The 57,671-nt window shown below is 44.3% G+C and carries 54 protein-coding genes and 1 pseudogene; 39 read left to right on the top strand and 16 right to left on the bottom strand.

From position 1 onward, the window contains the following. Positions 1-130: 130 nt before the first annotated feature. Complete coding sequence (glsB, locus tag BM528_RS13075) at positions 131-1,039, top strand: glutaminase B (RefSeq protein ID WP_071981317.1); 909 nt, start codon at positions 131-133, stop codon at positions 1,037-1,039. 21 nt (positions 1,040-1,060) lie between these two features. On the opposite strand, the gene BM528_RS13070 is transcribed toward glsB, so the two are convergent. From BM528_RS13070 to BM528_RS13015, 12 genes are all read right to left on the bottom strand, one after another. Then, positions 1,061-2,422 (bottom strand): lipocalin-like domain-containing protein, encoded by a 1,362-nt coding sequence (locus BM528_RS13070; RefSeq protein WP_071980186.1) that lies wholly within the window; start codon positions 2,420-2,422, stop codon positions 1,061-1,063. After that, a complete protein-coding gene (locus BM528_RS13065) occupies positions 2,419-5,163 on the bottom strand; it encodes an FtsX-like permease family protein (RefSeq protein WP_232230486.1) in 2,745 nt (914 codons plus the stop codon). Before BM528_RS13065 ends, BM528_RS13070 begins: the two co-directional genes overlap by 4 nt. A gap of 16 nt (positions 5,164-5,179) precedes the next feature. After that, complete coding sequence (locus BM528_RS13060) at positions 5,180-5,911, bottom strand: ABC transporter ATP-binding protein (protein WP_071980185.1); 732 nt, start codon at positions 5,909-5,911, stop codon at positions 5,180-5,182. 255 nt (positions 5,912-6,166) lie between these two features. Then, positions 6,167-6,868 carry a VC0807 family protein gene (locus BM528_RS13055; protein ID WP_071980184.1) on the bottom strand — a complete coding sequence of 234 codons (702 nt, stop codon included), beginning with the start codon at positions 6,866-6,868 and terminating at the stop codon, positions 6,167-6,169. A gap of 44 nt (positions 6,869-6,912) precedes the next feature. After that, a complete protein-coding gene (locus BM528_RS13050) occupies positions 6,913-7,455 on the bottom strand; it encodes a rhomboid family intramembrane serine protease (RefSeq protein WP_071980183.1) in 543 nt (180 codons plus the stop codon). 124 nt (positions 7,456-7,579) lie between these two features. Beyond that, on the bottom strand, positions 7,580-8,746 hold the full coding sequence (locus BM528_RS13045) for a glutathionylspermidine synthase family protein (RefSeq protein ID WP_071980182.1): 1,167 nt from the start codon (positions 8,744-8,746) through the stop codon (positions 7,580-7,582). Position 8,747: 1 nt separating this feature from the next. Then, positions 8,748-9,362, bottom strand: a complete 615-nt coding sequence (locus BM528_RS13040) for a DUF1190 family protein (RefSeq protein WP_269529785.1) — start codon at positions 9,360-9,362, stop codon at positions 8,748-8,750. A 109-nt stretch (positions 9,363-9,471) separates the two neighbouring features. Continuing rightward, on the bottom strand, positions 9,472-9,888 hold the full coding sequence (locus BM528_RS13035) for a DUF350 domain-containing protein (RefSeq protein ID WP_071981314.1): 417 nt from the start codon (positions 9,886-9,888) through the stop codon (positions 9,472-9,474). Positions 9,889-9,901: 13 nt separating this feature from the next. Further along, positions 9,902-10,546, bottom strand: a complete 645-nt coding sequence (locus BM528_RS13030) for a YjfK family protein (protein ID WP_071980181.1) — start codon at positions 10,544-10,546, stop codon at positions 9,902-9,904. A 10-nt stretch (positions 10,547-10,556) separates the two neighbouring features. Then, the gene (locus BM528_RS13025) at positions 10,557-11,612 is read right to left on the bottom strand and encodes a potassium channel protein (protein ID WP_198033559.1); all 1,056 of its coding nucleotides are present in this window, start codon (positions 11,610-11,612) and stop codon (positions 10,557-10,559) included. Between the two features lie 200 nt (positions 11,613-11,812). Continuing rightward, positions 11,813-12,493 carry a PspA/IM30 family protein gene (locus tag BM528_RS13020; protein WP_071980180.1) on the bottom strand — a complete coding sequence of 227 codons (681 nt, stop codon included), beginning with the start codon at positions 12,491-12,493 and terminating at the stop codon, positions 11,813-11,815. A 23-nt stretch (positions 12,494-12,516) separates the two neighbouring features. Next, positions 12,517-12,906, bottom strand: a complete 390-nt coding sequence (locus tag BM528_RS13015; RefSeq protein ID WP_071980179.1) for a DUF2170 family protein — start codon at positions 12,904-12,906, stop codon at positions 12,517-12,519. A 256-nt stretch (positions 12,907-13,162) separates the two neighbouring features. Between BM528_RS13015 and BM528_RS13010 the strand changes: the two genes are divergently transcribed. The 6 genes from BM528_RS13010 to secF all read left to right on the top strand — a co-directional run bounded on the left by BM528_RS13010 (position 13,163) and on the right by secF (position 19,481). After that, positions 13,163-13,435 carry a DUF6471 domain-containing protein gene (locus BM528_RS13010; protein WP_269529595.1) on the top strand — a complete coding sequence of 91 codons (273 nt, stop codon included), beginning with the start codon at positions 13,163-13,165 and terminating at the stop codon, positions 13,433-13,435. A gap of 359 nt (positions 13,436-13,794) precedes the next feature. Beyond that, entirely contained in the window at positions 13,795-14,844 is a 1,050-nt protein-coding gene (gene queA, locus BM528_RS13005; protein ID WP_071980178.1) for a tRNA preQ1(34) S-adenosylmethionine ribosyltransferase-isomerase QueA, read from the top strand. Positions 14,845-15,129: 285 nt separating this feature from the next. Further along, positions 15,130-16,242 carry a tRNA guanosine(34) transglycosylase Tgt gene (gene tgt, locus BM528_RS13000; RefSeq protein WP_071980177.1) on the top strand — a complete coding sequence of 371 codons (1,113 nt, stop codon included), beginning with the start codon at positions 15,130-15,132 and terminating at the stop codon, positions 16,240-16,242. A gap of 51 nt (positions 16,243-16,293) precedes the next feature. Then, positions 16,294-16,632: a preprotein translocase subunit YajC gene (gene yajC / locus BM528_RS12995; RefSeq protein ID WP_071980176.1), complete on the top strand. Its 339-nt coding sequence runs from the start codon at positions 16,294-16,296 to the stop codon at positions 16,630-16,632. Between the two features lie 55 nt (positions 16,633-16,687). After that, positions 16,688-18,532, top strand: coding sequence for a protein translocase subunit SecD (gene secD / locus BM528_RS12990; RefSeq protein WP_071980175.1), 1,845 nt, complete (start codon positions 16,688-16,690; stop codon positions 18,530-18,532). Positions 18,533-18,542: 10 nt separating this feature from the next. Further along, positions 18,543-19,481, top strand: a complete 939-nt coding sequence (secF, locus tag BM528_RS12985; protein ID WP_071980174.1) for a protein translocase subunit SecF — start codon at positions 18,543-18,545, stop codon at positions 19,479-19,481. Between the two features lie 376 nt (positions 19,482-19,857). On the opposite strand, the gene suhB is transcribed toward secF, so the two are convergent. Next, the gene (suhB, locus tag BM528_RS12975) at positions 19,858-20,634 is read right to left on the bottom strand and encodes an inositol-1-monophosphatase (protein WP_071981311.1); all 777 of its coding nucleotides are present in this window, start codon (positions 20,632-20,634) and stop codon (positions 19,858-19,860) included. A gap of 361 nt (positions 20,635-20,995) precedes the next feature. Here suhB and trmJ point away from each other — a divergent pair, with 361 nt between their 5' ends. Both trmJ and cysE read left to right on the top strand, forming a co-directional pair. Next, entirely contained in the window at positions 20,996-21,793 is a 798-nt protein-coding gene (gene trmJ / locus BM528_RS12970; RefSeq protein WP_071980172.1) for a tRNA (cytosine(32)/uridine(32)-2'-O)-methyltransferase TrmJ, read from the top strand. 54 nt (positions 21,794-21,847) lie between these two features. After that, positions 21,848-22,672, top strand: a complete 825-nt coding sequence (gene cysE, locus BM528_RS12965; RefSeq protein WP_071980171.1) for a serine O-acetyltransferase — start codon at positions 21,848-21,850, stop codon at positions 22,670-22,672. Between the two features lie 37 nt (positions 22,673-22,709). Here the strand turns inward: cysE and BM528_RS12960 are convergent, their stop codons facing one another. Further along, positions 22,710-23,390: a TetR/AcrR family transcriptional regulator gene (locus BM528_RS12960; RefSeq protein WP_071980170.1), complete on the bottom strand. Its 681-nt coding sequence runs from the start codon at positions 23,388-23,390 to the stop codon at positions 22,710-22,712. 65 nt (positions 23,391-23,455) lie between these two features. On the opposite strand from BM528_RS12960, the gene BM528_RS12955 reads away from it, so the two are divergent. From BM528_RS12955 to der, 26 genes are all read left to right on the top strand, one after another. Beyond that, entirely contained in the window at positions 23,456-24,949 is a 1,494-nt protein-coding gene (locus BM528_RS12955; protein WP_071980169.1) for a flavin-containing monooxygenase, read from the top strand. Beyond that, positions 24,946-25,857, top strand: a complete 912-nt coding sequence (locus BM528_RS12950; RefSeq protein ID WP_071980168.1) for an alpha/beta fold hydrolase — start codon at positions 24,946-24,948, stop codon at positions 25,855-25,857. Before BM528_RS12955 ends, BM528_RS12950 begins: the two co-directional genes overlap by 4 nt. A 15-nt stretch (positions 25,858-25,872) precedes the next feature. Beyond that, positions 25,873-26,109 carry a hypothetical protein gene (locus BM528_RS12945; protein ID WP_071980167.1) on the top strand — a complete coding sequence of 79 codons (237 nt, stop codon included), beginning with the start codon at positions 25,873-25,875 and terminating at the stop codon, positions 26,107-26,109. Between the two features lie 70 nt (positions 26,110-26,179). Beyond that, positions 26,180-26,854, top strand: coding sequence for a hypothetical protein (locus BM528_RS12940; RefSeq protein ID WP_071980166.1), 675 nt, complete (start codon positions 26,180-26,182; stop codon positions 26,852-26,854). Positions 26,855-27,299: 445 nt separating this feature from the next. Then, positions 27,300-27,785: a Fe-S cluster assembly transcriptional regulator IscR gene (gene iscR, locus BM528_RS12935; RefSeq protein WP_071980165.1), complete on the top strand. Its 486-nt coding sequence runs from the start codon at positions 27,300-27,302 to the stop codon at positions 27,783-27,785. Between the two features lie 16 nt (positions 27,786-27,801). Further along, positions 27,802-28,968 (top strand): IscS subfamily cysteine desulfurase, encoded by a 1,167-nt coding sequence (locus BM528_RS12930; protein WP_071980164.1) that lies wholly within the window; start codon positions 27,802-27,804, stop codon positions 28,966-28,968. 230 nt (positions 28,969-29,198) lie between these two features. Then, the gene (gene sufB / locus BM528_RS12925; protein WP_032097237.1) at positions 29,199-30,635 is read left to right on the top strand and encodes a Fe-S cluster assembly protein SufB; all 1,437 of its coding nucleotides are present in this window, start codon (positions 29,199-29,201) and stop codon (positions 30,633-30,635) included. A gap of 3 nt (positions 30,636-30,638) precedes the next feature. Next, positions 30,639-31,400, top strand: coding sequence for a Fe-S cluster assembly ATPase SufC (gene sufC, locus BM528_RS12920; protein ID WP_071980163.1), 762 nt, complete (start codon positions 30,639-30,641; stop codon positions 31,398-31,400). Continuing rightward, positions 31,397-32,653 carry a Fe-S cluster assembly protein SufD gene (gene sufD / locus BM528_RS12915; RefSeq protein ID WP_071980162.1) on the top strand — a complete coding sequence of 419 codons (1,257 nt, stop codon included), beginning with the start codon at positions 31,397-31,399 and terminating at the stop codon, positions 32,651-32,653. The genes sufC and sufD overlap by 4 nt, the downstream gene beginning before the upstream one ends. Continuing rightward, positions 32,650-33,867 carry an aminotransferase class V-fold PLP-dependent enzyme gene (locus tag BM528_RS12910; RefSeq protein ID WP_071980161.1) on the top strand — a complete coding sequence of 406 codons (1,218 nt, stop codon included), beginning with the start codon at positions 32,650-32,652 and terminating at the stop codon, positions 33,865-33,867. Before sufD ends, BM528_RS12910 begins: the two co-directional genes overlap by 4 nt. Before the next feature lie 9 nt (positions 33,868-33,876). Then, the gene (locus BM528_RS12905; RefSeq protein WP_071980160.1) at positions 33,877-34,233 is read left to right on the top strand and encodes a HesB/IscA family protein; all 357 of its coding nucleotides are present in this window, start codon (positions 33,877-33,879) and stop codon (positions 34,231-34,233) included. Positions 34,234-34,264: 31 nt separating this feature from the next. Further along, positions 34,265-34,798 (top strand): putative Fe-S cluster assembly protein SufT, encoded by a 534-nt coding sequence (gene sufT / locus BM528_RS12900; RefSeq protein ID WP_071980159.1) that lies wholly within the window; start codon positions 34,265-34,267, stop codon positions 34,796-34,798. Positions 34,799-34,812: 14 nt separating this feature from the next. Beyond that, a complete protein-coding gene (locus tag BM528_RS12895) occupies positions 34,813-35,226 on the top strand; it encodes a SufE family protein (RefSeq protein WP_071980158.1) in 414 nt (137 codons plus the stop codon). 272 nt (positions 35,227-35,498) lie between these two features. Further along, complete coding sequence (gene ndk, locus BM528_RS12890; RefSeq protein WP_012519000.1) at positions 35,499-35,930, top strand: nucleoside-diphosphate kinase; 432 nt, start codon at positions 35,499-35,501, stop codon at positions 35,928-35,930. Positions 35,931-36,475: 545 nt separating this feature from the next. Then, a complete protein-coding gene (locus tag BM528_RS12885; RefSeq protein WP_071980157.1) occupies positions 36,476-37,594 on the top strand; it encodes a bifunctional tRNA (adenosine(37)-C2)-methyltransferase TrmG/ribosomal RNA large subunit methyltransferase RlmN in 1,119 nt (372 codons plus the stop codon). 42 nt (positions 37,595-37,636) lie between these two features. After that, a complete protein-coding gene (pilW, locus tag BM528_RS12880) occupies positions 37,637-38,824 on the top strand; it encodes a type IV pilus biogenesis/stability protein PilW (protein WP_083595285.1) in 1,188 nt (395 codons plus the stop codon). A 6-nt stretch (positions 38,825-38,830) separates the two neighbouring features. After that, positions 38,831-39,892 carry a RodZ domain-containing protein gene (locus BM528_RS12875; RefSeq protein WP_071980156.1) on the top strand — a complete coding sequence of 354 codons (1,062 nt, stop codon included), beginning with the start codon at positions 38,831-38,833 and terminating at the stop codon, positions 39,890-39,892. A gap of 8 nt (positions 39,893-39,900) precedes the next feature. Next, positions 39,901-41,019, top strand: coding sequence for a flavodoxin-dependent (E)-4-hydroxy-3-methylbut-2-enyl-diphosphate synthase (gene ispG, locus BM528_RS12870; protein WP_071980155.1), 1,119 nt, complete (start codon positions 39,901-39,903; stop codon positions 41,017-41,019). 77 nt (positions 41,020-41,096) lie between these two features. Continuing rightward, the gene (gene hisS, locus BM528_RS12865) at positions 41,097-42,380 is read left to right on the top strand and encodes a histidine--tRNA ligase (RefSeq protein WP_071980154.1); all 1,284 of its coding nucleotides are present in this window, start codon (positions 41,097-41,099) and stop codon (positions 42,378-42,380) included. 12 nt (positions 42,381-42,392) lie between these two features. Then, positions 42,393-43,013: a YfgM family protein gene (locus BM528_RS12860; protein ID WP_071980153.1), complete on the top strand. Its 621-nt coding sequence runs from the start codon at positions 42,393-42,395 to the stop codon at positions 43,011-43,013. A gap of 42 nt (positions 43,014-43,055) precedes the next feature. Then, positions 43,056-44,312 (top strand): outer membrane protein assembly factor BamB, encoded by a 1,257-nt coding sequence (gene bamB, locus BM528_RS12855; RefSeq protein WP_083595284.1) that lies wholly within the window; start codon positions 43,056-43,058, stop codon positions 44,310-44,312. A 308-nt stretch (positions 44,313-44,620) separates the two neighbouring features. Then, positions 44,621-44,884, top strand: a complete 264-nt coding sequence (locus tag BM528_RS19085; protein WP_071980152.1) for an exonuclease domain-containing protein — start codon at positions 44,621-44,623, stop codon at positions 44,882-44,884. Next, a complete protein-coding gene (locus tag BM528_RS12845; protein ID WP_071980151.1) occupies positions 44,842-45,366 on the top strand; it encodes an exonuclease domain-containing protein in 525 nt (174 codons plus the stop codon). The genes BM528_RS19085 and BM528_RS12845 overlap by 43 nt, the downstream gene beginning before the upstream one ends. Positions 45,367-45,659: 293 nt before the next feature. Further along, entirely contained in the window at positions 45,660-47,162 is a 1,503-nt protein-coding gene (locus BM528_RS12840; RefSeq protein WP_156844064.1) for a hypothetical protein, read from the top strand. A 175-nt stretch (positions 47,163-47,337) separates the two neighbouring features. Next, positions 47,338-47,964: a PEP-CTERM sorting domain-containing protein gene (locus tag BM528_RS12835; RefSeq protein WP_071980149.1), complete on the top strand. Its 627-nt coding sequence runs from the start codon at positions 47,338-47,340 to the stop codon at positions 47,962-47,964. A gap of 495 nt (positions 47,965-48,459) precedes the next feature. Continuing rightward, positions 48,460-49,908, top strand: coding sequence for a ribosome biogenesis GTPase Der (gene der, locus BM528_RS12830; RefSeq protein WP_071980148.1), 1,449 nt, complete (start codon positions 48,460-48,462; stop codon positions 49,906-49,908). 107 nt (positions 49,909-50,015) lie between these two features. Here der and BM528_RS12825 read toward each other — a convergent pair whose 3' ends face one another. Beyond that, complete coding sequence (locus BM528_RS12825) at positions 50,016-51,188, bottom strand: hypothetical protein (protein ID WP_156844063.1); 1,173 nt, start codon at positions 51,186-51,188, stop codon at positions 50,016-50,018. 62 nt (positions 51,189-51,250) lie between these two features. Then, entirely contained in the window at positions 51,251-52,603 is a 1,353-nt protein-coding gene (gene xseA / locus BM528_RS12820) for an exodeoxyribonuclease VII large subunit (protein ID WP_071980146.1), read from the bottom strand. A gap of 100 nt (positions 52,604-52,703) precedes the next feature. On the opposite strand from xseA, the gene guaB reads away from it, so the two are divergent. The 4 genes and pseudogenes from guaB to BM528_RS18855 form a co-directional block, all read left to right on the top strand. Then, positions 52,704-54,173 carry an IMP dehydrogenase gene (gene guaB, locus BM528_RS12815; RefSeq protein ID WP_071980145.1) on the top strand — a complete coding sequence of 490 codons (1,470 nt, stop codon included), beginning with the start codon at positions 52,704-52,706 and terminating at the stop codon, positions 54,171-54,173. A 190-nt stretch (positions 54,174-54,363) separates the two neighbouring features. Then, positions 54,364-55,941 carry a glutamine-hydrolyzing GMP synthase gene (gene guaA / locus BM528_RS12810; protein WP_071980144.1) on the top strand — a complete coding sequence of 526 codons (1,578 nt, stop codon included), beginning with the start codon at positions 54,364-54,366 and terminating at the stop codon, positions 55,939-55,941. Between the two features lie 454 nt (positions 55,942-56,395). Next, positions 56,396-57,145 carry a PEP-CTERM sorting domain-containing protein gene (locus BM528_RS12805; RefSeq protein ID WP_071980143.1) on the top strand — a complete coding sequence of 250 codons (750 nt, stop codon included), beginning with the start codon at positions 56,396-56,398 and terminating at the stop codon, positions 57,143-57,145. Positions 57,146-57,217: 72 nt separating this feature from the next. Next, positions 57,218-57,653: pseudogene (locus BM528_RS18855) on the top strand (integrase core domain-containing protein); the annotation flags it as partial. Positions 57,654-57,671 lie beyond the last annotated feature (18 nt).

The following is a 57,671-nucleotide window of genomic DNA, read 5'->3' as shown; positions in this document are numbered from 1 at the left end:
ATTGAATTGACTTAGCAGCTATGCAGATTTGCCAGCATAGTGTATTGCTTTGTTGGCAAAGATTTAGGATTGCTATAAAAGGTTCTTCAAACACGTAAAATAGGGAAGACATAACTTGATGAATGACGATATGCGAGCGCTACTTCAAGATATTTATAACGAAGTAGAACCCATGCTTGGAATGGGAAAGGTTGCCGACTATATACCCGCGCTTGCTACCGTTAACCCTCGTCAATTCGGCATTGCCATATGTGATATTCAAGGGCATATCACATCAATCGGTGATGCCGGAGTTCCCTTTTCCATTCAAAGTATTTCCAAAGTATTTAACTTGGTACTGGCCATTAACCATTACGGCGAAACCATGTGGGATAGAGTTGGGTGCGAGCCCTCGGGCCTTCCGTTTAACTCACTGGTACAGCTTGAGTACGAAAATGGACTGCCAAGAAACCCATTCATTAATGCTGGTGCGCTGGTGGTAAGCGATATGGTACAGTCGCGGTTTGCGTCGCCGCATATTGCCATGCGCGATTTCGTGCGTCGCTTGTCTTGCAATGGCGAGATAATGGTGAATAAAGTGGTTGCGGAATCTGAGTTTCAACATCGCTCCCGCAATGCAGCAATGGCTTACTTAATGAAAGCCTACGGCAATTTTGAAAATGAAGTTGAAGATGTGCTTCACAATTACTTTCACAACTGCGCTTTGGAAATGAGTTGTGAAGACTTAGCTCGCTCAATTAGCTTTCTCGCCAATAGTGGTAAGTCTGCGTGTGCCGACGAACAGGTATTAACGCCTTATCAAACCAAGCAAGTTAATGCATTACTTGCCACAAGCGGCATGTACGATGAAGCCGGAAGTTTTGCCTTTAAAGTAGGTCTGCCGGGAAAAAGTGGCGTAGGTGGCGGCATTGTTGCTGTGGTTCCCGGGCGTTTTACTATCTGCGTGTTTTCGCCAGCGCTGAATAGTGTGGGTAATTCGCAACTTGGCGTAGCGGCATTAACTTCACTAAGTGAGCGGATTAACTGGTCTATTTATTAGGCGCTACTGCTTTGTTGCAAATTAATACCCAGTCAGTTCCATGAAACCCTTGCCGTCGTGAGTTCCCGAGATTGATACTCGCCCTTCATAGTAGGGAAATAAACTGTGGTTCCACTGCCCAGTTTTAAATGCAGCCACGTTTACCTTAAGTTTTTTACTGGGGATGGAAATCTCCCAAGACGTTGGCACGCTATGTTCAGCTTCATGCTTAGTGTTGTTTTTGTCTGAGGCTTTTTCAGTAACAATTCTCTCTCTTTTTAACGGGCGAATGTGTATATCGTTTTGCTGCAAGGTTTTTGCTTTACCAGTTTTGGTAATGTAAGTTCCCGTTGTATAAATTTCGTTTTGTGTTCTTCTTGTGTCGCTGGCTGTGTTGTTGGCAATTTGGCTGTCGTCTAGCGAGTGCATGCGAAAAGCCATTAGCTTACTCCCGTCATTCAAATGCAGTGAAAACCAATCCCAGCCCATGGCACTGTCGTTAGCAAGATGACTTGTCCATTCATGATCGTACCAACCCAGACCTTTTACGTTAAATGATTGATTGTTGATAGTAACCGTGCCGGTTGCATCAATAAAAGGCTGGCTATAGTAATAAGAGCGAAGCTGCTCATTTTGTGTTTTTTTGCTATAGCCACTTTCTCCCTGCTTTATAAAAGGTCCGTAAGTTGATAGCGATAACGCCACATCAACGTCTTGGTTAATTGAAAAAGCAAGAGCGGCGGGGAAGGGCGATGCCCCCTCAGATGTCCAAGACCAGTTGTCTATTACAGCGCTAAATGGGGAGGTTTTGACAAAGGCGTTGCCCACACCTCCTGCGGCCAATCGCTCTTCAAAGTAATGTTCGGTTTTGCTGTGCAAAGAAGCATGCCCCATCCACTGCTGAGGCTCAGACCATGCAGTTTTTACCATGTTATCAGCCGCATTACTGAAGCGGAATAAAGTGTATTGAAGGCCATATTCGTTGTTCTCCTCATCTTCTAACACAAAGGTGAGATACCACCATTCTAATTGGAATTCTGGGTGACTTTTGTGATCTTCTGGCAGTGTCATGGGGCGTGCCTTAGTTACTGGCATGTACACATTTTCAGTTTCTTGTGAAAAAGCACCAAAAAACTGCGAGGGCCCGGTGTCGGCTGATTCGGCAGAGCCTTCAGCGGAGTAAGAGCCTTCAGCGGAATGAGAGCCTTTAGCTGAATAAGAGCCTTTAGCGAGATAAGAGCCGTCAGCGGAGTCAGAGCGTTCACCAGTGTTATCTGTGCAGGCAGCGCATAGTAGTGTTATCGCAGAGAAAATGACGACACAGCCCCGTTTCACTTGTTTGACAATGTATTGCTTAAGAGCAGATTGCTTAAGAACAGTTTGTTTATCACTTTGAAAAATCACAGTGGGGTATCCTGACGTAAATCGACTTTAGGTTTCATTCTGCCTAGCGGAAGCGCAATAACTAGGCAGATAATGCCAAGAGACACGGCTACGCTTGTAATAATAACGCCAGCATCAACCGAAAGGGGGTAAACCCAGTTAAAAGCCAGCCTATTTACCTGAAAAATAAAGACATAGGCCAGGTAAATGCCGAATGGCACAGCAAGTAAGGCGGTTAGTATGCACAAGAAAATATATTGTCCCAATAAGCTTAGCTTTACCCTAGTTTTACTCACACCAAGTGCCCGCAACACAGATAGCGACGAAGCATTGCTTAGCGACAATATGCTCAAAGAGACGGCAAACGCAATGCCGGCCACTAGCAGCGTAGTAATATTAAGCCCGTCAGTTAAGATAAAGGTCTTATCGAAGGTATCCATGGAAAGCTTGAGTAGTTCTTCTCTAGTGAATAAGTTTCCCTGAGCATCCAGTATGTCGGTATTTGTTAAGTAAGCTGACTTTTCCTCATTATTGTATGAAATTGCAAGCACTCCAGAAAAAGCCTCATCGCCAATAGTAGCCCTGTTGAACTGGGAGAGTGGAAGTAAGATTTGTGAGCGCATGCTGCCATAGTCAGGATAGATACCCAGTACATTAAACGACGGCGTACTACTGAAATAATGGTTATTCGTCATTTTGGAATACGTATTTCCAGAAGCAACATTATCAGAGGCAACGTTTTCAGCGGCAATTCTGTTTATTGTAAGCGTATCGCCAATTTCTATATCGTGAGCAAATGCAAGCTGCTGATTTATATAGACACCTTTACCTTTTTCAAATTTTGTCCATGCGTTCTGCACTTCGCTATCTACCACAAATGCCAGCTTCCCCTCGTTATGAATAGGGTAGCTGCTTATTGATACAGCAAATGCGTTTGCCTTCGATCTTTCAAGTTTATTGCCTGCTAATTTACCCTGAAGTCTTAAAAGGGGCGTGGCTACTGCGCCTTCAGGCAGCGCAATTTCAGAAAGAGGTACGTCTGTGTATAGATACGCTGGTGCATAAAGACGTTGCGTTAACCAGCTCTCTGTTGCCGAGCGAAAGCTGTCGGTCATAACGTTCATTCCAATATTAGCGGTAAGCGCAATGAAAAAAGCGCACACTGCCAGTTTTGTGCGGGAGGAAAGTTGAGCCGTGCTGGCAATAATAAAATGCAAAACAGGCTTGTGGGTGGGTGTAATAGATACCACCCAGTTTGCCAGCAAGGGCAGCCATAAAATCACCAGCGTACAGCTAACCAGCAGCAACAATGCAACAAATAAAAGAGCATGCAGTGTTGATGACACAAACCAGTGGGCAACAAGTAACAGACTTAATCCAGCTAGCGTAGTGCTAAGCACAAACCGTTTAGTAAATGCATGTGCGGCTTTTACATTGTTAATTGAAAGCGCCCCTGAAAGCTGCTTCGCAGGAAGTAGAGCAAAAATACCTAACGCCAAAAAAGTAATGCACACCGATAAAGACAAGGTTGTAAGCAAGCTAACATCGGGTGTTACAAATACCGCGTCGAACAATGAAGAAAATGTTCCGCTAATAATGGGAGACAGCATAGACGCTGCATAAAAACCTAAAGCACATCCTATGGGAACACTTACTAAGCAATATAAAAAGAGCTCTATGAGTAGCCCTATCGTTAAGTACCGGCTTGCTATACCAAGCTGTCTAAGCCTTATTATGTTGGGAAGTCGTGTGCGATACATTAAATTCAATGCGTTTAACACAATAAAAAGTGCCACCACCGCCATAAGCGCTCCCATTGCCCAAAGGTTAAGCTTAAAACTGTCGGGCAACGAGCCGGTGTCTTGCTGTGAATTACTCAGCTGCTGCACATTGATGGGCACGGGAATAATGCTTTTTAGATCTTTAACCTGTTCTCTTGATAAAGGCGTTAACGAAATAAACCCTGAAAGTGGCAAGGTTTCTGTAGTGACATCCTGACGATAAAAATCTGCAATAGAAACTAATATGTTGTCTTTAGGTACTGCAGTACTTATACCTAATCGAAAGCGCGGTGTTGCATGGTTTAATGTTGTCGCCGCGATGTCTGTTTTTGCAATCAACACGTTGTTGCAGGCCAGTTTCGCCATGGTTAAAGGGTGTACGCCTGCTGTTATCGCAGGAGCGACCTGTTCATATTTTAATGTGGAGGCAGTTTGATTAGCTATTCCGCTAAACAGGCCGATACCTGAGTAAGCTATATTTTTGGTGCTTTCTCTGCCCTCTCTGCCATTTTCGCTCTCTCTACCATTTTCGCCCTTAGTATTATCAAACGGGTAGCTGTATAACGCTTGTGTGTCTATGCCGAGTAAGATGAGTGAGCGCGCGGAAGCTTTAGCTCTATCGGCATCAGCTCTATTGGTGTCCGTTCTATTGATATTGTCATCAGACTGCTCACAATAAAAAGGGTACTCTTTTTGAGCGAAGGCAATCAGTTGGGTGGCTCCGTCTATTCTTGCTTTTGCATAGTGGGCCTTGGTGAGGGTATAGCCTTCGCTTGCGGTAACAACACTGCCGCTAAACAGAGAGCTTTGCCCGTTTACAAGTTCACCTTGCGACGCGCCTTCATTAATAAGCAGTACAGTGATAAGCCCAGCGTTGGCTAAAATAATGGCGAACATGATGAGCAATGGCTCCCACGGCCGTACCCGAGACATCGCCAATAGGGTTTTTAGAGTTAGCGCTAATGTTCTTTTCAAGATCATTCCTATGGGCTATTGACTATGGACTATGGCTCCATGGCGTTGTTAATGCTTTGTCTGTATACAGCTTGCCAGCGTGCAGCCAAAGTGGATTGTCAGCTTTTAGAGCAACATCAGCGCTATGAGTTACTACCAGCAAAGTGGTATTCATTTTACGGCACACGTCGAAAAGTATATCTGAAACCGCTTGGCTGGTGGCCTCATCTAAGTTACCAGTAGGCTCGTCCGCCAGTACCAGTGAAGGTTTGTGCACTAACGCTCTTGCAATAGCGCAGCGTTGCTGCTCGCCGCCGGAGAGCTGCGAGATAGGCTTTTTAGCAAGCTGCAGTATATTTAATTGCTGCATAAGTTCAGTCTGATAGTGCTTGTTATAGTTTCCTTTTAGTCTTGCGGTAAACGCAATATTGTCCCACGCATTGAAGCAATCAAATAAGTTGTAACTTTGAAATACAATTCCCAGCTCGTTTTTTCGAAATTCGTCTACGTATTTACTTTGTTGCGACGCGCTTTTGTTATTATCAATTTCATGGGCAGGGGCTTTTACAGGCCGTAAACAGTAATCGTTGATAGCAATGCTGCCATAGGTTGGATTATCAAAGCCGGCAATAAGCGAAAGCAGCGTAGATTTACCGCAGCCAGACGCCCCCTGAATGCTCACAGATTGCCCACTTTCAACAACCAGATCTAGCGCAGAAAGAATAGGGGGGCTAACGGTATCGTAGGTTTTAGATAATTTTTCAATTTTTAGCATATGGAGAATGCGCCGCCCGTGCATTTGAGGTCAAACGATATTTAATAAAAAAGCATAGAGGCAAAGCACTGGTGCAGCGCTTTTCAGCCCGCCTCATTTCGAAAGCTTATACGCTTAGATGGTACTTATGGTGCAATGCTTATTCGCTTTTAAAGAGGTGACTTGAGATGAGGGGGAGAAGTAACATTCAAACCACGGCAAAAGAAATACCATGGCTTGTTTTAAAGATAGGGTGCCCGCCCTACTGATTAATCGTTACTGATTAATAAAGTTATCTAATTCTTCACCGGTAACTTTTTTTATCTGTGCAAACAGATACCACAAGGCTGCAATTAACAACACCATGCTGGGAATCACAATAACTGGGTAACTAAGTGCAGTCATTCTACCTAGCTCTTCCGTGTAGGCTGTAGTGCCAGGTTCGCTAACCAAAATCATTTTTGCGAGAATATAGTTAAGCGCCGAAGACAAAAAGAAAGAGCTGGCAACAATGTAGGAACTTACTGCCACTTTTTTATTAAATTCAACCTGCTTGCCTTTGGCATCAAGCACCTCGTTCAAGTGCGGCCAATTTATTATTTGGTCGTTAAGAATAAGCATCTTTACCAGCGGTTTTTCACTGTATTGCGTTACTAATACCGCAATGCCTATTACTGCAGGTATCGCTGCTTCTTTTATGGCGATGTATTCTGCTGGAAGTTTTAAAAGGCTGAAACCACCGGTAAGCAATACACTGATTATCCCTAATATCGAAAAGCCGTTTACCTTACCCGACTGCTTTAAATCGTAAAGTCCATATCCAATAGGAAAGCTCAGCGCGGCAACAATACTCCATGCCGGTCCTAAATAATCTTCAGAGCTTGCGTAGCTCATCAGTACGACAGGGATAATAATGTTGAAGGCTAGGTTGCCAAAGAACCCCTGATTTTTTTGTGAAGGTTGTTGTACTGCTGACATATTAATCTATAACGTCTAATTTCATGCTTTGATTATACGGAAACTTATTTGCGTGCCCAGTGCCATGCGGCAAATAACCCGCCTAGAAAGCCAAATAAATGATATTCAAAAGAAATAAATTTTGAAGTAGGCAACACGCCTACCAACATTCCACCGTAAAGAGCCGCTACCACAAGAGAAATTAACAAGTATCTAATTTTATTACTGCGAAACCCTGCCAATACTAAAAAGCCGAAATACCCATATACCATGCCGCTAGCGCCTATATGAGTTGCACTTCTGCCAAACACCCACACGCCTAACCCGCCTATAAGCAGCGCGCAAAGGGTAGCAATAATAAAGGTGCGTTTACCCCATTGCATAGTAAGCCACATAAACAGCATAAGGGGTAAAAGGTTGGCCATTAAATGTGTGGGCGTGCCGTGCAGAAACGGCGCTGTAAAAATAAAAGGCAAGTGCCCAAGTGAACGGGGAACAACACCAAATGCATTGAGTGAATTGCCCGTAAGAAGGTTTGCTACTTCAATAAGAATTAACATCGCACCTAGTGTGAGAATAATACGAATCTGAATAGACAGAGACTTCATAGTGAATCCTTTTTATTTATCGTTGCCACGTACCTTTTTACAATTTTTAGCGTGTCTTGCTTGCTTAATGAATCTAGAGTTAGGTAAGCAATACCCAAGCTATGATGCTAAAAGGGTGACAACGCTATAAAATAATGTGCGGCAAATAGCGAGATAAGTCTTGGGTAATCGACGATGTATCTTCTCTTACTGAAATACCCGCGGGCATGTCGTCCACCAACCAGCTGCCAATCAACGTATAGTTTTCCCCAAAAGTTGGCAAGGGTTCAAAGGCTTGAATAATAAACCCCTCTTCGCCGTAGGGGCCACTGCTAAGCTCGCTCTCTTTACCGTCTTGGATAATAGAAACATTTGCGCCTTCTCGTGAGTAAAGAGGCTTTTTAATCCATTTACCCTGAGCGGTGGATTTATGGGCTTCATCGCCAAAGTAGGCAGGCAGTAAGTTAGGATGACCTTCGAACATTTTCCACAGCATGGGCAAAAGAGCTTTGTTCGAGAGAACCGATTTCCACGGTGGCTCTAACCAATTTACGTCGGCGTCGCTTAATGCGTCACCAAATTCCTCTCGCAACATGAATTCCCAAGGATAAAGTTTAAAACAGTCGGTAATAGGAGAGTCGTTTAGGTCGGTAAATACGCCGGTGTCAGCAATGCCAATATCTTCAATAAAAACAAAGTCTGTCAGCAACCCAGCTTCAGCGGCGCAATCTTGTAAATATTGTACAGTGCCGCGATCTTCGTCTGTATCTTGGCAGCAAGCCATATGCATTTGCTGGATGTTATAATGCTTGGTAATTTCACGGAATCGGTGAACTAGCTTCTCTTGTAGGCTGTTAAACTGATCAGCATGCCTTGGCAGCTTCCCGCTATTCACGTTTTGTTCAAGCCACAGCCATTGCCAAAAGCCCGATTCATACAAACTGGTAGGGGTGTCGGCGTTATTTTCCAGTAGTTTGGCCGGGCCAGAACCGTTGTAAACTAAATCTAAGCGAGAATATAAGCTAGGATCGGCATTAAACCAGCTAGAGCGAACCAGATCCCAGTGTTGTTGAGGAATAGCAAAGCGTTGGAGTAGGGTTTCGCTATTTACCACTTCCTCTACAACAGCCAAGCACATTTGGTGAAGTTCGGCTGTAGGATCTTCTATGCCTTTTTCAATTTGCTCAATAGAAAATTGATAGTAGGCGCTTTCATCCCAGTAGGGCTCACCGTACATGGTGTGGAAATTAAAGCCAAACTCAGAAGCAAGCTGCTGCCAGCCCTTCCTTGGCTGGCATGGCATTCTAAACATGCTAGCCGCCCCATCCGCCTTTGCGGCTGCTACTGCCCCACGATGATTTAGCGCGTACGCTACTTCCAAAGCCGCCTCTTTTCATTGTGCGGTTCACAGTTGGCTTGGGTTTAAGGGTTTCTTTTCTTACTCGATAGTTGCGTTTGCGAATATCACCGTCGAACACGTAACCGTCTGCCGTTATCCAGCGAGAGCGAAAAGGGGAGTTATAGGAGGATGAGGTATAAAGTGGCTGTGAGTAATACCGATTAGGTGAAAGTAGCGAACTCACCATATAACCAGCCATAAAAGGCATAAAAAAACTGCCGCTATTGGTGTTTACACTTCTGCACTGGTTGGGCCCGAATTCATACTCACAATCGTATTCTGAGTTGAATCGTGGGCTGGTGCGCATGGCCTCATCAACGGCTGTTTGATATGCAGCTTCACACTTTTCAAGTGCGTCTGGATAATCCTGCTTACAATCGTCTATGGAAGTATAAATTTTTGCTTCTTCACGCTCGGCACCGCATGCAGAAAGTAAAACACTGGCCACACCTAGGGTAAGTGGCTTCACACTAAACGCCTTACGCATGCGATTTAAGTTTATGTGTTTACTTCGCTTTGTTGTGGCCACGGGCTTAGGGTTTTCAGAAGGCTGAGCCGACGTGATTTGACTGTCGGCCTTAATCACATTACTGCGTTGTGTAAATTTTTTTTCGATTGAGTCTGTCATTGCTGCCCCCTTAGTAGGTCATGCATGCCGCATTGAGTAGGCCTACAGCAATAGACATACTGGCTAGCATGATGCCTGCCGACACCTCGTTGTTGTTAATGCGCTCAGCAATTTTGGGCATAAAACTAAAACGCAAAATACCAAATGCCAACGACTGAGCAATAACGGCCACTATGGCCCATATGGCAAAATCTACTACCGCAACGGAGTTAGAAGCAGCGCTACCTAGCGCAATCGCAAAACCGATAATCGCGCCGCCATAACCTATCGCAGCTGCGGTATTTTTCTCTTCTTTTACCAACTTCCATTCGTCGTGAGGAGTAACTAATGCGTAAACAAGTTTAAAAATAAACAAGAACACAATAGAAAGGCCAAAGTACAATGCGAAATTGTCTAAGCCCGCGAGCGATTGCATGATTGTATCCATCATAATTCTGTTCCTATCCGTTAATCGTTAAATCTGCTGGTTCAATGTCAATGCCGGTTGAAATAACCAAGCATCTGTCTAAATTATTACCCACTTGTTTTTCCTCACCCACAACAAGCAGTGTCTCAACGCGATCGTTATCTATTGGGCGCTCGTAAAGCATCATAAACTGGTCTGTTTTACTAATGTCACCATCTTCTTCATAGGTGGTCTCTGTTACGGCAACGGGCGGCGACTCGTCGCCAATTGCTCCCCACACCCTTGTAAAAACAGTGCCGTCAATTTCATAGGTAGGCTGACTAATAATATCCAATAGGCATTTGTTCCACTGCGCATCGCTACCAATAGTTTGAGTGTCGTAAAAGTGCCATAATTTCACATCAGTAATGTGATTTTCACTCATGCCACCGTCGAGGATCACCTGCAAAAAAGCATCGTCGTCGGTGTAAAATCGTAAAATGGTACCGCCAGTATCAAGAGGCGCCTCGCCAACGGCCTGTATGAGATGAGAGCGCGCGGCGCTTTCAATGGTTAGCGACGGTTCTAACAGAGTCATTTTCAGGTTGTCGAGTTCAAACGAACCGCCTAAATACAAGCCCATGACTTCTGGTGTTTTGGGCGCTTCGGGTTGTGTTTTTTTAAATAGTTTACCGAACATAGCAAGCCTCTTAATCTGCGTCTAATGTTAACCAGTCAATGGCATTAATGCGGCTAACTGCAATATAAAACAAGGTGTCTCCCGGGTTGAGTTTTTCATCAAGGGGAGGGTTGACCACCATATCTTTTACCTGCCCACCTGGGGCATAGCCAATAAATATTGCGTCGTGTTTGCGCTTTAAATTAATGAACAGCTTTGCCACCGAAATGGTTGGGCTTGAGGCCGGTATTTTTACTGAGAACTGAGCTTGACCCTCATCAACACTTAATAAGTCGTGATGCAGCATACTCGAGCCAGGGTCAAAAGCTGCTTTTGCTAACATTTCTACCGCTACGCTTGGCGTGCACTCAACCTTCGGACAATGATCTTGTAATAAGCCCACTAAGCTTTCGTCTTCGAAGTAAGCTACTTGATGGGCGTCTGGGTTACGTCTAGAGCAGTACAGCGCCGTGGTCATGGTTACATCATCTTGCGGGTTATCAATCAAAATCGTGGCGGCTGATGCAACGCAGGCTCGGTCCATGTCTTCGTCTTTATTGAAGGAGTCAACTTTGACGAACTCCACTATGCCTGGCATAGGGTTGCTAATATCAGCTTTAACGCAAAGCACAATGTCTGGCCGCGGCACCATGGCGTCGCGTTCTTGAAGCAGTAAGTTAAGCAATAGCATGGTGCGCTGCTGGTTCCAGCCAATGACCAATATATGATTTTCTACAGCTAAGTTAGTCATACCCAATAATCCTTTTCTCCATTGTTCAGACACCCAGGCAGCCATTCTGCCAATTACCATGGCAAAAATACTCAAGCCTAGTGGAATAACGTAAATGGCGACAATTAGTTTACCCGCTGAGGTTACGGGCGAAAGATCGCCATAACCTACGGTTGAGGCAGTAACGGCTAGCCAGTAAAGAAAATCGACATTGCCGATGAGTTCGTTTTCATTTGCAGCATACAGCAGCCAATAGCTGCTGACGGCGTAAAATGCTGTAGCACCTAATATGGTGTACCAGCGAGATTCTGCAAAATATTGCAGCATGATTTTGCGCAGTTTTATCCATGGAGACATAAACGAAACAACCCCTGTTATGCGTGCTGCTACTGTGCCCTGAAGCCTTTGATTTGTCTAGGGGATGTTGAACGTTGCTTTAGATTGTCGCAGCGGTCTTTGTGCCGTCTAGACAAGGCGTGTGTTAAGAGTCACGCCCACTAAGTGCTTTTTACTAGCAAAAAAGGGGAGCTGCTAAGCTCCCCTTTGATTTGTTATTACTACTTACCTAAAATTCTAGCAAGCTCATCGTCGGCAGACGTTTTGCCGCCTTTAATGCCAGCTTCGGCAAGACGCTTTTCAAGGTCGCTGCTAGACTCTTCGCTTGCCAGCTCTTCTGCGGCCTGAAGTTCGGCATTGCGCAGTTTCTGTTTGTCCTGAATGCGAGACAAAGATTCCGTCGCTGTCTTCATTTTGCTGTTCGCGCCCATGTGTCTAGATGACACTGCCACTTGAGCCTTTTGCACGCTTTCTGTCGCTTTCACCATATCAACCTGCTGCTCTAAGCGACGAAGATTCGCTTTTGCTTGTTGAATATTGTGCGCCAGTTGTTTCTCCGACTGTTTGAACTGATCTAAGTAAGATTGCTCTTGCGCTCGCTCTTCACTCAACTCTGATACTTTTTGTGCACAATCTAGCGCTAACTGACGATCGCTATCCACCGCTTTTCGCGCGTGTGCTTCGTATTCAGCAATAGATGCATTGAAGCTCTCGACCTTTTGTTGCGAAAGCTTACACTTAGCAAGAATTTGCGTGCGAGCGTGATCAGACTTGCGTAATTCCTCTTTTGCTTCTCTAATTTCTTGCTCCAAAATTCGAATAGCCTGGCTATCGGCAACAGACTGAGCGGCTTCGGTAGCGCCACCTTTCACAGCGGTAATTAATTTTTTCCACACTGACATATGCTTCTCCTTAAAAGAAAATTTTAGTTAAGGTGAATTTCGTAAGCATCTAAAAACGATGCGACATTCTGAAACAAGGTTTCAACTTCAATAATGATACTTTCGCTTTTTGACTGCGCACTTAATGCGCCAAAAGCGGTGTAGTATTCATCTCCACCTATTGTAGAAATACCTACCGTGGTGAGTGGAAACACCATATGAGATGACAGAATTTCATGGTCAAGAGCGGCTTTGTCTTTAACTTCAGAGGCGGAAAATAATAGGCTTTCTACTATTATTTGTTCACCGCTTATTGCTAGCCAAGCGTCTATGCCGTCTTGATTTGCAATGAGTAAGCAGTTCTCTTCTCGTGTTACCACAAAGTCATCTACCTCTTTTAATAAGGTTTCGATGCTTTCCAGTTCCCAACTCATAGTGTTCTCCTTAAATGATTGAAGCGATAATGTCATATGTGAATCAATGTCAGTTGCCAGGTTAATACGCCTTTAGCAATTGCTACTGTAACCAGTATTTTTCACATACGCCAACATCTTGACTTGAAGTGTAGATCCTTTGTGCCATAATCGTCAATAACAAAAACACTTCATAAGTGTAAAAAAGTGTGTTTTTGTAAATAATGATTCACAAGTGGGTGCAGTCTAGTGGTGTGGTTTAGTGGTGGAGGTGGTTTTGGAGAGTGAACTGAGTGCAAAAAATGCGTGGAGACAAACCGTGGCACGGGTTGTTAAATCAGAAATGTCAGTACGCGGTGTGAAGTATCAAGATTTGAGCCAGCGTCTTGCTGCCATTGGTATAGAGCAAAGCGCTGATAATTTAAGGAATAAAGTGAATAAGGGAATAATGGGAGCAGATTTACTGCTTCAAATACTTTTAGTGTTAAAAGCTAGGCCAATAGATGCCTCGGTTTTAGAAGAGATCCTGACTGACCTTAATGCTTACTGACCTTAGCGCGTAAGTTAGGTAAACTATGCAGCAAAGCAATGAACTAACACTATAAGCTTAAGAGCACGCTTGTTGAGAACGTGAGTAGCTCTCTCGGTAGATCACGCGGCAGATTTCGCAGTAGATAAAGACAGTAGATAAAGACAGTAGATAAAAAAATACCCAGCAATGCTGGGTATCAAAAGGGAATAAAAAAGATAAAGAATTGTCAGGGAGAACGTCATCACTATCTAACAAGCATCTTAACCGATTAAGATTGATTGTGCTAATTTTTGAGCAATGTTGTTAGGTATGTGATTTTATAATGAATTATCCAATCTTATACATTTTTAAATTCTAACAGAGTACGCCGTAACGTTATGAAACTTTCTGATTTTAGCTTTGAACTTCCCGAAAAACTAATAGCAAAATATCCTACTGAACAACGAGCTGCAAGTAGGCTTCTGCGCCTAGACGGTAAAACGGGAGATGTGGCGCACTCAATGTTTGCCGACATGATTGATCTTGTTGAACCCGGTGATCTGTTGGTTTTCAATAATACTCGTGTCATTCCAGCGCGCTTGCTGGGCAAAAAAGAAACGGGTGGACAGGTAGAGGTACTGATTGAGCGCATTACAGGTAACAATTGTGCCCTTGCTCATGTAAGAGCGAGTAAAGCGCCTAAGCCTGGTACTAAGCTGGTGCTAGAAGATAAAGTAAACGTGACGGTTACAGGTCGAGATGATGCGCTGTTTATTCTGCAATTCGACCATGATGAAACTGTGCTTGAGTTACTCGAAGCTCACGGTCACATGCCGCTACCACCTTACATAGACAGGCCCGATGAAAGCTCAGATAAAGAGCGCTATCAAACGGTGTACAACAAGAAGCCGGGTGCTGTTGCAGCGCCAACAGCGGGTCTTCACTTCGACGACGAAATACTGAATGCACTGAAAGAAAAGGGCGTTAATTTGGTGTTTGTTACTTTGCATGTAGGTGCAGGTACTTTCCAACCCGTGCGTGTGGACGACATAACAGAACACAAAATGCACGCAGAGTATGCAGAGGTGCCTCAGGAAGTTGTAGATGCAGTGCTACAAACAAAAGCCGCCGGTAAAAGGGTTATTGCGGTAGGCACAACGTCGGTACGTTCACTAGAGTCTGCGGCAAAATTCAGCACCGAGCGCAAAGAAGGTGACGTTATCGGGCCTTTCTACGACGACACCGAAATTTTTATATATCCTGGCTTTGAGTTTAAGGTGGTTGACGCCATGTTTACCAACTTCCACTTGCCAGAATCTACGCTCATGATGCTTATCAGTGCCTTTGCCACCAAAGACCATGTTATGAAAGCCTATCAAGAGGCTATTGAGAAGGAATACAGGTTCTTTAGCTACGGTGATTCTATGTTTATAGAAAAAGGCGAATAGCGAAAAGTTCCTTCTTATTCGTTCACTTCAGTAGAAATATAGATACAAGGCATGATCTCATACAAATTGCTGGTATAATCTCGCGCAATCATTTTTATTGTCCAGCGCTCGGTCTGTAATAAGCGTCGAGCTATAACAAGCTTCAATATTATTAAGCGGTAGTAAGTGTAGATATTAAAGCTTTTATATCGGGCGCAGGTTTTTACCAAGCGCATTTTTTGTTGTTGCTAAAAGCAAAAATAGCAAGAAATAAAAAAATGTGAGCTAAGACGGGAAAGTTCTTACATGCAATTTGAGTTAGTAAAAACTGACGGTCGCGCCAGACGCGGTCGTCTTAAATTTGAGCGTGGTGTTGTTGAAACTCCCGCATTTATGCCAGTAGGTACTTACGGTACTGTAAAAGGCATGACGCCAGAAGAGTTAGAAGAAAGCGGCGCGCACATATGTTTGGGAAATACTTTTCACCTGATGTTACGCCCTGGTACCGGTATTATCCGTCAACACGGCGACCTGCATGATTTTATGAATTGGGACAGACCCATTCTTACCGACTCTGGCGGTTTTCAGGTATTCAGCTTAGGCGATCTGCGCAAAATTACCGAAGAAGGCGTTACGTTCCGTTCGCCAATCAACGGTGAAAAAATATTGCTTACGCCAGAAAAGTCTATGGAAGTTCAGGCAGACCTTGGTTCAGACATCGTCATGATTTTTGATGAATGTACGCCTTATCCTGCAACCGAGCAAGAAGCTCGTGTATCTATGGAAATGTCGTTGCGCTGGGCGAAGCGCAGTAAAGATGCTCACGGCGACAACCCTGCTGCTTTATTTGGCATTATCCAAGGCGGTATGTATGAAGGTCTTCGTGATGTTTCGCTTGCCGGGCTTGAGGCAATCGGCTTCGACGGATATGCCATCGGCGGTTTATCAGTAGGTGAGCCAAAAGAAGACATGATCCGCATTATCGACCATACAGCACCAAAAATACCTGAAGATAAGCCTCGTTACCTTATGGGTGTGGGTAAACCTGAAGATTTGGTGGAAGCAGTACGCCGCGGTATCGATATGTTCGACTGCGTTATGCCAACGCGAAATGCACGTAACGGACATTTGTTCGTGAGCGAGGGCGTTATTAAGATCCGCAACGCTAAACATCGCAATGATACATCACCATTAGACGAAAATTGTGACTGTTACACTTGTAAAAATTATTCTCGCTCTTATTTACATCACTTAGATAAGTGTAACGAGATATTAGGTGCGCGACTAAACACTATTCACAATTTGCGTCATTACCAGCGTGTTATGCAAGGCATGCGCGATGCTATTGAAGCAGGCACAATGGATGAATTCGTTCACACCTTCTATGAACAGAAAGGGTTGCCGGTACCGGCGCTTTAATGTTGAAAAACAAAGAAAATATTTAAATAACAACAATACTCGGGGAATTTTATGAGTCTATTTATCTCAAACGCATACGCGCAATCTGCTGGTGGTGCATCTCAAGGCGGTGGCATGGAAATGCTAATTATGTTGGCCGTTTTCGGTTTAATTTTTTACTTTCTTCTTTATCGCCCACAAGCTAAGCGCGTAAAAGAGCACAAAAACTTAGTAGCTTCACTAAGTAAAGGCGACGAAGTGCTTACGCAAGGTGGCCTAGTAGGAAAAATTACTAAGGTAGCCGACGATAAAGACTTTATTGAAGTAGCGCTTAACGAAGCAAGCAACATCGTTGTACAGAAATCTTCAGTGACTGCTGTATTGCCAAAAGGCACAATGAAGTCGCTGTAAGTAACAAACGTCGGCGCCAAGTTGTTGCTTGGCGTTGGCACGAAAGGATTATCCAGTGCTAAACAAAAATTCAATATGGAAAGTGTTAAGTGCGCTTATTGTGGTTGCAATGTGTGCACTTTACGCTCTTCCCAATATTTACGGCGAAGACCACGCCGTTCAAATTTCCGCAGGCCGCGACGCTGTTGTTACTCAATCAATGGTTGAGCAAGTTAAAACTGCGTTGGCTGAAAAGTCGATAACGCCAAAACGCATCGAATTCGAAAATGACCAAATTCTAGTTCGGGTTTCCGATTCAGATACACAGCTTATTGCTCGTGAAACGCTAGAGCGCCTCCTTGGTGACGATTATTTTGTTGCAATGAACCTCGCCCCAGACACGCCAGAATGGCTTGAAAGTCTGGGAGGCACGCCGATGAAGTTAGGTCTAGATCTTCGTGGTGGCGTTCACTTCCTCATGGAAGTTGATATGTCAGAGGTAATCACTAAATCCCTTGAAGATGCAGAAAGCGGATTTAGAACATCACTTCGTGGTGAAGAGATTCGCTACCGCGGTGTAAAACAAGTGGGCAACCATATCGACATTACCTTTCGCGATGAAGATGCGTTAGATAAAGCGAAGTTTTTCCTCCGTAATCAAAGCCGTGACCTTACGTTTGATGAAGTTGGTGAATTGACGTTGCGCGCAACGTTTGCTGAAAGCAAGCTGCAAGAAATTCGTGATAATGCAGTGAAGCAAAACATCACAATTATCCGTAACCGTGTAAACCAATTAGGAGTGGCCGAGCCGCTTGTTCAAAAGCAGGGTGCCGATCGTATTGTGGTTCAATTACCAGGTATTCAAGATACAGCGCGTGCAAAAGAGATTTTGAACGCTACGGCAACGCTTGAGTTTCGTATGTTGGATCAGAAAAACGATGTTCGCGATGCATTAAACGGTCGCGTGCCTCCGGGCTCTCAAATTATTGAAGACCAACAGGGCGTACCGCAGCTATTAGAAAAGCGCATCATGCTTACTGGTAGCCACATTATTGATGCAAACAGCGGTGTAGACGAATACGGCCTACCCAATGTAAACATCTCGCTAGATTCTGAAGGCGGAAACAAAATGTCGCGCTCTACTCGCGGCAACATCGGTAAGCCAATGGCAACTGTTTTCATTGAATATAAAGCCACGGGCGAGCGCAATAAAGAAGACAAGCTTATCTTTGAAAAAGAAGAACAAGTTATCTCTGTTGCCACCATCCGCGCTCAGCTTGGCAGTAAGTTCCAAATTACAGGTTTAGACTCGCCAAAAGAAGCCCGCGACCTTGCGTTACTTCTTCGTGCTGGTGCACTTATCGCGCCTATTCAAATTGTTGAAGAACGCACAGTGGGCCCAAGCTTAGGTAAAGAAAACATTGAACTTGGCACACAGGCCATTGTTTATGGTTTGCTAGCAGTACTTGCCTTTATGCTGGTGTATTACAAAGCCTTCGGTATTGTGGCTAACGTTGCGCTGGTGACTAACTTGGTCATGATTGTGGGCATTATGTCTATGATCCCAGGAGCAACATTAACCCTGCCTGGTATGGCTGGTATTGTACTTACCGTTGGTATGGCGGTAGATGCTAACGTGCTTATATTCGAGCGAATCCGAGAGGAACTGCGAGACGGTCGCAGCCCGCAGCAAGCTATACACCACGGGTACGACAGTGCATTTTCGACTATTTTAGATGCCAACATTACTACCTTCATTGCGGGGCTTATTTTGTTCGCAGTGGGTACAGGTCCAATTAAAGGGTTCTCTATTACGCTTATGATTGGTATTGCCACTTCTATGTTTACCGCTATTTTAGTTACGCGCGTTATTGTTAACGCTGTGTATGGTGGAAAACGTCTAGAGAAATTGGCGATTTAAGGAGCGTAACATGCAATTATTAAAACTATCCGAAACCGTTAATTTCATGCGCCTTCGCATTCCTGCGATGGTGCTATCAACTCTACTTATTTTAGGCTCTATCGTTTCATTAGGCGTTAACAGCTTAAATTGGGGCCTAGATTTCACCGGCGGTACGCTTATTGAAGTGGGTTATGAAGACAGTGCGAATTTAGAATCTATTCGCGTTCAGCTAAATAACGCCGACTTTGAAGATGCGATTGTACAAAACTTTGGTAGCAGCCAAGACGTGCTAATTCGCATTGCGCCTCGCGAAGGTGTGAAAGCGGTCACTATTGGTAACCAAGTTATAGACGCATTGAGAGCAGACGGTACGGCAGTTGAAATGCGTCGTATCGAATTTGTTGGCCCAAATGTTGGTGAAGAGTTAACAGAGCAGGGCGGGTTAGCTATGCTAGTGGCGCTTATCTGTATATTGGTTTACGTAGCAATGCGCTTCGAATGGCGCTTCGCGCTGGGCTCAGTGTCTGCATTAGCCCACGATGTTATTTTAACGTTAGGCTTGTTTTCAGTACTGCAAATTGAGTTTGATTTGACGGTACTTGCTGCGGTACTTGCGGTTATCGGTTACTCACTCAACGATACTATTGTTGTGTCTGACCGTATTCGTGAAAACTTCCGCAAAATTCGTAAGGGCGAGCCCATTGATATTATCAATATCTCACTCACCCAAACCTTAAACCGAACAATAATTACCTCACTAACCACAGTTTTAGTGTTGGTTGCTTTGTTCTATAAAGGTGGCGCCTTAATTCACGGTTTTGCTACGGCACTATTATTTGGTGTGGTAGTAGGTACTTACTCATCGGTTTACATTGCAAGCTCTGTTGCTTTAGCACTGGGTATTAGCAAAGAAGACTTAATGCCACCGCAGGTGGAGAAAGAGGGTGCTGACCAAGAGCCGCTGTAAAACGGTTTGGCTTAAATGAAAGTTGGTCCAATTACCAGAGAAAGACAGCGTAGCCTGATAGATTGAAGAATTTTTCTGGCTACGGTTATCAAGAATAAAAACAAAAGGTCGCTGTTTTCACAGCGACCTTTTTTTGTTTGCCCAGCGAAGCTGGCAAACCCGTCAGGTTGAAAGAAACCTGAATCACCCTGACTGAGGGGAAGATAATCCGAATGGCAAGGGCGTTAGCAAGTGATATGAAGTATGCAGGAGCCGTATACGAGGCCCGTACGTACGGTTCTGTGAGAGGGATGAGGCGCAAGCCTCACCCTACTCGATATTTGTTGCGTTTTTGTCTTAATTGATTCACAAGTAAGACACAGATAATAAGTAAGGTTTACTTAAGATGCTTAACCAGACCTTGAACTACCTTTCCGCTTCCAGCAACGATTTCGCCCTTGTGCAGTGGGTCGTTTCCGCCTTTGAAGTCGGTAACCAAACCGCCTGCTTCACGAACGATAAGCTCGCCCGCAGCGATATCCCAAGATTTAACACCGCGCTCGTAATAACCGTCGTGACGGCCAGCAGCAACGTATGCAAGGTCAAGTGCGGCACTGCCTGCACGACGCAAGTCACCCACTTCATGGAAAATTTTATTGAGGCTAAGGGCATATTCGCCAAACTGTGATTTGTTTTTAAACGGCAAGCCTGTAGCAATGATGGTTTCGCTTAAATCGCGAGGCTTAGATGCACGAATTCGGTAACCGTTTAGCTGAGCGCCTTGACCGCGGCTTGCAGTAAATAATTCACTTCGGATAGGATCGAATACAACAGCTTGCTCTAGACGGCCCTTATGAAGAAGCGCGATAGAAACAGCAAAGTGGGGAATGCCTTTCACGAAATTGGCGGTACCATCTAGCGGGTCGATTATCCACTGATAATCTGTATCTGACCCCAATATTTCCCCTGACTCTTCCCCTAAAAAGCAATGATCTGGGAATGACTGCTGAATCTTATAGATAACTGCTTGCTCTGCGTCTTTATCAACTTGAGTAACAAAGTCGTTAAGACCTTTTGACTCAGTTGCAATTTCATTATGTTTCTCAAAACCACGAACAATAACTGTTCCAGCTGCACGCGCAGCACGCACTGCAATATTCAGCATAGGATGCATAGATAAACCACCAATTGTAAAAGACCAATGAAATGAAGAACTGTATAAAAAATAGCTCATCATTTTCGAAAACGCGCGGAGTTTAACAGAATAGGCATATGATGCAAATGAATTTGCCTCAGCTGACTTGATCTTAAACCTTTTCGCCTTGTCCAAACATCGCCATCTATACCGCCGCTATGCTACACTTCACGGCAATAACGACGTTCCTACGTTCCTTGCTTTTGTAATAACAACTGTGCGCATAACCGTGTGTGCAATTGGTCTTTTATCATGAAAAGCTTCTAAGCCTAACAAAAGCAAAATAAGTGTAGCGTAAAGAGCGTTAATCACATTTAGTCAGTACGTAGGTATCGTAAGCATGCTTGAGAATATTCGCATCATTTTGGTCAACACTTCACACACAGGAAACATAGGCTCCACGGCACGCGCTATGAAAACCATGGGGTTAAGTAGTCTGTATTTGGTTGACCCTGTTAATGAGCCCGATGGCCAAGCAAGCGCGCTAGCTGCAGGTGCCGGTGATGTGCTGGCTAACGCGAAAATAGTAGGCACGTTAGAAGAAGCTGTGAAAGATTGTGGTTTAGTTGTAGGTACCTCTGCACGCTCTCGCACGCATTCATGGCCTATGTTAGGCCCGCGTGACTGTGGTGAAAAGTTGATTCAGGAGGTGAGTAAGTATCCTGTAGCATTAGTTTTTGGCCGTGAAAACAGCGGGTTAACTAACGAAGAGTTGCAGCAGTGTCATTTTCACATGTGTATTCCGGCTAATCCAGAGTACAGCTCGCTGAACTTAGCCGCAGCGGTGCAAACTCTGTGTTATGAAATCCGCATGGCTTATTTGAATAGAGAAACTTTTCCAGAATTTCAAGAAGAGTACCCTTTGAACGAAGACTTAGAGCGTTTTTACGTGCATTTAGAATCTACGTTGGAGAAAACCTCTTTCATACGCAAAAGCCACCCTGGTGTGGTTATGACCAAGTTACGTCGTTTGTTTAATCGCTCACGTCCTGAGTCTCAAGAGCTTAACATTTTGCGCGGAATTTTAGCGTCCATTGAAAAGTCGGTTCAAACAAGTGAACAAGATCCTAATCGTGAGCCCTCACAAGCATTAGCAGACGACGCTGCTGCTAAAACGATAAGTCAAGATGATAATTAGCCAGAAAAGCAATTAGCCAGAAAAGCAATCAGTCAGAAAAGCAAAGAGTAAAGCATGTTCAGCCGAATAAAAGACGACATTCAAGGCGTATTTCATCGCGACCCCGCAGCTCGCAATACGTTCGAGGTATTAACTAATTACCCCGGTTTACATGCAGTGTGGCTGCATAGAATTAGTCATAAACTATGGAATGCACAGTGGAAATGGCTAGCTCGAACGCTGTCTACATTTAGTCGTTGGCTTACGGGTATTGAAATACATCCGGGCGCCACGCTCGGTCGTCGCGTTTTTATCGACCATGGCATGGGTGTGGTTATTGGTGAAACAGCAGAAATTGGTGACGATGTTACGCTTTATCACGGAGTAACGCTTGGGGGGACAAGCTGGAAAGCCGGAAAGCGCCACCCAACCCTCAAAAACGGTGCAGTAGTGGGGGCCGGTGCAAAGGTTCTTGGACCAATCACTATTGGCGAAAACGGCAAAGTGGGTTCTAACTCTGTGGTAGTAAAAGATATTCCCGATGGCGCAACCGCGGTGGGTATTCCAGGGCGGATAATTGTTTCCAAGCAAAAAGATGCCAGCGCCTCAATGAACCCTCAGCGAGATAAAATTGCGCAAAAATACGGTTTCGATGCCTATGCTGTAGCGCAAGATAATCCTGACCCTGTTGCAAATGCCATGGGTATTATGCTCGAGCATATGCATCAAATGGACACAAAAGTAGAAGAGATGTGTAAGGTTATTCAATCTCTAGGTGGCGATGTGTGCACAGAAAATCTTCATAACATTAGCGCGGAGGATTTTGCTGATACAGGAATAGAGTTTTCAGAATCGAAAACGAAAGATGGTGAGCATGCGTCTTTTGACCCTGCAATCTAGGGCGTGCTCTTAATCTTTTTAACACCGACTCAATAAACTAAGCTAACCGCAGTTGGTTTACAGTGCCAATAAAAATAGCCAGTGATGCATCGATAACATCGTCAATGCTGGCTTCGTATTGGCTGTTTACCCATACCATTGCACTGTTGATTAAACTGCCTGTTAGCGCCGCGCCAATAAACTGCATTTGAGTGTCTGAAAGCTGCTTTTTGTCGGACACAGGTGAGGTTAAGTAAGACATCATTAATGCGGCAAAGTCGGCGGAGCAACGACTATAAAGTCTATCTACGCGCTCACTCACCCCTAATACTTCAGCATGAGTTATTCTGGCAAACTTTGGATCTGCCATAGATGTAAAAAAACAATTCAGGCCCGGGCGTATACGCTGCGATGGCTCGCTGTACTTGCTTGCTCTTTCAAGCTCTTCCTCTAGTCGAAGACGGAAATCATCCATAAGCTTTTCATAACAGGCTACCAATAAATCTTCTAAGTTAGTGAAGGACTCGTAAAAGTAGCGGTTTGTTAACTCGGTCTGTGCGGTCAACATGCGCATAGTGGTTGACTGAAAACCGACAGTACCAAAAAGTGAAATCCCCGCTTCGATAAAACGCTGTCGGCGCAGCGCAATGCGTTCGGACATTGAAATGCCAGAATATGTGCGTTCTGTGGCTGCTTCACAAGAGATAGATGTATTTTTCATAGCTGACATATTATGCATTGACGACCTCGTTACAACAACATACATTAAAGTGATAACGTTTGTTATCACTTCTTGAGGCGAGCATGCAAAACACAGTGCCAATTTTAGATGTATTGATTGTCGGAGCCGGTATTTCAGGTATCGGTTGCGCTTACCACGTGCAAAATAAGTGTCCGGATTTGACTTACTCCATCATAGAAGCTCGTGCAGACCTTGGTGGAACCTGGGACTTGTTTAAGTACCCTGGTATTCGTTCTGACTCAGACTTGTTCACTTTTGGGTACGACTTCAAGCCGTGGAAAGAGAAAAAGGCAATTGCCGATGGAAGCTCAATAAAAGCTTACGTTGAGCAAACCGCCGACGAAAATGGCATCAGAGAAAACATACCTTTTTTAACGCGCGTTGTGGACTTAGATTGGCACAGTAATAAGCAGTATTGGCTGGTAACGCTGCGTTCAGAAGAAACGGGGCATACCGAGCAGGTAGCCGCTCGATGGGTATTTAATGCGTCAGGTTACTATCGATATGACAAGGGGTATGCGCCTGAATTTAGGGGGCAGTCGAATTTTTCGGGCGACATTATACATCCTCAGCATTGGCCTGAAGATCTGGATTATGAAGGTAAGCGTGTGGTTGTAATTGGCAGCGGTGCCACTGCTGTTACGTTAGTGCCGTCGCTGGCGAAAAGTGCTGCTCATGTGACTATGTTACAGAGAACACCTTCGTATATCTTACCCGTTCCAACTCAAGATCCTGTCGCAAAGTATTTGAGGCTTCTATTTGGTGATGATTTAGCTTTTAAGGCTGCTCGACGCTTTAATATAGCAAAGCAGCGTTGGGTGTACGCGTTTTGTCAGCGCTTTCCCAATCGAGCTCGAAAAATTATACGCAATTTAAACGTGAAAATGCTTCCAGAAGGATATCCTGTTGATAAGCATTTTAATCCACCCTACAACCCATGGGAGCAAAGGCTTTGTGCAGTGCCTGGCGGCGACCTTTTTAATGCGATATCAGAGGGTGCGGCGTCGGTTGTCACCGACAACATCAGCAATTTCACCCACACAGGTATTCAGCTTGAATCTGGCGACCATATCGATGCAGATGTGATTATCACTGCAACGGGTCTTAATTTGCTTCCCCTAGGTGGCCTAATTCCAAAAATAGATGGAAAAGTGGTTTCGCTTCCTCAATGCGTTACCTACAAAGGAATGTTGCTAAGCGGAGTGCCAAACTTTGCTATCGCCGTGGGATATACATCATCATCGTGGACCCTCAAAATAGGGCTATTGTGCGAGCACTTCACACGACTATTAAATCATATGAAACAGCACGATTATCTGCAATGCACACCTATTGCAGACCCGAATATGGAAACACAACCGTTGCTTAATTTTGGCGCCGGATATATCCAACGTTCAATAGACAAACTACCGCGCCAAGGTGTCCGTTTCCCTTGGTCTATGTCGTGGAATTATGCTGAAGATGTAAAGATTTTTCGTAAAGGTAGGGTAGACGACCCGGCGTTAAAGTTTGAGACAAGCATTGAGTTAGAACGCACGCTGAGACAAGCACAATGAGCTTAGCGCAGCACAAAGAACAGTTTATTACACTACAAAACGGAGATACGTTTTGTTATGCCGAACACGGGCAAGATAAAAATGGCACCGTTTTGCTTATTGCGGGGCTTGGGCTTCAATTAGTTTATTGGCCCAGCGCATTGATAGAGCGGCTGGTAGCAAGCGATTTTCGTGTAATTTGCTTTGATAACCGCGATGCGGGTCGTTCTGTAAGAAGCACTACTCCGCACCCTAGTGTACTGCAACAATTGCGTGGGAAAGCGCCAAAAGGAGCATACGGGCTAGAGCGCATGGCAGAAGATACTGCACAACTTTTAGCCGGGCTCCATGTTAAAAGGGCTCATATAGTAGGTATGTCGATGGGGGGAATGATTGCGCAAACACTCACAAGTATGTACCCAGACGTTGTTGAGTCAATGACCTCCATATTTTCGACAACCGGCAGCAGAAGGGTAGGCCAACCTTCTTACTCAACGTTATGGCGAATGGCGAGAGCAAAGGCCCCCAGAAGCGAACATGAGGCAATTAAAAATTACCACGCCATGATGACACACATTGGCGATAGCACGGCAGAGGGCGCAATAAGTCAATGGCAGCAGTATGCAAAACTGGCTTGGCAACGAAACGGCTCAAAGAGCGATTCAAAAGCTATGTTTCGACAAATAGGCGCGATTATGAAGTCTGGCGATCGTACCCAATTACTGAACAAAGTGGCTGCTCCCACATTGGTTATTCATGGTGATGTGGACCGGATGGTGCACCCCAGTGGCGGTGTTGCAACAGCGAAGGCTATTGCAGGTGCAAAGCACCAAGTCTTGCGTGGCTTACGTCACCAAATAGACACGATACAGGGCCATCGTATAGCCGATAGTATCTTAGCGCACATTCAATTAAACAAGAGAGCTTAAATAAGGGCCAATAGCATGAAACTTCAAGGTACTGTTGTGATGCTGATAAGCAATGCTGGTGTAGCGCCAAGCGGCGATTTTAAGCAAGTTAGTGAAACCGATTTTAATTGGCTAAAGAAAATAAAATTTGATGCGCCTGTCAACCTTATGCTTATGATTACGGTAGGTTTTATAGTACGAGAGAAATTGTCAGACATTTTTACACAACATATAAGATTAAATTTACTTAAACTCTTAACGACTGAATTGTAGAGCCTTTTTGTTGTTGGAATAATTTTTGCTTAATTTTGTGTCTAATAGTAATGTAGTACAAAGGCTAATTATGAAAAGAACACTTATTGGGTTGGTATCTATTGTCAGTGCGTTAAGCTTCAACGCGAACGCGGACCTTATTTTCTCGACTGACTTTCAAGGTTCAACAGTTGTTGATGAAACACTGACGAATATTAACTGGACGACGGAAGGTGTCTTGTCCCCTGGCGATATTTCTGCTGACTGGCCACTGTTTTCAACTGCAGATTCCAGTAATAAAGTTGGCGTAGACAGAAACCTTCACAATGAAGGGGCCTGGAGTGTTTTTATTGCGATTAACACGTTGAACGAAGGAATTCTTCTCGACTTTTTCAGTCTAGATGCCTTTATTTTCAATAACGCAGGAAACTACCAGGGAGCCAACGCGTCAAGAGATCTAGACTACTCCGTATCGATTCAAAACGCACTTGGAGATATATTGGTATCGACTACCGTTGACAATATTTTTAATGGCAGCGGTACGTGGGAAAGAGGCAAACTCGTGATATTTGACCTGAATAATACGTATTTAGATGCAAATAATACCTACGAACTAGTTCTCACGGCAAGTGGTCAAGGCCCTGGGAACAATGCAGGCTTTGATAACGTATCACTTGTCGGTCGAGTTCCTGCTCCACAAACGTTCGGTTTAATGGTGATATCGCTTGCCCTATTCGGCTTGAGAAAGTGTCTTAAGCGAAAGTAAAACTTAAAAGAGTAAAATCTGAACACGATTCAGTCTAGAACTAGCTTAGCCCTCTCTTAGCCTTAGAGAGGGCCATTATGATTTATGTTATGCCGAACCTGACCTAACTTAAGACTCTATTCCACTGTGTCATAGTGTTCAGCTGTCATGGCCTGCACTGGTTGATATCGGTTTGACTGCACACATTACTACCTTTCTGAAAGCATAATTTCCTCTAAAAATGGCAACCGTCTAGTACGCTTTACAGCTTAATTTTTCATTTGGCCTTACTTATTGATAATTACAGAAAATATTAGTTACTTTTTTTCCACTCAATTAGAAACAGAGCATTCCCGCTCTAAATTGAAATTACTATAATACCTGACTAATTTACTAGGTCTTATACTTGACCATTTTAGTCAGGTATGTGAAAATTCCGCCATACAGATAAAGGCGGGAGACAATAATGAAACTTACCTCTAAAGGTCGCTATGCGGTAACCGCAATGCTAGACGTTGCATTACATTCCAAGCGTGGCCCCGTTCCCCTTGCCGATATATCAGAAAGACAAGAAATATCACTTTCCTACTTGGAGCAGCTGTTTTCTCGACTGCGCAAAGAGCAGTTGGTAGAAAGCGTACGTGGTCCTGGCGGCGGCTATTTACTGGGTCGCAGCGCTAATGAGATTGCCATAGGTGAAGTGATATCTGCGGTTGACGAATCGATTGACGCTACACGATGTCAAGGTCAAGCAGACTGCCAAGGCGGCGATCGCTGCTTAACACACAGTTTATGGCAAGATTTAAGCGATCGTATTTCTAGCTTCCTACATTCCATCACCCTTGGTGAGTTAATGGAAAAGCATGATGTACGAGAGGTTGCCGGTCGCCAAGACAGTAACAGTTCTCTTCGCAATATAGCTAATGACATTGAAGTCAGCATTAGACTTTAAATAGGCATTTATAAATATGGCATTATCCCCCCCTATTTATTTAGATTACGCAGCGACAACCCCCGTCGACCCGCGCGTAGCCGACGCAATGGCAAAGTGCCTAACGTTAGATGGTAACTTTGGTAATCCTGCGTCAAGAAGCTATCGTTTTGGGTGGATGGCTGAAGAAGCTGTTGATATCGCCCGTAACCAGTTAAGCGATGCGCTGAATTGCGACCCAAGAGAGATTGTATTTACCTCTGGTGCTACCGAGTCGAATAATTTAGCGATTAAAGGCGTAGCTGAAGGATACAAGGTAAAAGGTAAGCACATTATTACGGTAAATACTGAGCATAAAGCCGTGCTAGATACCTGTGCTTATCTTCAGCAGCAAGGGTTTGATATTACTTACTTGCCGGTACAACAAGACGGTTTAATAGACTTAGCAGAATTGGAAAGTGCGCTCAGAGAAGACACGATATTAGTCTCTGTGATGCATGTGAACAATGAACTGGGTGTTATTCAGGATATTGAAAGTATCGGCAAGGTGTGTCGTGAGAAAGATGTTCTCTTTCATGTCGACGGTGCCCAAAGCGTGGGCAAGATGACCATCGACTTAGCTGCGTTGCCTATTGATTTATTGTCTATGTCGGCACACAAGTTCTACGGGCCGAAGGGCATGGGAGCGCTTTATGTGCGCCGCCGACCTAAGATTAACCTAGAAGCACAGATTCATGGCGGTGGTCATGAGCGCGGCATGCGTTCGGGCACGCTGGCGACGCACCAAATTGTGGGTATGGGCGAAGCACTCGAATTAGCTAGTCGAGACATGGAAGCTGAAAGCGAGCGTATTGAAGCGCTTCGTATCGCATTGTGGAATGGGCTAAGCAAGATAGAGGGCGTATACCTAAACGGCCATGAAGAAAAGCGCATAGCGGGTATTTTAAATGTCAGCTTTGCTGATGTAGATGGCGAAAGTTTGATGATGGGGCTAAATGATATTGCAGTGTCATCTGGCTCTGCATGTACATCGGCAAGTTTAGAGCCTTCCTATGTGCTCAAAGCATTGGGACGAAGTGACGAACTGGCCCATGCAGGAATTCGATTTAGTGTGGGACGATTTACGACCCAAGATGACATCGATTACGTAATAAACAAAGTAACAGATGTAACAAACCGATTGCGGCAAGTGGCGTTAGCTTAAGATTTTTTAAAGCAAGTAGCGCAAAATACGTCGCTGAATATTTGAGTGGAATACTCAGGTATTATATAATACCGCACCAATTTTTAAGGCTGCCACCATTGTAAAATGCTTACTGCACGAGGTTTGTGCGGTGAATTAAGGGAAATTACCAAGACCGTGGGGTAATTTCCCAAGCCAAGGTGAATGGAAGGCTTAGGCAGCAAATGCAGGCAAACAAGCGAGACCCAAACATGAGTGAACAGATCGAACAGGCGTTAGAAAGAAAGTACGATGCTGGTTTTTATTCAGAGATCGAATCGGACACGTTTGAAAGCGGCCTAGATGAGTCGATTATTCGTCGCATTTCCGCAATGAAAAACGAGCCTGAGTGGATGCTCGAATGGCGTCTAAAGGCTTATCATGCGTGGCTTGAAATGGAAGAGCCTGATTGGGCCCATGTGGAATACCCAAAAATCGATTTTCAGGCAATTTCGTATTACTCGGCACCAAAGAGTATGGAAGACAAGCCTCAGTCGTTAGATGAAGTCGATCCAGAGCTACTGCGTACTTACGAAAAGTTAGGTATTCCGCTGCACGAACAAGAAATGTTAGCAGGCGTTGCGGTTGATGCCGTGTTTGACTCTGTATCGGTGGTCACAACGTTCCGCTCTAAGCTGGAAGAAGCCGGCGTCATTTTCTGCCCGATTTCTGAGGCCATTCAAAAATATCCTGACCTTGTTAAAAAATACATTGGTTCAGTAGTGCCTCGTACAGATAACTATTTTTCTGCGCTAAACTGCGCAGTATTTACCGACGGTTCATTTGTTTATATTCCCAAAGGCACTCGCTGCCCTATGGAGCTTTCCACCTACTTCCGTATTAACGAAATGAACACCGGTCAGTTTGAGCGTACCTTGATCATTGCTGATGAAGGCAGCCACGTGAGCTACTTAGAAGGTTGTACAGCGCCGCAGCGCGATGAGAATCAGTTGCATGCCGCAGTGGTCGAGTTAGTTGCAATGGACGACGCCACAATCAAATACTCTACGGTTCAAAACTGGTATCCAGGTGATGAGAACGGTAAAGGCGGTATCTACAACTTTGTGACCAAGCGCGGTATCGCACACACCAACGCTAAAATCTCATGGACTCAGGTTGAAACTGGTTCAGCGGTAACGTGGAAGTATCCAAGCTGCATTCTTAAAGGCGACAACAGCGTAGGTGAATTTTACTCAGTGGCGCTTACCCGTGGTCGTCAGCAGGCTGACACCGGTACCAAGATGATTCATATGGGCAAAAATACGCGCTCAACCATCATCTCAAAAGGAATATCTGCAGGTAAAAGTAACAACGCTTATCGTGGTCTAGTGCAGATGGGGCCTCGTGCAGACGGCGCGCGTAACTTTACCGAATGTGACTCGCTGCTTATTGGTGATAAGTGCGGTGCACACACGTTCCCGTATATCGAAAGTCGCAACCCGTCGGCAATAGTTGAGCACGAAGCGACAACATCGAAGGTAAGTGACGAGCAATTGTTTCTGTGTCGCCAACGAGGTTTAGACACAGAGAAAGCCGTTTCTATGATTGTTAACGGTTTTTGTAAAGAAGTATTCAAAGAGCTGCCAATGGAATTTGCCGTAGAAGCCGGCAAGCTGCTCGAAATTAGTCTTGAAGGTTCAGTGGGGTAATCAATGCTTAGTATAAAGAATTTACATGCCAGCGTAGAAGAGAAAAACATCATTAAAGGTCTTAACCTAGACGTTAAGCCTGGTGAAGTACACGCTATCATGGGCCCCAACGGTGCCGGTAAAAGTACGTTAGGTTATGTGTTGTCAGGTCGTGATGGCTACGAAGTGAGCGAAGGCGACGTAACGCTAAACGGTAAAGATTTGCTAGACCTTGACGTTGAAGAGCGTGCCCGCGAAGGCTTGTTCTTAGCGTTTCAATACCCGGTAGAAATTCCTGGTGTCAGCAACATGGAATTTATGAAAGAGTCTGTTAACGCTATGCGAGAACAGCGCGGCGAAGAAGCACTTTCTGCTGCTGAGTTTTTAAAGAAAGCAAAAGAAGCCTGCAAGCAGGTGCAGCTACCATTAGATTTTCTTAAGCGCGGTGTTAACGAAGGCTTCTCAGGTGGTGAGAAAAAGCGTAACGAAATCATGCAGATGATTTTGCTAGAGCCGTCATTATGTATCCTTGATGAATCAGATTCTGGCCTTGATGTAGATGCACTTCAGGTTGTTGCTAACGGTGTAAATAGCCAGCGCGACGGAAAGCGTAGCTTTATTGTAGTAACGCACTATCAGCGTTTGCTCGATTACATTAAGCCAGATTTCGTGCACATTCTTGCTGATGGCAAAATTGTGAAAAGCGGTGACGCATCACTCGCCCACGAAGTAGAAAAAGAAGGTTACGCATTCCTAGGGAAGGCGTACGAGGAGGCTGAGGCATGAGTCAATGGCTAGATCAGGTCATTGGCGGGGCGCAGTTCGACGATTATTTAGCGCCCGTGCGTCAACAGGCCTTAACCCAATTAAAAGCCGATGGTTGGCCCGCTCGTCGAAATGAGAGCTGGCGTTTTACGCCGCTTACTTCTGTAGAGAAGCGCGAAGCGAAAACGACAACACAGGCCGACGTTCTGCCGGTACCCGCTATCGACAACTTAAATGCTATCGACTTGGTTTTCGTCGACGGCGTATTGATCACGCAAGTGAATACGCTAGATGTGCCTAAAGGCATGACCATTACGTCGCTTAAGCACGACGATAAGGCAACGCAGCAAGCAATATCAAGCATTTACGGGCAAATTAAGCCTACTCGACACATGTTTGGGTTAGTTAATGATGCACTGTGCGAGCACGGTATTTTTATCAGTGTTGATGAAAATACTAAAATCGACACGCCTGTTCGTATTGTTAACATGGCCACGCAAAATGTCGATGCACATACTCGTGTTGTTGTGAAAGTAGCAAAGGGTGCAAGTGCCACTGTTATTGAGCAGGGCGTGGGCGACGTAGACAGTTTAACTACCGCCTTTGCTGAATACGATATTGCTGATGATGCGCATTTGGAGCATTATCGCTTTGCCATGTTCACAGCCGCGGCGAAGCAGCTCGGTGGAAGTCATTTTAAATTGCACAACCGCTCAACGCTAAATTCAACCATGGTAGGCTACGGCAGTGAGTTGTCGCGTTTGGATGTAGACATTCACCACGCTGGTGAGTTTGCTGATGCCAAAATGAATGCGATTTATTTGTTGGCGGAAGGTGAATTATTCGACCTTCACTCAACCATTGAGCATGCAATGCCAAACGGCACTACGGAAGAAAACGCTCGTGGTATCGTGGGTGATAAGTCTCGCGCTGTATTCAACGGTCGAATTCATATTCATCGCGATGCACAAAAAACGCTGGCAGAACTGAATAACCGCAACTTGTTGCTTTCTCGCCGTGGTGTGATTAACACCAAGCCTGAGTTAGAGATTTATGCTGATGATGTTAAGTGTGCTCACGGTGCTACCGTAGCTGAAATTGACGAAGAAGCGCTCTATTACTTGCTAACTCGTGGTGTACCGCGTAGTAAAGCGCTGGTAATGCTTAACTTTGGGTTTATCCAAGAACTGGTAAACGATGTACCAAATAGCGCAATTCGCGAGTGGCTACAGCCGTTACTAAGCAAGCGCTTCTCCCAGATGGAGGTTAAATGAGCTTAGACGTTAACGCACTTCGTGCACAGTTTCCTATTCTTTCCAAAACTGTAGATGGGAAGCCTCTGGTATATTTAGATAACGCTGCGACCACGCAAAAGCCGCAGGCGGTTATCGACGCCATTGTCGATTTTTATACTGGCACAAATGCTAACGTTCACCGTGGGGCTCACCATTTATCAGACGAAGCAACTCGTCGCTATGAAAATGCGAGAGCAAGTGTGGCAAGTTTCATCAACGCCAGCGCTCGAGAAGAAGTTATTTGGACTGCGGGTACTACCGAAGCTATCAATATAGTGGCAAACGGGTTATCTCAGCTTTTAGCTGAGGGCGACGAAGTCATGGCTACAGAGCTCGAGCACCACGCGAACTTGGTAACATGGCAACAAGCCTGTCGAAAAGCCGGCGCTACGCTCAATATCGTTCCTATTTTTGATAATGGTGAGCTAGACATTGAAGCGTTTGAAAAGCTGCTTTCTGACAAAACAAAGCTAGTTGCATTTCCACATGTTTCTAATGCATTGGGCACAGTGAACCCTATTAAAGTGTTGACTGAAAAAGCAAAACGCGTTGGAGCTTGGGTACTTGTTGATGGTGCGCAAGGTATTGCTCATGGCGGTGTTGATGTTCAAGACATCGACTGCGACTTTTACGTGTTCTCTGGTCATAAACTTTTTGGTCCTACTGGCATCGGTTGCTTGTGGGGTAAAAAAGAAATATTAGAGTCTTGGCCCGTTTGGCAAGTAGGTGGTGAGATGATTAAAGATGTCTCTTACCACGAAGCTACTTGGGGAGCACTGCCGAATAGACTTGAAGCAGGCACGCCTAACATTGCCGGTGCTATTGGTATGGGCGCTGCCGTCGAGTGGTTTAAACAACTCGATATCGAGGCTCTTCATGAGCATGAGACTGCACTTCTAAACTATGCTACTGAGCAAGCCGAAGCCCTTGATGGTATGCGAATTGTGGGTACAGCACCCAACAAAATTGGCGTGCTGAGCTTTTTATTAGATGGCGCTCATCCAGCGGATATTGGTTTTATTCTAGACAGGCAGGGCGTTGCCATTCGTACCGGCGATAACTGCGCTCAGCCTCTAATGAAGCGATTTGGTATTCCAGGTACTGCTCGTGCTTCATTTTCAATTTATAACACGCTTGACGAAGTGGACAGCCTTTTTGCTGCACTTAAGAAAGCAAAAATGATGTTGGCCTAAGGAGGCACCATGAGTGTTGAAACGTTTGTTCCAAGTACACAGCTCATCTCGCTTACTGACAGTGCCGTTAAGCATTTTGAGAGCAAGCTTAAAGATAAGCCAGGTCAGATCATTCGTCTTTCTACAAGAGTGAGTGGCTGCACAGGCTATGCTTATGTGCTGGATTTTGCTGACAGTGCAAAAGACGATGATGAGATTGTTGAAATATCGTCTGTGCTTAATGTGGCTATTGCGGCAGATGCAACAGACCTCTTAAAAAACACTGAAATTGACTACGTTCAAGAAGGTGTAAACGGTGTTATTAAATACAATAACCCAAATGTTGTTGACGAATGCGGTTGTGGCGAAAGCTTCAACGTTGGTTAACTTTGCAAAGACAAAAGAGCACTAGCAGTTTATGAAGCAAAAAATGGTGGTAACTGAGCGCGAATGTAAAGCGCGCTTGGTGCCGGCTGGAAACCCGACAGTCATTCCTGAGGGAGAATTTGTCAGCATAACCCAAGAGCTTGGCGGAAATTTTACCATCACCTGGCGAGGCAATATGTACCGCATAGACGGCACTGACGCTGGCGCCATTGGCCGCAAAGAAATGGTGTTAAGTTTCGAAGAGCCTAGCGATGGTCAGATAAGTAAGCAGCAGGTGTGGGATGCGTTGGAGACTATTTTCGATCCAGAGATCCCCATTAACCTAGTGTCACTTGGCTTAATTTATAAAGTCGACATAGACCAAGACAGCGGTAACGTAAACATTGATATGACGCTGACAGCCCCCGGATGCGGTATGGGCCCAGTTCTGGTTGGTGATGTTGAATATCGCGTTGCCATGGTTCCACATGTCAATGATGTAAACGTAGAGCTTGTATTCGATCCTCCTTGGTCTCGTGACATGATGAGTGAAGAAGCGCAGCTAGAAGCCGGTCTCTTTTTTTAAATACAGGACATAACATGCAATTACCAAGCAGTGAAGAAATTGTAGATGACTTGGCGTTCTTCGATGATTGGGAGCAACGCTACCAGTATATTATCGACTTGGGTAAGTCTATTCCAGGCTTGCCAGAAAACGAAAAGACGCCAAACCGCTTGGTTAAAGGTTGTCAAAGTAGCGTATGGCTAGTTGAGTCTTATGAAGATGGTAAGATCACATTCGACGTAGACAGCGATGCTGTTATTGTTCAAGGCCTATTGGCACTTGTGCTAGCAGCTTACAACAATAAATCTCCCCGAGAGATAACTCAGTTTGATGTCGATGGTTATTTTGAAGCGCTAGATTTAGAGCGCCACATTACGCCCACACGCGGAAACGGATTGCGCGCTATTGTCGGCAAAATACAAGACCTAGCGCGAGCTAATTTGTCGTAAAATAAAAATTGCAGACAAAGATAGCGCTTCTTTAGCGAAAAAATAAAGCGTACATAAAAGTTTAACAGAGATAAATAAACTTCAATGAAACACTGATTTTACTTTAAATTCAGTGCTTTATTTCGCTCCATACATATAAAGCAACAGGCTGGTTTGGCTAAATCCAAGGCTTTGTTTTGAGGTTTCATAATAGTCACTAGTAAACGCGATAATTATTGCCTATAATTCGCCGCCAAAATTGAAAACACACTTTATTTGTTTGGAGAAAAAACATGGCTCTTGAGCGCACTTTTTCGATTATCAAGCCTGATGCGGTAGCTAAAAACGTAATCGGTGCAATTTACAACCGTTTTGAATCTGCTGGTCTTCGCATTGTTGCTTCTAAGATGATCCACATGAGCAAAGAGCAAGCGGAAGGTTTCTACGCAGAACACAAAGAGCGTCCTTTCTTTGGTGCTTTGGTTGATTTCATGACGTCTGGTCCGGTAATGGTTCAGGTTCTTGAAGGTGAAAACGCTGTTCTTGCAAACCGTGAAATCATGGGTGCTACAAACCCTGCTGATGCTGCTGCTGGAACCCTTCGTTCTGACTACGCTGCATCAATCGACGAAAACGCGGTTCACGGTTCTGATGCACCTGAATCTGCGGCTCGCGAAATTGCATACTTCTTCTCTGAAGAAGAGATTTGTCCACGTACTCGCTAAGTACAGACAAACAAAACCGACACAGAGTAGTTAATACTCGAAAACGAGGCTTCGGCCTCGTTTTTTTGTTTGCCCAGCGAAGCTGGCAAACCCGTCAGGTTGAAAGAAACCTGAATCACCCTGACTGAGGGGAAGATAATCCGAATGGCAAGGGCGTTCACTTAGCAAGTGATATGAAGTATGCAGGAGCCGTATACGAGGCCCGTACGTACGGTTCTGTGAGAGGGATGAGGCGCAAGCCTCACCCTACTCGATATATCTGGAAGAGGGTAAAGATACTCATCACTTTTTATGCAGAGCCATATATGATAGTATTTGCGCAAATTTTAAACACGTAAGCGCCGCTTAACACGCGTTAAAAATATGACTTCTTACTGCATGGCTTTTGTTATAAACGCACGGGTATTATGGTTTATAAAAATTAGCGTTTAAATACAAACGATAGTCTTATAAGCCTCTCTCTTCATTACATTTTTGCAGTAATAGTAATCTAAATTAAGCAGTTCGAGGTCACTTCCTCGCAAGGTAAAAGGGTCATTTTATTCATGGCAAAAACAAACTTATTAAATCTAAATCGCGAAGGCTTGCGCAACTTCTTTAAGGAAAAGGGGGAAAAACCGTTTCGCGCCGATCAGGTGATGAAATGGATATACCAGCACGGCGAAAGCGATTTTGAAAAAATGAGTAATCTCAATAAAAATCTTCGCGCCATGCTGATTGAGAACTGTGAAATAAAAGCTCCTGAAATTGCCTACTTCCAGGAAGCAAGCGATGGCACAATTAAGTTTGCGCTTACTCTTGAGGGCGGCCAAGAAGTCGAGTCTGTTTGGATCCCCGAGGAAGAGCGCGCTACATTATGCGTATCATCTCAAGTAGGCTGCGCCTTAGAATGTACTTTCTGTAGTACCGCGCAACAAGGTTTCAATAGAAACTTGAGCGTCAGTGAGATAATTGGGCAGGTATGGCGAGTCGCAACATTCTTAGGGCTTTCTAAAGATACTAGCCAGCGCCCCATTACCAATGTGGTGATGATGGGCATGGGAGAGCCGCTGCTTAATTTGAAAAACGTAGTGCCGGCAATGGACATTATGTTAGACGATTTCGGTTTCGGACTGTCAAAACGTCGAGTCACTTTGAGTACGTCAGGAGTCGTCCCTGCATTAGACATGCTGGGCGACCAGATTGATGTTGCCTTGGCTATTTCATTGCATGCGCCGAACGACGAGTTGCGTAATGAAATTGTACCTGTGAACAAAAAGTACAATATTGAAGCATTTTTGGCGGGTGTACGTCGCTATTTAGCGAAGTCTAAAGCGAATCAGGGTAGGGTCACCGTAGAATATGTTATGCTCTCCCACATAAACGACAGTACCGAGCAGGCTCACGAACTAGCGAAAGTACTTAAAGATACTCCGAGTAAAATAAACTTAATTCCGTTCAATCCTTACCCGGGTTCTCCCTACACATGCTCGAGTAACTCGCGCATTGATAGGTTTGCCAAGGTGCTGATGGAATACGGCTTTACCACGGTAGTACGAAAGACCCGTGGCGATGATATCGATGCTGCCTGTGGTCAATTAGTAGGCGATGTGGTTGATAGAACGAAAAGAATGTTAAAAAAACAGGTGAAGGGCGAAGCAATTTCGGTAAAAATAGCCCAATAATCATTAGGATATTAGGGTAAGACTATGCCAACTGGATTGCGAATGGGATTTAAACAAAGTGTGCGCGCCACAATTGCTGGCGCATCACTGTTTATCGTAGGCTGCGTAAGTAGCAGCCAGTCGGGTATTAATAGCGCAGATTTTGACGCGGAAGAAGCGGCGAGAACCCGCATGTCGCTGGGTCTTACCTATCTACAAAACAATAATTATACTCAAGCTAAACGCAATCTTGATAAAGCGATAGCGTTCGATCCGCGTTCTGCGGATGTCCAATATGCGATGGCCTACTATTATCAGCTTGTTGGTGAAAATCAGCGAGCTGAAAGCTATTACGAATCAGCGCTCGATCTGGAGCCCAACAACGGCGATATTGCCAACAGCTTTGGCGCATTTAAATGCCAAAATGGGCAGTACGAAAGCGCTAAAGACTTCTTCCTACAGGCTATCGATAATCGCTCTTATTCAAACGCAGCGCAAACTTACGAAAATTTAGCCCTTTGCGCGCAAAGCCAAAATAACATGTCAGATGCTATCGATTACTTTAAAAGCGCTTTGAAGCATCAACCTACCCGAGCAAAGACACTATTTTTACTTTCTGAACTTTATGCAGCTACGGAGCAGTGGCAAGACGCGAAGTCCACACTTAGACGATATGAGAGAGTTGCCAAAGTTTCTCCAGACTCGCTATGGCTCGCTTTTGAGATAGCCAAAGGAGAAGGTGACAAAGCCACTGCAAAAGGCTATGGCGATATGTTGATTTCCCTATTCCCAGACAGCACATTGACAAAACGGTATTTGGCGCAGCGTTCGCAGTTAGATGCTAAAGTGATAAAAACGGTCAAGTCTGTTGGTAAAGATAATACGGTTGAACAAACGGTATTGGTTGTCGAAAGCAGTGATGACGGGCAAAAGGGTGATGAACCTGCGCCTGAAATCACTTCGGGTGAAGCGGTATTAGAGACCGCGTCTGCTTTAAGAGCTGGCGAGGATATACAAAACAAAACCGCCGTTGAAACAACAAAGAGTGAAAGTAGCGGTAAATCAGACGATTTAACTGCGCAATCACCTAAAATCCATGTAGTAAAACCAGCAGAAAACTTATATCGTATTTCGCTATTATACAATATTAGAATGGCGAAGCTGCAAAAGTGGAATAACCTAGAGAATAATGGCGCTATTATTGCTGGTCAAAAACTTTGGTTAGTACCACCGAGTATGCAGGAGGAATAGAGGTTAATGGTGTCAGAAGAAAACGCGAGCAAAGAAGTTCATTCGCAAGAAGAAAAAAGTACGCCAAGCCCAGGAGCCCTTTTAAAAGAGCGTCGCGAAGCGCGGGGTCTTTCACAGCAAGATGTCGCGACAAAATTATTCTTAAAATCGTCACAAATCAATGATTTAGAGAATGATGCTATTGATGAGAAATCGTCGATAACCTTTACCAAGGGTTATGTAAGAAATTATGCAAGGCAGTTGGGGTTACCGTCAGATGAGGTAATTGAAGCCTTCGAGAAGTTTCATAATCAAAGTGAAGTGCCATCTTCTGAAAAGCTGCATAGTTTTTCAAAGCGTGTTGCAAAACAGACACATGACGATCGCTGGATGATGGTTACCTATATTATTTTACTGCTGATCATTGGCGGTGTAGTAGTGTGGTGGTATCAACAGCCAAGTGACGATTCATCAACTGACGCTTCACTTGTGCAGTCGGTTAAAGATGAAGCTATTGCCTCGGCTCGCTCCCCTGAATCGAGTGATGAGATAGCGGTGACGAATGGTACCGTTGAACTCGATAGTGCTTCTGGCACTGCAGGCCAAAGCACCTTTAGTCAAAGTGAGAATGCCCCCCAATCTGAAGAAATAGCCGATCAAAACCCGCAAAACGGCGCCGTTGTAGCCAATGCGCTGGACGATGGTCCAATTAATGCTCCGCCCTCAAACGTTGACGACAGTAATAATTTAACTGCTCTTGTTAGCGATATTACGGAAGACGACAACGTTGAACTGAATTTAGGTGAAGCTGAACAAGACTTAGCCTATGGTGACGGCCCTTCGGCAGCCCCAATTTCTATGACGTTCACCTTTGGTGAAGATTGCTGGGTAAATATTGAAGACGCCACTGGTGAGGTTATCGCCACTGGCGTAAAGCGACAGGGACGCGTAATGGACATTCAGGGCATCCCGCCTGTTGCAGTTACACTTGGCGCGCCTGATAATGTGCGCATATCAGTTAATGGCGAGCCAGCGAATATCGCGTCATTCCAAAACGGAAAAATTGCTCGCTTCACGCTTCCTTTATAGGTATTTAGATGTTTGCAGAAAGCCCTATTAAACGCAGAAAATCAACGCGCATTAATGTAGGAAACGTTCCCATAGGCGATGGCGCTCCCATTGCTGTTCAGTCAATGACGAATACGCTAACCACGGACGTTGAGGCTACGGTTGCGCAAATAAATCGCATTGTCACTGTTGGTGGTGACATTGTGCGTGTTTCGGTTCCTACTATGGACGCGGCCGAGGCCTTTAAAGAAATAAAGCGTCGGGTCAATGTGCCCTTAGTTGCAGATATTCACTTCGATTATCGCATAGCGCTGAAGGTTGCCGAGTACGGCGTAGATTGCCTGCGAATTAACCCAGGTAATATCGGCAATATGGAGCGCGTGCGCTCGGTAGTCGATTGTGCGAAAGATAAGAATATCCCCATTCGTATTGGGGTGAATGGAGGGTCTTTAGAAAAAGACTTGCAAGAAAAGTACGGTGAGCCTACGCCAGAGGCGTTAGTCGAATCGGCCATGCGTCATGTTGACATCCTCGATAAACTTAACTTCGACCAGTTTAAAATTAGCGTTAAAGCTTCCGATGTGTTTTTAGCCGTGGGGGCATATCGCCTTCTCGCTCAACAAATCGATCAACCTCTGCATCTGGGTATTACCGAAGCCGGTGGTCAGCGTGCCGGTGCAGTAAAAAGTGCCGTAGGGCTGGGAATGCTCCTTGCCGAGGGGATAGGCGACACCATCAGAGTGTCGCTTGCTGCCGATCCGGTTGAGGAAATCAAGGTAGGTTTCGATATTCTCAAGTCGTTGCGTATCCGTTCACGGGGTATTAACTTTATTGCATGTCCAAGTTGCTCTCGTCAGGAGTTCGACGTTATCGGAACGGTTAATGCGTTGGAAGAGCGCCTGGAAGATATATTAACACCTATGGATGTGTCTATTATTGGCTGCGTGGTTAACGGTCCCGGCGAGGCGGAAGTCTCTGATTTAGGCCTTACTGGCGCTAGAAACATGAGCGGATTGTATGAGGATGGTAAACGCGTAAAAGAGCGCCTACCTAATGATGACTTAGTAGATAAGTTGGAAGCAAAAATCCGCGCCAAGGCTTCTCGCATCAGCGACCAAAACAAAATTCAGGTATCGGTGAAAGACTAAGCCTGTAACGTTGTTGTTTGTTCCCAAAGCCCCTATAATGCGGGGCTTTTCACTATTTAGCAGTATGAGAATTTCACGTGGCTAAGACTATTCAGGCAATACGAGGCATGAATGACTGCCTTCCGGAAATATCCGGTACATGGCAGAAAGTAGAATCGGTACTTCGCCAAGTCGTTGCGAACTACGGTTATCAGGAAATACGTACCCCTATTGTTGAGAGTACAGATCTCTTCAAGCGTTCTATCGGTGAAGTCACTGATATCGTTGAAAAAGAGATGTATACCTTTGAAGACAGAAATGGCGACAGCTTAACACTTCGTCCAGAGGGCACAGCGAGTTGCGTTCGAGCCGGCAATGAGCACGGACTTTTGTACAATCAGCAGCAGCGCCTTTGGTACATGGGGCCTATGTTTCGCCACGAGCGTCCGCAAAAAGGACGCTATCGCCAATTCCATCAGTTTGGTGTAGAAACCTACGGTATTGATGGTCCGGATATCGATTTAGAAGTTATTTTGCTAAGCGCTCGTTTTTGGAAAGCGTTTGGCATTGAAAAGCACGTTAAGCTTCAAGTTAACACGCTTGGCTCTAATGAAGCACGAGCGGCGTATCGCGATACACTGGTCGAGTTTTTAAAAGCAAGAGAAGACCAACTTGATGAAGACTCAAGACGCCGTTTAGAAACTAATCCTCTTCGCGTACTCGACAGCAAAAATCCGGACGTTCAAGCTGCAATAGCCGATGCGCCGTCTTTAATCGACCATTTAGATGAAGAGTCGAAAGTACACTTTGAAACCTTGTGTGCAAGGCTGAGCGAAGCCGGTATCGCATACGAAGTTAATCCGAGATTAGTTAGAGGTTTAGACTATTACAACCGCACTGTTTTTGAGTGGGTAACCGATAGCTTAGGCGCTCAGGGAACTATTTGTGCAGGTGGACGATACGATGGCTTGGTAGAGCAGCTTGGTGGTAAGGCTACACCGGCGGTTGGCTTTGCTATGGGTATAGAGCGTTTAGTGCTGCTAATCACTACGCTGAGTGAAGAAGCGCAAGACGATAGCTTCGCCGATGTTTATGTAACTGCTATGGGCGATGATACTCAGTCGTATGCCATTGAAGTGGCTGAACACCTAAGAAATATATTGCCCGACGCACGCATCATGATGCATTGTGGCGGCGGGAACTTTAAAAAACAATTAAAGCGCGCGGATAAAACCGGTGCTCGTCTAGCGCTACTTTTAGGCTCGGACGAAATGCAGTCACGCAATGTGGGAGTAAAGCCACTACGCGATGGTCAAGAGCAAGTTACAGTGAGTTTTGATAGCCTTTGCGAAAAAGTATCTGAACTGCTGGGCGAGAAATAAAAAGAGGACATCATGGAACAGTTCGCAACAGAAGAACAACAAGTAGAAGCGATTAAGCGTTTTTGGAAAGAGCATGGCACGGCTATTATTGTCGGTGCAGCACTTGGTTTAGGCGGTCTTTTTGGCTGGCGCCAATATTCAGATATGCAAACTGAAAGCAAAGAAGCCGCTTCAGTCGCTTATCAAAAAGCGGTAGAGAACTTCTCAGAGCAAGGCAACAGCGCTGGCTTAGAGGCGTTCATCGAAGAAAATAAAGATACTGGCTATGCCAGTATTGCAAGTCTTTTGGCAGCGAAAAAAGCAGTTGAGGATGGCGATCTTGACGCGGCAGCATCTCACTTGAATCAAGTGATTACATTTGCTGACAACGCTCAAATGAAAGAGCTAGCATCTGTTCGACTAGCGCGAGTACAAATTGAAATGAACCAGCTTGACGCTGCGTTGTCTACGCTTGGCACGGTTGCAAACGAAGCGTTTTCTGCACAGGTATCGGAATTGAAAGGTGATATCTATAAGCAGCAAGATAAGTTCGACGAAGCTCGTTTAGCATACTCAAGTGCACTAGAAGAAAATGCCAACAATCCGCTTTTGCAGATGAAACTCGATAATCTTGCTGTTGAAGCAGCACAGTAATCGCGCTTTGAAAGGCTGATAAAAATTAAAGAGGTACGCAATTTGTTTCACAATACCAGTGGCCGTAAAGGTCGTTTTGCTCGCGCTGTTACCATGGCGATGGCGGTATCGATTACTCTATCTGGATGTTCAACGGTTTCAGACTGGTTTGCCGATGAAGAAGAACTTGAAATTCGTCGCTTAAAGCCCATTGAAGCGAAGTTTTCGCCAGCCATAGAGTGGGAGCGAGATATTGGCGACGGGGTAAATCATTACTTTTCTCGTCTAACCCCTGTATACGCGTACGACAAACTTTATGCAGCAGACCGTCACGGCAACGTAGTGGCAATGAAGCCAGACTCTGGCGAAGTAGTGTGGGAGAAAAACTTTGCTACATTTCGCTCAGAAGGCATGCTTAGTTCGGTAAGTAATTTGTGGAGCAGTGGCGAAAGCGCTCGTATAGGCGGTATCTTTGTCGCTGATAAGCACCTTTTCGTTGGCACTGAGAACGGATATATCGCAGCCCTTGATGCCGAAACAGGCGATTTGGTGTGGGATGCAAGTGTGCCTGGGGAAATTTTGGCAGCGCCTGCGGCCGATGACGGTATTTTGGTGGTAAACACCGGAGCTGGAAGTTTATTCGGCTTTAATATTCGGACCGGCGAGCAGCTGTGGCGTCATGAAGGTGATACTCCGCCACTAACATTACGCGGTATCTCCGGTCCCATTGCGTCGAATGGCGGTGTCATTGTTGGAGCGCCTACTGGGAAAATCCAGGTGAATCTTATCGATTCTGGTGTACTGGCATGGGAAACCGTTATCTCAACCCCAACAGGCGCAACAGAGCTAGAGCGGATTGTAGATATTGATACTACGCCGGTACTGTATGGCGGAACTATATATACCGTATCGTACAACGGTACGCTTGCCGCAGTAGAACTGCGCTCTGGTCGTGTTATTTGGAAACGTGAGTATTCATCATTCCGTAACTTGAACATTGACGGCAACCAAATCTTCGTTGTTGATAATACCTCTAACGTTTTCGCGTTAGACCGACGAAATGGCGTAGAGCTTTGGTCGCAGGGGCTGCTCAAACAACGCTCGCTAACAGCAGCTACACCGGTTGGTGAGTATGTAGTTGTTGGTGATAATTGGGGCTATCTACACTGGATAGAAAAAGAGAGTGGAGAAGTTGTAGCTCGCTTGGATGTGGGTGGCGACGATGAAGACGACGCTATCTATGCTGCTCCTATTGTAGTAGAAGACTCTGTTGTTGCTGTCACACGTAATGGTGTGGTGGTGTCGGTGAATGTCCCTTAAGGTGCTTAAATTGGGTGAATGTCCCTTAAATTGAACGCTCCCTGAGTAAGTTGTCTTAAAAAACAGTAAACAACCTTACTCGAAAAGCATGACATTTACAGTACTCTTAAAGCGTCGTTTTTAACCGGGCTATTGAGTCAACTTGGAGCTACTATTTTTTGATAGTAGCTTTTTTGTTATATACAGCCATAAAATAAGGGCCATAGTCCAAGTTCAGGAAACCGTCACCACATAATCAATCAAAATAATGTACGATTAGTTTGTTTTTTCAACGAGTTATTTAAAAACTACCAAAATCTCCTATAATAATGAATATAGGAATAGTAATTATGACGAAATATGTCTTCTTAAATACGGAAACAACAGGCTTAGATCCCCACAAAGGCAATCATCGAATTATCGACCTAGCCTGCATAGAATATGAAGACTCTGCTCCTACGGGGAATGTCTTCAAACTCAAAATTAATCCTGAAGGCAAAAAGTCGAACAAAGGCGCTTTTCGCGTTCACGGAATCCTAGATGAAGAATTGTGGGTTTACCGACCTTTAAAGAGATCCATGAGCAATTCATAAATTTCATAAAAGGTCGCCATTTAGTTATATTCAAGGCAGAATTTGATTTAAAGTTTGTAAATGCTGAGTTAAATCGGCTTAATTATCCGTCTACCGTATCTGATATTTGCGCTGAAGTGACCTGTGCAATGGAATTAGCTAAAGAGAAGTTTGGTGTTAAAAGAATTAGTCAAGATGCGGCCTGTCTGCGTTATGGCATTGATATCTCAGCTCGGATAAAGTACAGCGCAGAATTAGATGCCTCCCTTTGCGCTCAACTGTTTTACAAACTCCTTGATGATACAGTTATTCCACTTAAATCAACGCCACAACAAAATAAACACGCGCCTATCAAGGCGATATCTATTCCTAGAGCCTTGAAAATAAAGAGACTGGTTCATACACCCAACTTAACTTCTGTAAAAATCCAGAGTGTGAAAACTTTGGTGTCGTTGCTAAGAACCCTACCTATAAAACCAACGGCAAACTTAAACGAGGATTAGGTAACGAATACAAACTGACATGGAATGATGATAAATCAGAGCGTATGCTTACCTGCAAGCTTTGTGGTCACAGTACAACCATGATACATAACCGCTGCTTTGAGCTAGAAGTTAATCGTTTATCAACGGTATATGAGCCAATTGAGCCGACTTGTCCTAATAAAGCCACTCCAAATAACTATAGATATTATTACATCCCTCATTCACCTGAGCAAAGACGAGGAACTAAAGTTCAAAAGCCTAGATGCAAAAACAACAATAAAGGCATCTACTCGCATCCAGAACTATATAAATTGGATGGTAAAACGCAACCAAATAAATACATTGAACACACGGTAGTAAAACCACTTAAAAAAGGCGGTGAACCTGTCAAACAAGTTGTGGTTGAAGAAAGGCTGGCCTCACAAAATATTATCTGCCTTGCTTGTAACTCTAAGTTTGCCGTTAAACAAAATCCTGCTAACAGACATTACCGAGATTTAGAAAACGTCACACTGTTTAAAGATTTAATGAATAAAGACATCATCAATCGCATGATGGATAAACATAATCTTGGTGCAAAGGTCATATATGACAAAATCAACTTTTTCTATGAACAGGCATTAGCCTTTGACCATTATCATTCTGAATTACTTGAACACGCAGTTGCCAGAAGAGAGCTTAACTTAAGTACAGATAGACAGTTTTATTTAAGTAATTGGGGCGACCACAATATGCCCAAGCCTACGCCTATAGTGAACACCTCTACCGTAGATAATGATTCGGGCTTTGTCTTTGTGTCTAACGTCAATTTCGATTTCACCAATGATTACAAAGAAATCAATAAAGAGCATCGAGAAAAGAAAGAGCAAGAAAAGTTTCCCTATTACAGACGCTATGCACAATACGTATTAAGCAATGACGAGGTGAATGTACAAGCACCAGAAGCAGAGCGCACCGTTGAGCTTCAAATGCCACCAAAGGGCTTATTAGTGCAGCAAACCTATAGCGTGCTAGCTCACTTTTCTCTACTGAAAGAAAAACTCAAATATTGCCCTCGTATTCGTCTGTACGCTGATAATGACTCAGGCATCAAGTTAGCAATTGGGGCAAAATTCCCCAATTGGATAGCAAATGTAACTCTGTATGCGTTTCAAATCTCCGCTGATAAAGCGGGGAGCGCTCAATACCTTGATGAAACATCAATTGAGCAATTAAATAAAATTGAAGCTGAGCTAATTAATGAGAACCCTGATATAAGCAAAGCTGAGATTAAAGCGCGTTTATGGCAAGAGCAATTGTCAAATCGAATGCGAGTGGACAACGCAAAATCAGAGTGGGTTATCAATCCCAACAAAGAGTCACGCTTAGGAATGCTGCTTCCTCTTGGTGATACTAAAAACATGAATCAGCACCAAGTAATTGAGTCATTAATGAACGCATCGCTTCATGGCGTAGATAACTGGTTTCAAATATTAAGAAGACACGTAAATTTTTTAGAGCGACCCGTAACCAGTGCCACTAATTCAAAACGCTGGTATGCGTATGCGGGTTATAATCCTGAATGGATGGTAAAGCTGATTGAAATTAAGCGAGTGTACTCTAATTATTGTATGACCAATGAGCGCACTATTAACCGAAACTTCAAAGGAAATAACAAACCTAAACCATCTACACCTGCAATGCGATTAGGCTTAACGAGAAAGCTTTATACTGCTGAAGATTTATTGTCATTTAGTCTCGATAAAGTCCGTATTGATGAAGTGTACCGAAATAAAACAGAACATCAGCCAAACTTCATGAATAACCGATTTTAGTGTCAGGTTATTTTGCAAATGCACGAAACTTAAATCATATAAATTCGATAACCTATTGTTTTTTGTAAGTTAAATAATTGGCATACTACCTGCTTAATACCTAATAAGTATTTATTTTTAGCTTTGTTAAATACCTTCCAACCTCGAAGGAAAGGGATTAAAAAGGAAAACTCAAATGAAGAATAAATTTTTAAAAGGCTTAGTCGTAAGTTTTACTTTGGTTGTTAGCGGTATAGCTAACGCGGGGTTAATATTTAGAGATGATGTATCTAATTCAGCTTACACTAATGGTAGTTGGTCGTTCGGTACTATTTTTACAGTTGGCTCAGATGACGTATATGTTACTTCATTAGGTGCTTTTGACTATTTGAATGATGGATTTACTTCGGGTTCTATTCAAGTTGGTATTTTTGATGAGCTATCTGGCTCCTTACTTTCATCTACAAATGTACTGTCATCAGATAACCTTGTAGGGAGTTTTAGATACTCATCTATTACTGAATTATTATTGAAGTCTGGTTCTACATATCGCTTAGTAGGGGTCTCAGGAAATGACTATTATGATATATCATATTCTGACACCTTTAACAGTGCTTTCACTAATATAAGTTATGGTTATTGCTCATCGAGTACGCTTACAATATGTGCTTCAAATTCAGAAAGTGATTATGGTATGGCAAGTTTCGAATTTAATCTTGAAAGTTCGAATAATTCAACTGATGTTCCAGAGCCTTCAACACTAGCTATTTTTGCTTTAGGTTTAATGGGACTAGCTTCTCGTAAAATTAAGAAGCAAGCTTAATTTACAGCGCTGAATTATTAAAACACTGCTCATTACGGTCAGTGTTTTTTCGTTTTTAGATATATGAAAACGGGAAAATTACGAGAAAATCCACACACTCGCCTTCAAATCACCTTAGTAACTAACTGAAAAATTTAACTAATCGTACATTTTTTGGTTATTCGAACACTTTCTTGTGACTCAATTACCATTGAAAAATAAAGAAAAATTTTGTAAAAGTAAAAAGCCGCTTTGTTATTTCAACAAAACGGCTCCAAGTTGACTCAATAGCCCGGTTTTTAACGGCGCTTTTTGTTTTTAAGTATTTCCCTTTGCTATTTCTTTCTCCTGTTAATCTGAATTGGTATTAACCCCCTTAAAGGGTATAATGCGCCCATTCAAAAACCGCAAGTAGTAAACGAAGCATAAGTGCTGGTATTTTTAGCACGGATAAATTCGTTGTTTAACGCTTGCGGTTTGTGCTTTTTAGCTTTCATGACCTCTAGGATCTGATAAATGTTACCCGTTGTTGCTCTGGTTGGCCGTCCCAATGTGGGAAAGTCGACCTTATTTAATCGTCTTACTAATACTCGCGATGCACTTGTTGCAGACTTTCCCGGCCTTACGCGGGATCGAAAATATGGCCAAGCCAAATTCGAAAGACGTCAATTCATTGTAGTTGATACCGGGGGCATAACAGGAGACGAAGAAGGCATAGATGCTGAAATGGCTCAGCAGTCTCTTCTTGCCATTGAAGAGGCTGACGTTGTGATGTTTTTGGTTGACGCCAGAGCTGGCCTGTTGCCGGCAGACCAAGGTATTGCGGACCATCTTCGTCGCATTAATAAAAAAGTATTCATTGTTGCCAATAAAGTAGACGGCATTGACGGCGACAGTGAAAGCGCTGAGTTTTATAAACTTGGCCTGGGTGAAGTGAAGCAAATTGCTGCCGCTCATGGTAGAGGCGTAAGCCAGTTGTTGCAAGATGGCTTGGCACCTCTTGAATCTGAATTTCCAGATATGGAAATTGTAGAAGAGGTTGAGCATGAAGGAGAAGAGGACGCAGAAGCACAGCGTCAACGGCTTCAAGACTTACCCATTAAGCTCGCTATTGTAGGAAAACCTAACGTTGGTAAGTCAACGCTCACCAATCGCATTTTAGGCGAAGAGCGAGTAGTGGTATACGACGAGCCGGGTACAACTCGCGACAGTATTTATATTCCAATGGAGCGAGATGAGCGCGAATACGTGCTTATCGATACGGCTGGGGTGAGAAAGCGCAAGAAAATTAATGAAGCGGTAGAAAAGTTTTCTATTGTGAAAACCCTTCAGGCTATTGAAGAAGCTAACGTTGTATTGTTGGTAATTGATGCAAGGGAAGGAATTACAGATCAAGACTTAAGCCTACTAGGGTTCGTTTTAAACTCTGGTCGCTCTTTGGTTTTAGCGGTAAACAAGTGGGACGGTTTAAGCACTGATGTTAAAGATGATGTAAAACGGGAAATGGACAGACGCCTAGGCTTTGTTGATTTTGCGCGTATTCACTTTATTTCGGCACTTCACGGTTCTGGCGTGGGAAATTTGTTTGCATCTGTGCAGGAAGCGTATCAAAGCGCGACTAAGCGAATTAATACGTCAATACTAACGCAAATTATGGAAATGGCGCAGGACGACCATCAGCCACCTCTGGTAAGAGGAAGACGCGTGAAGATGAAGTATGCTCACGCGGGTGGGTATAACCCTCCTGTTATTGTTATTCATGGCAACCAAGTTGACGACTTGCCTAACTCCTATAAGCGATTCTTGATGAATTATTTCAGAAAGGCGTTGGAGATCATGGGAACGCCGATAAAAATTGAGTTTAGAGAAGGGAATAACCCCTTTGAAGGTAAGAAGAATAACCTTACCCTTGCTCAGCAAAGAAAACGCCGTCGAATGATGTCGTTTTATAAAGATAAAAAATAGCTGTTTAGATCTATCTACTTTTGCGCTGCATTTGAGCAATTCTATTGTGCAGCGCGCTAAAGTAACTCTCTTATGCTCCGCGCTAAAGTAACTCTCTTATCTTCGCGCTACAGTAACTCTCTTATGCTTCGCATAAGTACCGACTCTTTTGGCACATCGACGTTCTGCATAAGTTCGTCGACAAGTGGGTCGGAAAAGTCAGCGGGAAAAGTTGTCGCTATCTTGATTATTTTATCGTGTTTTCTAAATACGTAAGTTGTCGCATAGAGCGTGGGGGATTTTTCTGATTGTGCTGCAATACCCAGCCTCCAGCCGTTTTCCTCTCCTTTAGATTTATAGGGCGCAGCTGGATTAGCAAGAGTTAACGTCAATTCCTGCGCCTTGGCTATCTCACCTGCTTTTTCTAAATCTGCCTTTAACTGCTCATTAAGTAGTAGGTTATTCTCCTTGCTCAACTTATGCGTGAAGGGATATACGATGATATCAAGTAACGCTTCTTCATAAGTGGGGTGAACATATCTTGTGATAGCCCCACTAAAAGGGTCTGCATACAATTGAGTGTCGAGTTTTTTGAATTCGCCCACCGTTTGTGGCACAACAAGTTCACGTTCGTAGTTGCTAGCGTCAAGTGCTTGGTAAAGGTAGCTGGCAGAAAATAAGTTTTGCTTAATTGCGAGGTCTCGCCATTGAGCTACTAATTCAGCGGCATAGTGTGCTTTCCCGTTTTGCGAAATTTTCGGCACATTTACTTGAAGCACGTGTGAAGCTATCTCCATACTGCGCCACTGCAATGTTATTTCCGCTAAGTGTGCATTTTCGTTACTCACATTTGCAATAAGCAGCTGATAGTCACTTTTTTCTTCATAGGGATGTAAAGAAGAGAAGAATGACGATTCCCGGAGCGCGTCAATAAATGTATCTGGCGCAATGATGTCTTCTTGGCATGCGCTATTTTCTAAAGCCGATTCTGTTAACGTGTTTTCTTCACACTGCCTTACAACAAGAGACGACGGATAAGTGGAAAATGCAGATACTGGAACGGCTATAACGCTAGAGCTTGAACTTGCGTTAATCAAATCTTGTGTGGCAGCATTTATACCTGAAGCCACAGCTTTAGTACTAGCGGTGTGAGCAAGCAAGGCCAAACAAGTCGTTACCAAACACGCTTGCCTACCCAATGTCATCCCCAATGCCATCCCCAATTTAAGCAGTGTGAGTCGGGATGCTTTTTGCGAAGCACCGGCATTTATCGCTAACTCCTTGCGACACCAATTCATCATTGAATTGGCAACTTAGAAATCATGCCGTATGGACAATACTGTTTAACTATCATGTTGATGAACTATTCTTTCCGAGTTTTAGTTACTGTACTGGTTATTTCACCGTCCGTCACCCGAGTTGTGATTGTATCGCCAGTATTTACCGCTTCAACACTAGTAATGGCAGATTTATTCGCCAACGTAATGCTATAGCCTCTCGCTAACGTAGACAGGGGGCTTACCGATTGAAGTAGAGACGCTCCAGATGCCAGGCGATTTTTCTTATTCCTCAATAGCGCAGTGGTGGCATTAACCAATCTTGTTTGAGCATAGTCGAGGGCACTTTTAGACTGCGTAATTCGTTGCTCTGGGTTATGAGTATTAAGTCTATTTATGAGTGACTGTAGTTTTCTGTCTGCTTTAGCAACATCTTGTTTCATGTGATGAAGCAACTGCATTTGCAAACGGTCTAGCGATTGCCATTGATGCTGTATTTTACTTTGCGGATGTAAGTTTTGTAGGCGCTGGCGCAAAATAGCGAGCTTCTGTTTATTGTGCACTAACGTGTGCGACAGGACTCTTTTGAGGCGCTCTCGCTGCTGAACTAGTTTTCGGTCTATCTCTAGAGAGTCTTGGCTAAGTAATTCAGCTGCAGCCGATGGAGTAGGGGCACGCAAATCTGCAACAAAGTCAGAAATAGTAAAATCGACCTCATGGCCAACAGCACTCACAATGGGCAATGCACTGTCAGACACTTCGCGAGCTAATGCTTCGTTGTTGAAACACCATAAGTCTTCCAATGAACCACCGCCACGAGTAAGAAGCAAAACATCGACTTCATTTCTTTCGTTTGCTTTTCTTAGTGCATTAATCAATTGGGTAGGAGCTGTTTCTCCCTGTACCATAGAGGGGTACACAATAACTTCGGTTTGTGGGCTTCGCCGTTTTAATACACTAAGTACATCGTGTAGAGCAGCGCCGCTTGATGATGTAATCACGCCTATACGATTTATTTGCGTTGGCAAGCTTCGCTTAGTGGCGGCATCGAACAAGCCTTCGCTGTGAAGTTTCATCTTAAGCGCTTCATAAGCTTGCTTTAACGCACCCTCACCGTCGCTCTCCATATGTTCGACAACTAATTGATAGTCGCCTCTAGCCTCGTAAAGACCCACCGACGCTCTCACTAATATTTTATCGCCTTCTTTCGGGCGCTGACGTACCGAGCGGTTAGCACCTTTGAACATGGCTGCTCGCACTTGGGCTTTATTGTCTTTTAACGTGAAGTACCAATGTCCGGATGCCGCACACACAAAATTGGATATTTCAGCGGACAGCCAAATTAGGCCAATTTCGCCCTCAAGTACGGTTCGAGCTAATCGATTTAGCTTGGTGACTGTTAAAATTTGTCGAGATGTTGATGGCGAATTTGTAAACATAAAAAAAATCACTGGGTTTAATACAAATAGAGTTTACCTTAAAACCAAAAAACACTACAATCACGCCGCAATTAACCCTCAACTGAATAGGTGTTGTTGCATGCTACGTATCATCCAAGAAGCCCTTACTTTTGACGATGTGTTGCTAGTTCCTGGCCACTCAACCGTCCTCCCTCATACAGCTAACTTACAAACGCGTCTTACGCGCGGTGTAACTATGAATATCCCTATGGTATCAGCCGCTATGGATACAGTGTCTGAAGCGCCGCTGGCCATTGCTTTGGCTCAAGAAGGTGGTATTGGTTTTATTCACAAAAATATGACGCCTGAAGAGCAAGCAAAGCACGTACTTGAGGTGAAGAAGTATGAAAGTGGCGTTGTATCTGACCCTGTTACCGTAACGAAAGACGCCACCATAGGCGATGTCATTGCGCTATCGAAAAGCAAAGGCTACTCGGGGTTCCCAGTGACAGATGAAGAAAACAACCTGATTGGTATTGTAACAGGTCGGGATCTTCGCTTTGAAAAGCGTCTAGAGCTTCCAATCAGCAATGTAATGACAGGCAAAGATGACCTAGTTACGGTTAAAGAGGGCGCTAGCTCTGACGTAGTGCTCGATTTAATGCATGAACATCGCATCGAAAAAATCCTTGTTGTGGACGACGCGTTCAAGCTTACCGGGCTTATTACAGTAAAAGATTTCCAAAAGGCAGAAAATAAGCCAAATGCGTGTAAAGACTCTTTAGGTCGCTTGCGCGTTGGTGCTGCAGTTAGTGTAGGGCCGGGTACCGATGAGCGTATTGAACTATTGGTCAATGCTGGCGTGGATGTGCTGTTAATTGATACCTCCCATGGTCATTCCCAAGGCGTTATCGACCGCGTGAAGAAGGTACGCAAAGACTACCCCGATGTGCAAATTATTGCAGGAAACGTTGCCACTCGCGAGGGAGCTAAAGCGTTAGCTGATGCGGGCGTAGACGCTGTTAAGGTAGGTATAGGTCCAGGTTCAATCTGTACTACGCGTATTGTTACTGGATGTGGTATGCCACAAATTACAGCAGTAGCAGACGCGGCAGAAGCGCTTGAAGGAACCGGCATTCCTGTTATCGCGGATGGCGGTATTCGCTTCTCTGGTGACATTGCAAAAGCGCTAGCCGCAGGTGCTAGCTGCGTAATGGTAGGCAGCATGTTGGCCGGAACTGAAGAAGCTCCGGGAGAAGTAGAGCTTTTCCAAGGCCGTTATTATAAGTCATATCGCGGTATGGGCTCGTTAGGCGCAATGAATCAAAGCCACGGTTCATCAGATCGCTATTTCCAAGAGTCAAATAATGCTGAAAAGCTGGTTCCCGAGGGAATTGAAGGTCGCGTAGCCTATAAGGGGCCTATCGCGAACATCATTCACCAGCAAATGGGTGGACTTCGTTCAGCAATGGGTTTAACCGGCTGTGCGACTATCGAAGAGCTTAACACCAAAGCTCAATTTGTACGTGTAACATCTGCAGGTATGGGTGAGAGCCACGTTCACGATGTTAGCATTACAAAAGAGGCGCCTAACTACCGTCTAGGTTAAGGCGAGTTACCGTTCAGCGTGGGTAGAGTGTCTGACACAACCACGCTGTAAACCCACCCATGGGAGCTTGGCCTCGGCATCCACGCCTCGGACAGGTTGTTTACAAACACTTTGCCACGCTATATGACGCAATGCGATGCCATACGATGCAATATGGCTTAGTGGTTGAAAAGAGAAAAAAAGGCTTTTTATGAGTTCAGACATACACGCTCAACGCATTCTTATTTTGGATTTTGGCTCGCAATATACACAGCTAATAGCACGTCGTGTTCGCGAAATTGGCGTTTACTGTGAGCTTTGGGCTTGGGATGTAACCGAAGAACAAATTCGCGCATTTAATCCACAGGGTATTATCTTGTCTGGCGGACCAGAGTCGGTAACCGAAGAAGGTTCTCCCCGAGCACCTGATTACGTGTTCGATGCCGGCGTGCCGGTGTTGGGGATTTGCTACGGCATGCAAACCATGGCGCATCAGCTTGGTGGTGGGGTACTTGGTTCAGACAAACGAGAGTTTGGCTATGCACAGGTAGAAGTTATCAAGCCCAGCCCATTACTCGATAAAATTGAAGATGCGATTGGCGACAATGGTGCAGCCCGCCTTGATGTATGGATGAGCCACGGTGATAAAGTGTCAGCTATTCCCGAAGGTTTTGAGACCATTGCGCAAACAGCGTCTTGTCCTCATGCTGCAATGTACAATGAAGAAAAACAGTTCTACGGAGTTCAATTTCATCCGGAGGTGACTCACACTCGTCAAGGTATGCGGTTATTAACGCATTTTGTTATGGATGTGTGTAAGTGCGAAAAACTGTGGACAGCGGGCGCAATCATTGAAGATGCCATTGAGCGCATTAAGCAAAAGGTAGGCGATGACGAAGTTATTTTAGGCCTATCCGGTGGTGTAGATTCATCGGTTACTGCTATGTTGTTGCATCGCGCTATTGGTACAAACCTTACCTGCGTTTTTGTAGACAATGGGCTACTGCGCTTAAACGAAGCTGATCAGGTAATGGAAATGTTTGGCGACCACTTTGGGTTAAACATTATCCGCATAGATGCAGAAGAACGCTTCTTAGCGCGTTTAGAAGGCATTGAAGATCCTGAGCTCAAACGCAAAGCAATTGGCAACGAGTTTGTTCGTGTTTTTGATGAAGAAGCCGGCAAGCTTGCCAATGCTAAGTGGTTAGCTCAGGGCACTATCTATCCTGACGTTATCGAATCTGCTGGCTCAGCCACAGGTAAAGCCCATGTAATTAAATCTCACCATAACGTTGGCGGTTTGCCTGATGATATGGAGTTAGGTCTTGTTGAGCCTCTGCGTGAGTTATTTAAAGATGAAGTACGTAAGATTGGCCTAGAGCTTGGTTTGCCGTACGACATGCTTTACCGTCATCCGTTCCCTGGTCCTGGTTTAGGTGTTCGTGTACTAGGCGAGATAAAGAAAGAGTATTGCGATCTATTACGTCGTGCCGATGCAATCTTTATTGAAGAGCTATACGCCGCAGACTTATACCAAAAAGTGAGTCAAGCATTCACCGTATTCTTACCGGTACGCTCTGTTGGCGTTATGGGCGATGCACGTAAATACGATTGGGTAGTAAGCTTGCGAGCTGTTGAGACCATCGACTTTATGACGGCGCATTGGGCTCACTTACCTTATGACTTCTTAGGTAAAGTGTCTAACCGTATTATCAATGAAATCGATGGTATATCCCGTGTGGTTTATGATATTTCAGGCAAGCCTCCCGCTACGATTGAGTGGGAATAGGGGGGCTAACTAACTAAAAATCGCAGTTGGGTAGCTGCTTCAAAATTTTAATAAAACCGAGAGCCTTGATTATCAAGGCTTTCGGCTTTTAACTGCACTGCAGCGTTACAAACGATTGTTGCTAGTGTGACTTTTCATGCTCAAGAGAAAAAGCCATTACAAAAGAACACCTCGCTTTTGTAAAAACACTAGACGCTAAGTCAAAGTTTATAAATGATTAAGTTGTGTAATGATAGGTAGCGTGATTTGCATAAATGCATGCCTATCCAAGCAAGACGCTTTACTTCACAGCAACATTGTCTGTCAGGTTTGTTTACAAATTAAAGTTTTCCCACTCACCAAATACCAACAAAATGTTGACTTTAAAGTATTTTATATCTTGGCATGAAAATTGCTTTTTTGAGATCAGTGGCCGCCAATCGTTACATTGCTATAAATTAAAGGAACAACTAAAATGATATTAAGAAAGTGTTTATCTACAGTCATTTTCGCTCTAGCGCTGCTCCCCACAGTTGCACACTCAGCGATTATAACGACTTACACTGACAGGAGCACATTTATTGCCGCTTTGAATGGTCTTTCTACCATTGAAGAAGATTTTAACGGCCAAGATTTAAATCTTTTCACGTCAGCGTTCAATCTAGATTTAGGCGACTTTAGCGTCTCTTCTTCTGACGTAGCAAGCGATCAAATCGGTGTAGTTGATAGTGTCGATACAAACGGTAGTTTCTTCACACCGACATTCGCAGATTCTCAAAGCGTAGATGGATCGCGTTTTTTTGGTATTAACGGTAGTGATGGTGGCCCTAGCTTTAACATCAGCTTTAGCACCGAGCGTTTCGTTTTTGGCTTTGATTGGTTAGACGGTGATGTTACTGACTCTTATGCAATGACAGTTTTGGGCCAAGTATTTGAGAGCGCGCCATTTGATAACCGTTTCGTTGACGCTGTTCCTCGAGGCTTTTTCGGAATAATTTCGGATACCGCCTTTGACAATGTTGAATTTTATCAGACTGATGCTGGAGGCTATATTGCTGGATTCGGTGTTGATAACCTAATCACTAGCGGAATTGACATTGTTACATGCTCGCAAGATCCGACTTTACCAGAATGTGCAGCTAACGCTGTGCCTGAACCATCTTCAATGGCTATTATAGGTCTTGGCTTAATAGGCTTGGCGAGTCGCCGTAGAATTAAATTATAAAATAGATAGTTAGTCTGGTGTGTGCGCTAGCAGCACACACCTAGTTTCTCCCCTTTATGCATGTGCGGGTAACGATTCAGAACATTGAATGTAGTAGATAAAGTGACACTGAAATCCATGGCTATCGAAGTCTATATTTCATAACCCGTTCGTATCGTCGTACGAACCCTTGAGCAATTAAAATCGGTACTAGGATTATCGAAGCAACTTAGTGTGGATAATGGCACCGGGTTAATATCGGCTATCTTGACTGATTAGTACCAAGCTAATTATGTTAAGCTAGCCTACATATATCCCGCCACGGTAAGCCTAAACAAAACGGTTTCGTTGAGCGCTCCTATGGTTCATTCTGCAGAGAATTTCTAGATGCATACTTGTTGGAATTATCGGGCAGGTCAGAGAAAAGTCTTGGTATTGGGGACTGGATTATAACGAAGAACGAACCCATGAAAGTCTCGGTAATTGCCACCGTCAACAGACCAAGAAAAACTGGGAAACTTTAATATAGAGTTGTGTGAATTAAGGG

Origin of the sequence: Alteromonas sp. RW2A1 (genome assembly GCF_001886475.1) — a bacterium.
GTDB lineage: Bacteria > Pseudomonadota > Gammaproteobacteria > Enterobacterales > Alteromonadaceae > Alteromonas > Alteromonas hispanica.
Note: the sequence above shows the minus strand (reverse complement) of the source record. Positions and strands in the feature narration are given on the sequence as shown.

Excerpts from the sequence above, each read along its gene's own strand:
- glsB (WP_071981317.1), top strand. The coding sequence starts at position 131 with ATGCGAGCGCTACTTCAAGATATTTATAACGAAGTAGAACCCATGCTT.
- BM528_RS13065 (WP_232230486.1), bottom strand. The coding sequence starts at position 5,163 with ATGATCTTGAAAAGAACATTAGCGCTAACTCTAAAAACCCTATTGGCG.
- BM528_RS13060 (WP_071980185.1), bottom strand. The coding sequence starts at position 5,911 with ATGCTAAAAATTGAAAAATTATCTAAAACCTACGATACCGTTAGCCCC.
- BM528_RS13055 (WP_071980184.1), bottom strand. The coding sequence starts at position 6,868 with ATGTCAGCAGTACAACAACCTTCACAAAAAAATCAGGGGTTCTTTGGC.
- BM528_RS13050 (WP_071980183.1), bottom strand. The coding sequence starts at position 7,455 with ATGAAGTCTCTGTCTATTCAGATTCGTATTATTCTCACACTAGGTGCG.
- BM528_RS13045 (WP_071980182.1), bottom strand. The coding sequence starts at position 8,746 with ATGTTTAGAATGCCATGCCAGCCAAGGAAGGGCTGGCAGCAGCTTGCT.
- BM528_RS13035 (WP_071981314.1), bottom strand. The coding sequence starts at position 9,888 with ATGGATACAATCATGCAATCGCTCGCGGGCTTAGACAATTTCGCATTG.
- BM528_RS13030 (WP_071980181.1), bottom strand. The coding sequence starts at position 10,546 with ATGTTCGGTAAACTATTTAAAAAAACACAACCCGAAGCGCCCAAAACA.
- BM528_RS13025 (WP_198033559.1), bottom strand. The coding sequence starts at position 11,612 with ATGTCTCCATGGATAAAACTGCGCAAAATCATGCTGCAATATTTTGCA.
- BM528_RS13020 (WP_071980180.1), bottom strand. The coding sequence starts at position 12,493 with ATGTCAGTGTGGAAAAAATTAATTACCGCTGTGAAAGGTGGCGCTACC.
- BM528_RS13015 (WP_071980179.1), bottom strand. The coding sequence starts at position 12,906 with ATGAGTTGGGAACTGGAAAGCATCGAAACCTTATTAAAAGAGGTAGAT.
- queA (WP_071980178.1), top strand. The coding sequence starts at position 13,795 with ATGAAACTTTCTGATTTTAGCTTTGAACTTCCCGAAAAACTAATAGCA.
- tgt (WP_071980177.1), top strand. The coding sequence starts at position 15,130 with ATGCAATTTGAGTTAGTAAAAACTGACGGTCGCGCCAGACGCGGTCGT.
- yajC (WP_071980176.1), top strand. The coding sequence starts at position 16,294 with ATGAGTCTATTTATCTCAAACGCATACGCGCAATCTGCTGGTGGTGCA.
- secF (WP_071980174.1), top strand. The coding sequence starts at position 18,543 with ATGCAATTATTAAAACTATCCGAAACCGTTAATTTCATGCGCCTTCGC.
- suhB (WP_071981311.1), bottom strand. The coding sequence starts at position 20,634 with ATGCATCCTATGCTGAATATTGCAGTGCGTGCTGCGCGTGCAGCTGGA.
- trmJ (WP_071980172.1), top strand. The coding sequence starts at position 20,996 with ATGCTTGAGAATATTCGCATCATTTTGGTCAACACTTCACACACAGGA.
- cysE (WP_071980171.1), top strand. The coding sequence starts at position 21,848 with ATGTTCAGCCGAATAAAAGACGACATTCAAGGCGTATTTCATCGCGAC.
- BM528_RS12960 (WP_071980170.1), bottom strand. The coding sequence starts at position 23,390 with ATGCATAATATGTCAGCTATGAAAAATACATCTATCTCTTGTGAAGCA.
- BM528_RS12955 (WP_071980169.1), top strand. The coding sequence starts at position 23,456 with ATGCAAAACACAGTGCCAATTTTAGATGTATTGATTGTCGGAGCCGGT.
- BM528_RS12950 (WP_071980168.1), top strand. The coding sequence starts at position 24,946 with ATGAGCTTAGCGCAGCACAAAGAACAGTTTATTACACTACAAAACGGA.
- BM528_RS12945 (WP_071980167.1), top strand. The coding sequence starts at position 25,873 with ATGAAACTTCAAGGTACTGTTGTGATGCTGATAAGCAATGCTGGTGTA.
- BM528_RS12940 (WP_071980166.1), top strand. The coding sequence starts at position 26,180 with ATGAAAAGAACACTTATTGGGTTGGTATCTATTGTCAGTGCGTTAAGC.
- iscR (WP_071980165.1), top strand. The coding sequence starts at position 27,300 with ATGAAACTTACCTCTAAAGGTCGCTATGCGGTAACCGCAATGCTAGAC.
- BM528_RS12930 (WP_071980164.1), top strand. The coding sequence starts at position 27,802 with ATGGCATTATCCCCCCCTATTTATTTAGATTACGCAGCGACAACCCCC.
- sufB (WP_032097237.1), top strand. The coding sequence starts at position 29,199 with ATGAGTGAACAGATCGAACAGGCGTTAGAAAGAAAGTACGATGCTGGT.
- sufC (WP_071980163.1), top strand. The coding sequence starts at position 30,639 with ATGCTTAGTATAAAGAATTTACATGCCAGCGTAGAAGAGAAAAACATC.
- sufD (WP_071980162.1), top strand. The coding sequence starts at position 31,397 with ATGAGTCAATGGCTAGATCAGGTCATTGGCGGGGCGCAGTTCGACGAT.
- BM528_RS12910 (WP_071980161.1), top strand. The coding sequence starts at position 32,650 with ATGAGCTTAGACGTTAACGCACTTCGTGCACAGTTTCCTATTCTTTCC.
- BM528_RS12905 (WP_071980160.1), top strand. The coding sequence starts at position 33,877 with ATGAGTGTTGAAACGTTTGTTCCAAGTACACAGCTCATCTCGCTTACT.
- sufT (WP_071980159.1), top strand. The coding sequence starts at position 34,265 with ATGAAGCAAAAAATGGTGGTAACTGAGCGCGAATGTAAAGCGCGCTTG.
- BM528_RS12895 (WP_071980158.1), top strand. The coding sequence starts at position 34,813 with ATGCAATTACCAAGCAGTGAAGAAATTGTAGATGACTTGGCGTTCTTC.
- ndk (WP_012519000.1), top strand. The coding sequence starts at position 35,499 with ATGGCTCTTGAGCGCACTTTTTCGATTATCAAGCCTGATGCGGTAGCT.
- BM528_RS12885 (WP_071980157.1), top strand. The coding sequence starts at position 36,476 with ATGGCAAAAACAAACTTATTAAATCTAAATCGCGAAGGCTTGCGCAAC.
- pilW (WP_083595285.1), top strand. The coding sequence starts at position 37,637 with ATGGGATTTAAACAAAGTGTGCGCGCCACAATTGCTGGCGCATCACTG.
- BM528_RS12875 (WP_071980156.1), top strand. The coding sequence starts at position 38,831 with ATGGTGTCAGAAGAAAACGCGAGCAAAGAAGTTCATTCGCAAGAAGAA.
- ispG (WP_071980155.1), top strand. The coding sequence starts at position 39,901 with ATGTTTGCAGAAAGCCCTATTAAACGCAGAAAATCAACGCGCATTAAT.
- BM528_RS12860 (WP_071980153.1), top strand. The coding sequence starts at position 42,393 with ATGGAACAGTTCGCAACAGAAGAACAACAAGTAGAAGCGATTAAGCGT.
- BM528_RS19085 (WP_071980152.1), top strand. The coding sequence starts at position 44,621 with ATGAATATAGGAATAGTAATTATGACGAAATATGTCTTCTTAAATACG.
- BM528_RS12835 (WP_071980149.1), top strand. The coding sequence starts at position 47,338 with ATGAAGAATAAATTTTTAAAAGGCTTAGTCGTAAGTTTTACTTTGGTT.
- der (WP_071980148.1), top strand. The coding sequence starts at position 48,460 with ATGTTACCCGTTGTTGCTCTGGTTGGCCGTCCCAATGTGGGAAAGTCG.
- BM528_RS12825 (WP_156844063.1), bottom strand. The coding sequence starts at position 51,188 with ATGATGAATTGGTGTCGCAAGGAGTTAGCGATAAATGCCGGTGCTTCG.
- xseA (WP_071980146.1), bottom strand. The coding sequence starts at position 52,603 with ATGTTTACAAATTCGCCATCAACATCTCGACAAATTTTAACAGTCACC.
- guaB (WP_071980145.1), top strand. The coding sequence starts at position 52,704 with ATGCTACGTATCATCCAAGAAGCCCTTACTTTTGACGATGTGTTGCTA.
- guaA (WP_071980144.1), top strand. The coding sequence starts at position 54,364 with ATGAGTTCAGACATACACGCTCAACGCATTCTTATTTTGGATTTTGGC.
- BM528_RS12805 (WP_071980143.1), top strand. The coding sequence starts at position 56,396 with ATGATATTAAGAAAGTGTTTATCTACAGTCATTTTCGCTCTAGCGCTG.